This window comes from Mesorhizobium sp. M0189 (assembly GCF_040322135.1).
GTDB lineage: Bacteria > Pseudomonadota > Alphaproteobacteria > Rhizobiales > Rhizobiaceae > Mesorhizobium.
In genome coordinates, this window is the sequence record NZ_JAMYSW010000025.1 from 1 (window position 1) to 52,936 (window position 52,936).

The window sequence follows — 52,936 nt, forward strand, 5'->3', positions numbered from 1 at the left end:
CCGTCCGCCAAGCTCAATTGACCAAGCACACGATCAACCATCCGCGAATCTCCCGTAGCGACCATGCCACAGAATCACCAATCCGATTCTGTGCAAAGGCCCCACAAGGGGAGAAGGGAGGCGCCCGTCTGCCGCACCGTTGCGAACTTCCGGAGCCATCTCCTAGAATAGGCAATGGTCGTCACTCGCAGACTTGAGGAATACGAATTCAAGGCTTGTTTTGCAGAGCCTATGACCGACGTCACCGCCACGGCGGATACTGCCGTGGATATTTGGCCGTATATCCGCGCACTGAATCTGGATCGGATTGGCGTACCACATCTGAACGACGTTCGGTATGTTTACCGGGACGCTCGAAACCGATTTGACCAAGTGCTGATCGGCACTGGCAGACTCAATTCCCTTCTCGTCGTCGTTGTCGATCTCAGCAGAAGCGCGGTGTTCGGCCATTTCCTGCTTGACCGGAACAAGGAACTCGGAACAAGCGGTGGCCACTTGAGGTCCGTCTAGTGTCGCCCGCTTGCATGAGACGATGGTGTGATGCTGCTTCAAGACAAATCCGCTGAAGTTCCTTTTGAACTTTCGATCGACGCTCGCTTTCCATATGCGGATCCAAATTCCGCTTCAGCTGTCATCGCGCAAGGATGGTCTATCTCACTCAATGCGGCCTTTTATGTTCTCCATGAGCTATGCCGCCCGCCCGTCACTGAGGCAGTTTCGAAGGAAAGATTGCTTGAGCTTGTCGAGGAATGGTCGCTGGGACCTGACCATCCATTAAAACAGCCAATGCTTCGCTGTGCACGAGCTCTGATTCAAAACGAGCCGCTACCGTGGCGCGAAGCTTCTGCCGTGATGCAGGAAATTGGACATTACGACGGCCAGAGGGCGGCACTCGCGATCGCTTACTTTGCCGGCGATAGTTCCACTAGCGAAGGCGATACTGCCCTAAACAACACTGATCATCGCATTCGTGAGACTTGGGCGACCAAAGGCGTCTAGAAAACGCAAACCCGCCGTTGTTGGAATCAGCCTAGCGCGAGCAGCCGAACGCGCCACTTGCCATCGGCTCCGCCCCTGGTGTAACCCAATCCCTATACTCGAACGTCCTGAAAGGAGGGCTGCGTGCATATCGACCACCACCGTCAGCGCGGCCCTGTCCCTGCCCTGCGAGCTTGCTTGCAGGGCTGACCAGAGACGGTCCGGGTTCTCCCGCTTCGATTTTTTTGGTCCGCCCTTCGTGGTGCTGCAACGCCGAGCCTGATGGCCAGCCTGCGCACCGTCAAGTGCATTGAACCGGAATTCAGTCCGGACAGACCAGAGTAATCGACATGGCCCTGATCAGCCTCAAGTCCCTCGGCGTCACCATGAGTGCGCCGCTGTTTTCCAATCTCGACCTTACCATCGGCGCCGGCGACCGGCTCGCCATCGTCGCCGCCAACGGCCGCGGCAAATCTACCTTGCTGAAGTGCGTGGCCGGCGAGATGGAGCCGACATCAGGCGACATCACCCGCACGCGCGGCCTGCGCGTCGGCTATGTCGAGCAGGTCATTCCCGCAGCGCTGGCCGGGCGCAGCTTTCATGAGGTGGTGGCCGACGCCTTGCCAGCCGAGCACGCCGAAAGCGAGCTGTGGCGCGTCGATGTGGTCCTCGATTCGCTCGACGTACCCGAGCCGATGCGCGAGCGGCCGATGCGGGCATTGAGCGGCGGCTGGCAAAGGCTGGCGCTGATCGCCCGCGTCTGGGTCACCGATCCCGACGTCCTGCTTCTCGACGAGCCGACCAACCATCTCGACCTCGGCAAGATCAGCCAGCTCGAGACCTGGCTGAACGCGCTGCCGCGTGAGGTGCCCGTGGTGATCGCCAGCCACGACAGGGCGTTCCTCGACGCGACGACCAACCGCACCATGTTCCTGCGCCCCGAACAGTCACCGGTGTTCTCGCTGCCCTATTCACGGGCGAGGCTTGCGCTGGACGAGGTCGACGCTTCGACCGAGCGCAAATTCCAGCGCGACATGAAAGTGGCGCAGCAGCTGCGCCGGCAGGCGGCCAAGCTCAACAATATCGGCATCAATTCCGGCAGCGACCTTTTGACGGTCAAGACCAAGCAGCTCAACCAGCGGGCAGAGCGCCTGGAAGAAGCGGCAGCGCCGGCACACCGCGAAAGATCGGCGGGCGCGATCAAGCTCGCCAATCGCGGCAGCCATGCCAAGGTGCTGATCACGCTGGACGATTTGGTGGTCGGAACACCTGACGGGACGGTTCTGTTCAGCACCGGCAAGCGCCACATCTGCCAAGGCGACCGCATCGTCCTGCTCGGCCGTAACGGCGTCGGCAAATCACGGCTGATCGGCCTGATCCGGAACGCCATCGTCGAGCCGGAAACGGCGGCGCAAAGCCTGAAGGTGACGCCGTCGACCGTGCTCGGCTATAGCGACCAGGCATTGTCGGGCATCGGCGGCGACGACACGCCGCTGGCGATGCTCTCGCGCGGATTCGACGTTGGCGAGCAGCGCGCCCGCTCGCTGCTCGCGGGCGCCGGCGTCAGCATCGACATGCAGGAGCGCAGGATCAGCGTGCTGTCGGGCGGACAGAAGGCGAGGCTGATGATGCTGGCGCTCAGGCTCGCCAATCCCAACTTCTATTTACTCGACGAGCCGACCAACCACCTCGACATCGACGGCCAGGAGGCACTGGAAGCGGAATTGCTGGAACATCAAGCAAGCTGCCTGCTTGCCTCGCACGACCGCTCCTTCATCCGCGCGGTTGGCAACCGCTTCTGGCTGATCGAGAAACGGCGGCTGACCGAGGTCGACGACCCGGAAGCTTTCTTCCGGGAGGTTGCCGAGGCCGACGGTTGAAAAATTGTGGAAAAAAAATTCCGGCGCTCTGTCGGATGATGATCGCATGCCACGTCCTTGGGTTGCCGACACGGTGATGCCGGCGCCAATCGAGGAGAAAGCATCATGTCTATTCTGTCATCCATAGGTCACGCCGTGACACGTTACTCGGCGGCTCGCGCCCGTTATCGTAGCGAACGCGCCATCCTTTCATTGCCGATCGAGTTGCGCAAAGATATCGGCTGGCCGGAAATCGTCGTCGACGCGCAAAACAGCCCGCGGATTCGCATCGAAGGTTGAAAGGTGGCAGTTGGCCTTCGCGGCAGGCGCCATTTCGAATCCAAAAAACCATCGGCCGTGTAGGATCGTCGCCGTTCCGTTCGTCCTGTGGTTCGCAAAGGCAAATCAGACGCAAAGAGGAGCATGACATGAATGACCAGCCGCAGACCCAGCCCGCCGCCAAGGTGCTTGGCGGATTGACGCCCTACCTTCAGCTGGACGGCGCTTTCAAAGCCTCCGAATTTTACCAAAAAGCCTTCGGTGCCGAGCAGGTCTTTGCCTATCCGCCGGACGAACAGGGCCGCACCATGCACATTCATCTCCATGTCAACGGTTCGACGCTGATGCTTTCCGACTTCTATCCCGAGCATGGAATGGCCGCTGTGAAGCCGCAGGGCTACACCATGCAGCTTCATCTCGACAGCGACGACATCGATGCCTGGTGGAAGCGGGCCATCGAGGCGGGCTGCGAGGAAGTCGTGCCGTTACAGGTGATGTTCTGGGGCGACCGCTGGGGCAATATGCGTGATCCGTTCGGCGTCGAATGGGCAATGAACGCGCCGGTGAAGAAAGCTTAGGATCCCCACACAGGTTTGTACCTGAAATCACCGCTCAAGAGGGCGGAAAACAATCGCATGGAGGAAATCAGATGTCTTATGTCGATGGTTTCGTACTTGCCGTGCCGAAGGCAAAGCTCGATGCCTACAAGAAGCTGGCGGAAACCGCCGGCGCCGTCTGGAAGGAGCATGGGGCGCTTGCCTATGTCGAATGCGTCGGCGACGACGTGCCCTATGGCGAGATCACCTCGTTCCCGCGCGCCGTGCAGGCCAAGGACGACGAGATCGTCATCTTCTCATGGATCGTCTATGAATCGCGCCAGAGCCGCGACGCGGTGATGGCCAAGGTGATGGCCGACCCACGCCTCAAGTCGGACTGGTCGACAATGCCGTTCGACGGCAAGCGCATGATCTTCGGCGGCTTTCAGCCGTTTATGGAGCTTTGATGCATGTCGCGCAAAACTGCGCAGCGGTTTTGCGATAACGACATGCATAAAAACAAGGATCTAAAGCGCGTCGCATGAGGCCGATCGAGCGCGACGCGCTTTTAGGCCCAGCGGCGCTCTAAGCCAGCCTGTCGAGCAGCGGCTTCAGCCGGTCGCCATAGCGCTTCCACAGATCGACCGAGCCCTGATACATCGGCTGCCGCACTTGCGCGGCGGACGCCGTGCGCACCGGCCGGTCGGTCCGGTGAAACGACAGCACGGCGTCGTCCCATGGCAGGCCGAGATGGGCGATCAGTGCTCGCGACTGGCCTTCCTGGTCGGCGACGAAATCCTCGTAGCGAACGTCGTGCACGACATCAGGCAGCACGGCGTGCCAGTGCGCCATGATGTCGGTGTAGAGATTGTGGAAATCGGCGAGTTCGCCGAGATCGTAGCCGTAGCGGTGGCTGTCGCCGCGGAAGTGCACCTTGTAGATCGACAGGCAGGTCGCCGCCGCATCGCGCGCACAATGGATGATCGTGGCCTTCGGCAGCATCATATGGATGAAACCGACCAACAGGAAATTGCCGGGCATCTTATCGGTGACGTGCCGGAACCCGGGATAGCGGGCGTGCAGCATATCGAGATAGGCCTGGCCGGCCTCGGCATAGGCCTTATCGGACATGTCGGCGATGCCCCGGGGAAAGCCGCCCTTCATGCTGAGCGGAAACTGCTTGCCGACCGCCGTCTTCAATATGCTGAGCTCGCCAGCGCCATAGACTTGCGGGTGGCTGGCGATGATCTGCTCGACCAGCGTGGTACCGGAACGAGGCATGCCGACAATGAAGATCGGCGTGTCGTCGGTAATCCCGCTCGGCCTGTGCTTTTCAAAAAACGCCTTGTCGAACACCGCCTTCATCGCCTCGAACTCGCCGCGCGTCTTGTCGGCGTCGTAGTCGATGCCCTGGCGGCGGATCGCGTTGCCTTCGGCGAAATAGTCGAAGGCGCGACCATAATCCCTGAGGTCGTCATTGGCCTTGCCGAGGCCGAAGGAAAGCTGCATGCGCGGCAGGCTGCCTTGCGGCGCCTTGGCGTGCTCCGCCTCCATCCGGGCAAGCTCGGCGTCGCGCTCCTTCTGGCGCTTGACCTGGGTGAGCATTAGCCAGGCCCTTGCCATGCCGGGATCCACCGCCAGCGCCTGCCTGAAAAGATCCGCAGCCTCGTCGAGACTGCCCTTTTCCATCAGCCCGACACCCAGGCCATGCAAAAGATCGGCATCCTTCGGCCGGATCGTCAGCGCCTCGCGAAAAACAGCTAATGCCTCATCCAGCCGGCCCGCTTCCTGCAGCGTCTCGGCAAGCCCGACACGGGCGCGGACATGGAACGGGTTGCGACCGATCGTACCGCGATAAATATCCTCGGCGCCTTCGAATTGGCCGAGCTGCTTCAGCGACGAGCCGAGATTGTCGCGCGCCGCCAGTTGGTCCGGCCTGGTTGCCACCACCTTGCGGAAGAGATCGGCTGCGGCCGCGACCCGCCCGAGGTCGCGCAGCACGGTGCCGAGATTGTTGAGGAAATCCGGATTGTTCGGCTGCAGCCGAACCGATTGTTCGATCAGCGCCAGCCCCTCGGCGCTGCGCCCGGTCTGGTGCAGCAGAAGCCCGAGGAAATGCGCGGCGGCCGAGTGGTTAGCCTTTTGCGCCAGCACCTGACGGTAAAGCGCCTCGGCCTCCTGCCGGCGCCCCGCCTGGTGCAGCTGCAGCGCCTGCTGCACGTACTGGTCGAGCCCCAGCGGCGGCTGCCCGCCTGAGCCGTAACGTGCGCCTGCCGGTTGTCTCGGATTTCTGTTGATGGGAAACCTGCCGTGTTGTCCGCCTGCCGCGATCTAGGCCATCGCTGCGGCGCGTGCAAGAGCAGACGACGGGCACTATGGAGCAAACCCCAAACTAGCGGAAGTCGGCCGGCGTCAGCACATACATGTTCCTGCGGCCATGCGAGTAGGCTTCGCGCGCAATATCGTGGATCGACGAACGCTTGGCGTCGAAGGCACTGAGAAATTCGGCCTCGGCTCCGCTTGCGGCCGGGTTTGCCGCCGAAAGTGCCGCAACCTCGACGAAGAACGGGACTTCGAACATGCCGTCATGGCCGACGAAACGAATGCGCTTGGCCGCCGCGTCGTAGGAGCGGCTGGGATTGGGAAAATTGAGTGTCATGGCTGCGCGTCAAATCAGGCGGTTGCTTTCGGCAAGCTGGCGCGCCCGCCGCACCGTGCCGTCGGTATCGGCAAGCCTTCGCCTTGCCGCCTCGTCGCTTCTTATCGTGAGGCGTGGCGACATAACCTTTATCGGCTTTGCGACGGGATTGACTGCAACTGTCGGGACATCCGGTGTTCTTGCGGAATTCATGACTCTCTTCCTTTCATACCTAAATAAATACAAATGCCGGAGGAATTTTTCCGGAAGTTCTTCAAACAATTTTTGAGGTGCACCGGGATCGTATCATCGTTCTGCAAATAACTATAGAAAAGTAATTTTGCGTTGGTAGGGGTAAGAGGCCGGAATCTTCTTGAATAAGCCGCATTTTCGGACTAATGGTATGAAACCGTTTTTGGGTCATGCTTGGGCCCTCGCGGCGTCAGGGTTCTCGGCCCGCCAAACTGATCCAAATCGCCGACACCTGGTACCGCAATGCAGGCTCCGCTTCCGGAGCCAGGCCGGAAAGAAACTTCAAGGCACGAGAATGTCTGCCCGCACCACTCATTCCATCGCGCATTTCGCGGCACCTTTCGTGCTTGGCGGCCTGGATGGCATGCAGCCGGCCGGCGACTATGACATCGACCACGACGAGGAACTGATCGACGGCATGTCGTGGCTTGCCTGGCGCCGCGTCGCCACCTTCATCCATCTGCCGGCAAGGACGGTGAAAAGCCCGACCGGCCGGCTTGTCGCCGTCGACCACGCCGAACTCGAAGCAGCGCTTCGGCACGACCAGGAGAATGCCACATGATCCGCTTCCAGCAGAGTGCGCGGCGCACGGACACGCCCTCGCATATCTTCACCGTCGGCCAGACTGTTCGCATGAAGAGCCGCACCGGCCTTGCCCAAAAGACCGCGGAGCTGTTCCAGATAAAGAGCCGGCTGCCGGTCAAGGACGGCTCGCCGCAATATCGCATTCGCAGCGATCAGGAGACCTATGAGCGGGTCACCACGGAAGACAATCTCGAACCGGTCGACAACCCGGCCAACTGAGCCGAAAGCAATCCGCAACACGTATAAGGGATCAGAAAATGGCCAAGGGTCAACAGCGCAGCAATCGCGAGACACGCAAGCCCAAGAAGGACAAGGTGGCGGCAAAACCGGCCTCGCCCTTCGGCTCGGCGGTCAAGCAGGCGGAGACCGCTGTGAAACCCAAGTCCAAAGGCTAGGGTTCGATCGCACGACAATCTGCCTGGAGGCGTGCTTGAACTTCGTCATCGAGTTCTACCGCTCGCGCGATGCCGACGAAGCGACACTCGATCGAGTGTCGCTGGAGGCACCGAACCTGCGCGCCGCCCTGCAAGGCGCCGCCACGCTGCTTCACACGCTGATGATGCCGCAGATCCCCGATCGCCTGCGCATCTCTAACGAGGACGGCGCCGAGCTCTACGTCGGCCCCGCCGATGGTGCCTATCTGGACGAACAGTGAGGCCGGTGCGCTAGCACGGCCCATCATCGACGACCCGATAATCCGCCGCGCGGGCCTCGCATTCGTTGGGGAATGTGCGCAGCTCGCCATGGCGACGAGCGCAGACCGGGGCATACTCGCGCGTGCAGAATGTCTGCTCCTCACCGCCGCCACCGCCGTCGCGGCACTGGCCGTCCCGGATGATGCGGTATCCGGCCCGTTCGGCAAGGCAGGCATTGGCGAAGGTCTGGCGGTCGCCGCCGCGCCTGGCGCAGACCGGGTCATATTGCTTGGTGCAGAATTGCGGCCCCGGCCGTGGCGGGCGCGGCCCTGGCCCCTCGTCGACCACGACGGTGCAGGCCGCAAGAATTGCCGACAGGAACAAGATGGAAAAACCCTGCCGCGAGAAGATTGCCGCAAGAAGCCGCATGAATATTCCCTCCCTCGAAAACTCCCGCCCCCGCGTAATCGCGCCTGCATCGGGCCGATCTTCGTCAATCTCGCCATTCTGCTGCCAAATGCAACCCCGTTTGCAGCCTGGCGCATGCAAACCAAGGCGGTATGCCGGCGCAAAGCCAAACAGCACCGGCCCAGCTTGCTGGACCATGCCTGGGTTGCGTCTGGCCGATGACCGCGCGGAGAACCAGTTCTATCGGTGCGATGCGTCGGGATGCGCCTGTTGGGCCGCCCGCGGCTCTATCTTGCAAGCATCACGTTTCCGTGCGATAAATTTTGTGTTCGGGCATTTGCGACCCGGAGAGCGGAACGTTTTGGACGACCTTTCCCCGATACTGTGAATCTCTGACAGCCCCGTTTTCGGCGGGGGGTTTTACCATGCGCCAATGCATGACTGCCGAAGCAACCACCGGGACTTGCCCACGGCGCCAGGCGGCGGGCGGAACCACCAAGACTGACACGGGTGAAGGAGTTTCCCCAATGGCCCAGACCGGCACCGTTAAATTCTTCAACGCTACCAAAGGCTTCGGCTTCATTACGCCCGATGGCGGCGCCAAGGATGTATTCGTCCACATCTCGGCGATAGAGGCTTCCGGGCTGCGCACGCTCGTCGACGGTCAGAAGGTCACCTTCGATGTCGAGCCCGACCGTATGGGTAAGGGTCCGAAAGCGGTCAATCTCCGCGCCGCCTGAACGGCGGCGTGCCGCGCGTCCTTTCGGGTGTGTGAGGATGCTGCAAGGCTTTTGGTGTGAACTCGAATTTTATAAAGGCGCGGCGGTTTTCGTCGCGCCTTTTGTGTTCCGGGATGCTTGCCGGCACCCGCAAAACTTTCTCTTGCCGATGGCACTAAAATAAAGGACAAATTTCCGTCCGGGCATTTGCCGGCCCGAGACTGGACTTGTGGGATCAAAGGAGCTTCCCATGCCGCAGACCGGCACCGTCAAATTCTTCAATCACGCCAAGGGCTTCGGCTTCATCACGCCGGACGACGGGGCAAAGGATGTCTTCGTCCATATTTCGGCCGTGCAGGCGTCGGGTCTTCCCGGTCTTGAGGATGGGCAGAAAGTGACATTCGACACCGAGCCGGACAAGCGCGGCAAGGGTCCGAAAGCCGTCAACCTGTCGATCGGCTGAACCAGCCCCGGACAGAATGGACGTGGGCCGGTCTGGCCTGCGGTGTTTGCCGCATGTTTGAACCCCAGTTAAATGAACCGCTTGGTCAAATTTCGTTCAGCCCCCGTTCAGCCACGGTCGCATATTAATCTTCGTTAAAGCCGGACCGCATCCCCCCGAAAACGACCCGGGCCGGCACGAAGGAGACCGACATGAACGGAATTTTCAAGACTGCCATCCTGTCCGCCGCGGTCGTTGCGACCACGCTTGCGACCTTGCCTGCGGCCAGTGCCGATGAATGGCGCCATCACCGCCGCCACCACGGCCACGGCGACGCCGTTGCGGCCGGCGTCCTTGGTCTTGCGGCCGGTGCCTTGATCGGCGGTGCCCTCGCCAGCCCGCAGCCCCGCTATTACGACCCGGCCTATGATGATGAATACTACCGGCCTGCCCCGGTGCGCCGTTATTACGTGCAGCCGCGAGTGGCCTATGCCGAAAGCTATGCGGAGCCGTGGACCCGCGGCTGGTACGAATACTGCTCGGACCGCTACCAGAGCTTCAACGCGCGTACCGGCACGTTCACTGGCTATGACGGCGAACAGCATTTTTGCACCGCCAACTAAGACAGTTTTCCTGTCCTGAACAAAAGCGCTGCCCGGTGGGTGGCGCTTTTTGTTTTTCGCGGTTTCAGACCAGGCCGGCTTTAGACCAAATAAGGATTGCTCCGCCGCTCCTCACCAAAACGGCCGCCGGGACCATGGCCACAGATGAAGCCGATGTCGTCGCCCAACGGCAACAGCTTCTCCTTGATCGAGGCGATCAGCGCGGCGTGGTCGCCGCCCGGCAGGTCGGTGCGGCCGACCGAACCGCGGAACAGCACGTCGCCGACATGGGCGAACTTCGCCGCCCGGTTATAGTAGACGACGTGGCCGGGTGCGTGGCCCGGACAATGGAATACCTCAAACACCTGTGAGCCAAACGAAACGGTCTCGCCCTCGGCGAGGAACCGGTCGGGGACACAGTTGCGCACGGGATCGGTGATGCCGTAGCGCTTTGCCTGGTTCTCGAGATTGGCGAGCAGCGGACGGTCGGCGGCATGCGGGCCGATGATCTCGATATCGAGCGCCTCCTTCAGTTCCATGGCCCCGCCGGCATGGTCGATATGGCCATGCGTGATCCAGATCGCGCCGGCAGTGATCGCATTGTCCTTGAGCGCCGCCAGCACCTTGTCGATGTCGCCGCCCGGATCGACGACGACGCCCTGTCTGTCGTCCATGTCGAAGAGGATGGTGCAGTTCTGTTGGAACGGCGTGACCGGCACGATGCCGGCGTTGAGCTGACCCATATTTGTCCTTTCACACTGTCGGAGCTCCGCGCGTCCCCTCGAACGCGTCAGGAAAGCTCTAACCTTGTTGAATCAGGCCCTGATGTAGAGACACACGCGGACGGCGTCCACCGCTCCCGCAAACGGCAAACGAAATGGGCGGCCGAAGCCGCCCATTTGAAAAGCCTGAAACGTCGAAGCTTATTTCTTCATCGCGTTCATGACCGCACCGATGATGCCGGTCAGGATGGCGCCGCCGCCGGCACCGCCAACGATGTTGGGAATGTTCAACGCGCTGCCGGCCCCTGCCGCCGTGGCGGCTGCTGCCGGATCGACCGCCCCACCGCCCAGCAGGCTGCTGAGGATGGCCGCCCCGCCGACGCCGCCAACAGCGCCGCCCAGGATTTTGGGAAGCTGACCCATCGCCGCCGTCTTGATAGCCGCGCCCACCGCCTGACCACCGATGATACCCGTAATCACCTGAATAATGATCGGAAGAAGCGTGTTCATATCCATATTTCCAATCCCTCCATAGCTGCCAGCCTCCCGGGCCGACGCCATCATGAGACGCCGAATTGGACGAAAGTCAAATGCGCAAACGCTTAAATAAAAGGGGCGGCCCGAAAACCGCCCCTACTTGATAAAAAAGCTGTGACTTTCGTTATTCTGCAGCAATCGCGTGGTTGGGTTGAACGGCTGCAGAATAGTCATTCATCAGCGTCTTGGCGATCTCACCGACCTCGAATCGGTACGGGCCGATCTCCGAAACCGGCGTCACCTCGGCCGCTGTCCCGGTGAGGAAGCACTGCTGGAAGCCTTCAAGCTCTTCCGGCATGATGGCGCGCTCGATCACCTCCAAACCGCGGTCCTTGGCAAGGCCGATGACCGTGCGGCGGGTGATGCCGTCGAGGAAGCAATCGGGCTTGGGCGTATGGATCTTGCCGTCCTTGACGAAGAAGATGTTGGCGCCTGTCGCTTCCGCCACCTGGCCACGCCAGTCGAGCATCATGGCGTCGGCATAGCCCTTGGCCTCGGCGGCATGCTTGGACATGGTGCAGATCATGTAGAGGCCGGCCGCCTTCGATTTCGACGGTGCGGTGCGCGGGTCGGGGCGGCGCCATTCGGCCATGTCGAGGCGGATGCCCTTCAGCTTCTGCGCCGGGTCGAAATAACTCGGCCACTGCCAGATGGCGATGGCGCAGTTGATCCGGCTGTTCTGCGCCGAAACGCCCATTTGTTCGCTGCCGCGCCACGCGATCGGCCGGACATAGGCGTCCTGGAAACCTTGCTTCTTCAACAGCGTGCGGCAGGCGTCGTCGATCATGGCGACCGAGTAGGGTATCTTGAAGCCAAGCAGGCGCGCCGACTCATGCAGGCGTTCGGTGTGGTCGGTCAGCTTGAAAATTTCGCCGCCATAGGCGCGCTCGCCCTCGAATACCGCGCTGGCGTAGTGCAGCCCGTGGGTCAAGACGTGGATCTTGGCGGCGGCCCATTTGACGAATTCGCCGTTCATCCAGATAAAGCCGTCCAGTTGGTCGAAGGGAACGGATGCCATGGTAACCTCCCGCGGGCGGCAGCCCGCACATCATTGTGTCGTTGCGTGTTTCGCCTCGGCCGCCGCGGGCGGCCATTGTCTCAAAGCGTAGGCGGATATTTAAGGTCTGGCAAACTCAGGAAGTTCCGGAAAAAAGGGCTTCGTTTGCCTTTTCGTTCGCAATCCGCCGAAAAGCTTGCCAAAAATTACCATCGCGCGGAAAATACGTCAATAGTGCTGACATAATTTCCTGCTTCACACGGAGAAAAGATGACGAGCCACGCAGCCGCAGAGCCGATCAGGACGGCGATCACCGACGAGGATGGCATCGATTTCGCCATCATCGAGTTGTTCTTCTTCGCCTATCGCGACTTTACCTCCGATCCGGACCAGATCCTGGCCGACTACGGTTTTGGCCGTGCTCATCACCGGGTTCTGCATTTTGTCAATCGCCGGCCCGGCCTGACGGTCGCCGAGCTCCTCGACGTGCTCAAGATCACCAAGCAGAGCCTGGCGCGCGTGCTCAAGCAACTGATCGACACCGACCATATCGTGCAATTGCAGGGCCCTCGCGACCGCCGCCAGCGCGAGCTTTATCCGACGGCCAAGGGCCGTGCGCTGGCGCTGGCACTGGCGCGGCCACAGTCGCGCCGCATCCATGCTGCATTGGAGGATTCCGGAGCCACCGAACGCGCCGTTATCGAACGGTTCCTTGAGGCGATGGTCAATCCGGAACTAAGGGCGCAGATCGACATTGTGCCCGCAAAGATGTCAGGGAAAAGCCATGGAGACCATTGAGAGGGTTGATCATCCGACAGCACCGGAAGACGACGCGCCGCATCTGCTGGTGGTCGACGACGACACCCGAATCCGCAATCTTCTGAAACAGTATCTGACCGAAAACGGTTTTCGCGTCACCGTTGCCGGAAATTCCGGCGAGGCGCGGCGCAAGCTCACCGGCCTCGATTTCGATCTGATCGTGCTCGACGTCATGATGCCGGGTGAAAGCGGCGTCGATCTCACCAAGGCGCTGCGGGCGGAAAAGAACGTACCGATCCTGATGCTCACCGCACTGTCCGAAACCGACAGCCGGATCACCGGGCTCGAGGCCGGCGCCGACGACTATCTGCCAAAACCGTTCGACCCGCGCGAGCTGATCCTGCGAATCAACAATATCTTGCGCCGCGGCGGCCCCGCGACGACGCCCAAGGTCGAACAGCTGGTCTTCGGCCCCTATACCTTCCAGATCGCCAGGCGTGAGCTGAAGCGCGGCGGCGAGGCGCTCAAGCTGACGGACCGCGAGCAGGAAATCCTGGCGATCTTCGCTGCGCGTGCCGGCGAAACGATACCGCGGCATGAGCTTGTCGGCGACGAGTCCGAGGTCGGCGAGCGCACGATCGACGTCCAGATCAACCGGCTGCGCCGCAAGATCGAACGCGATCCGTCCAATCCGGTCTGGCTGCAGACCGTGCGCGGTATTGGGTATCGGCTCAGCGTGGAATAGAATGCCGCCGACAGCGGTCCTTTGCTGGGCCGCCGGTGAGCGAAAAGACGAATGGCGACCACGCAACTCGAACGGCCGGAAGATGGCGGCTTGAGCGCCCGCGCGACGCGGGCGCTCAAGGCCGTGCCGCGCGCTTGGAACCGTTTCTGGCGCCTGGTGTCGCTTTACATGCCGAAGCGGCTCTATGCCCGCTCGCTGATCATCGTCATCGCGCCAATGATCATGCTGCAGTCGGTCGTCGCCTTTGTCTTCATGGAGCGCCATTGGCAGACCGTGACGCAGCGCCTGTCGCAGGCCACGGTGCGCGACATCGCCGCCATCATCGACCTGATAGAGACCTATCCGCACGACGCCGACTACGCCAACGTCATCCGCATCGCCCAGGATCGCATGCAGTTGAAGGTCGACCTCCTGCCGCCAGACCCGCTGCCGCCACCCGGGCCAAAGCCGTTCTTCTCGATCCTCGACGAGATCCTTTCGTCCGAGATCACCCGCCAGATCAACCGTCCGTTCTGGATCGATACGGTCGGCAATTCAAATATCGTCGAGGTCCGCGTCCAGCTCGAGAACAAGGTGCTGCGGGTCTTCGTGCGCCGCAGCCAGGCCTATGCATCGAACACCCATATTTTCCTGATCTGGATGGTCGGCACCTCACTGGTGCTGCTGATGATCGCCATTCCCTTCCTGCGCAACCAGATCCGGCCGATTCTGACGCTGGCCGAGGCGGCCGAGAGCTTCGGCAAAGGCCGGCCGATGCCTCGCGATTTTCGCCCGCGCGGCGCCGAGGAAGTCCGCCGCGCCGGCTTTGCCTTCATCCAGATGCGCGAACGCATCGAACGCCAGCTCGAGCAGCGCACCGCCATGCTGAGCGGCGTCAGCCACGATCTGAGGACCATCCTCACCCGCTTCAAGCTGCAATTGGCGCTGGCCGGGACCAAGGCGGCCGACACCCAGGCACTCGACCAGGATATCGACGACATGCAGTCGATGCTGGAAGGCTACCTTGCCTTTGCACGCGGCGAAGCATCGGAAGACGCCGGCCGGTTCGACCTCGAAGCCTTCTTCGACAAGCTTCGCGAGGAAGCCGCGCTGCGCAAGCGCAAGCTGTCGACCGTGCTTGCCGGCGATCCGCATGTCCATGTGCGCCCCAATGCCTTTGCCCGGCTGCTGTCCAACGTCGTCGGCAATGCATTCCGCTATGCCAAGACGGTGGAGATCAATGCCAATCATGGACGCGGTTCGCTGCTCGTCACTATCGACGATGACGGTCCGGGCATTCCGCCCGAAAAGCGGGAGGATGTATTCAAGCCTTTCGTGCGGTTGGACGAGGCCCGCAACCTCGACGCCAGCGGCACCGGCCTTGGCCTTTCCATCGCACGCGACATTGCCCGCAGCCATGGCGGCGACATCGTCCTCGAACGCAGCCCGCTCGGCGGCCTGCGGGCGGTGATCAAGGTTCCGGCTTGACGGGAGCGAGGCCGGCCTTCATCCGCCCGTCATGAAACCATGGTGAAGAGCGCCAATGAAGCGCGCGATCCTGATTGATTCGGCCCTGCGGCCTCATTTCGACCCCGCGCCTGCCCGGGTGCGCTGGTGCGAGGCCAGAGCGGCGGCGTGGTCGCCGTTCAGGCATCGCGGCAAAGCAATCAAGCTCTCCGCCAAGCGACCGCCATGCGCATCCTGATGGTCACCGATGCCTGGCGCCCGCAAGTCAACGGCGTCGTCCACACGCTGGAGCGCCTCTCGGAGACTTTGAAATCCTTCGATGTCGAGACGGACTTCCTGACGCCGAACATCTTTCGCACCCTGCCTCTGCCGACCTATCCCGACATCAGGCTGGCGCTGACGACGCCGCACCGCGTGGCGCAGCTGATCGAGGCACGCAAGGCGGATCACATCCATATCGTCACCGAAGGACCGCTCGGCATTATGGCGCGGCGCTACTGCCGCAACGCCGGCCGTCCGTTCACGACCAGCTATCACACACGTTTTCCGGAATATCTGAGCGCGCGTCTGCCGGTGCCAGAAGCATGGGCCTATCGCTGGCTGCGCGATTTCCATAATTCAGGACAGGGCACGCTGGTCGCCACCCAGTCGCTTGCCGACGATCTTGCGGCACGCGGCTTCACCAAGCTTCGGCCATGGACGCGTGGCGTCGATACCGATCATTTTCGGCCGGATAAAAGAAAGGACCTGGGGCTTCCGGGACCGATCTTCCTCTGCGTCGGCCGCGTCGCGATCGAGAAGAACCTGCCGGCTTTCCTCGACCTGGACCTGCCCGGCAGCAAGGTGGTTGTCGGCGAAGGGCCGGAATTGGCGAAGCTGAAGGCCAGATATCCCGATACCCATTTTCTCGGCCATCGCCCGAACGACGAACTGGCCGAGATCTACGCCTCGGCCGACGTCTTCGTCTTCCCCAGCCGCACCGACACATTCGGCAACGTCATTATCGAGTCGTTGGCCAGCGGCACGCCTGTCGCAGCCTATCCCGTCACCGGGCCGATCGATATTGTGGGCGACGGCATAGGCGGCGCAGTCTCGCAAGAGCTGAGGCAAGCAGCGCTCGCCGCGCTTCTCGTCGACCGCACCGAGGCGCGGCAACGTGCTATGCGCTACAGCTGGAAGGCCTGTGCAGAAATGTTCATGGAAACGGTCGAAGGAGCACTGGGTACCACGCGAAAACTGGCCGCCTGAGCAAACCGCAGTTAGAATAACCTGCCGCCGTCCGGCACCTTACGCTCGATCGCGCCGAGGACGACGGCGCCCTCTTCATCGGGAAAACCGAGCGTCAGCACTTCCGACATGAATGGCCCGATTTGACGCGGCGGGAAATTGACCACCGCGAACACCTGCCGGCCGATCAGGCTTTCAGGTGTATAGTATTTCGTGATCTGGGCCGAGGATTTCTTCACCCCGATCACGGGACCGAAATCGATTTTCAACTTGATCGCCGGCTTGCGCGCCTCGGGAAAAGGCTCGGCCTCGACGATCGTGCCGGCGCGGATGTCGACGCGGTCGAAATCGGCGAAGCTGATCTCGGGTTTTCTCGCGTTGCTCGAACTCATCGATGATCAGGCGTTTCCGTAGGTTTCGAACAGCACGCCGGCGAGCGCGTCCTTGGCCGAAGTCCCCGACCAGACGACGAACTGGAAGGCCTGAAAATAGCATTCGCAGGCTTCCAGCGCCGACGACAGCAGCACCTCGACCTGCTGGCTCGACGGCTCAACCCCACCGGCCAGCAGCAGCGACTGGCGGAACATGATGGCGCCTTCCTGCTCCCAGAGGTCGAAATGGCCAAACAGCATCTGCTCGTTGATCAGCGAAAGCAGCCGCATCACCTCGAGCGCGCGCGCCTCAGGCACCTTGATGTCGAAAGCGCAGGCCAGGTGCAGCGCCTCGTAGTCCTCCATCCAGGAGAATGAAACGTGGTAGTCGGTCCAGCTTCCGGCAACCGAGATCGAGATCTCGTCGTCGCCGGCACGCTCGAAGGACCAGTCGTTGTTGTGGGCCACCTGCTCGATAACATCCACCGGATGGATTTCGCGGGAGAATTCGAGTTCGAGAAGTTCCATGAAATGCTTCCTGTCGTTCTGGGAGCGCCACCACACGCTCCGCGGGAGAGGCACACTCGAACAATTCTGTCTAGAACTCGGACGGCCAGGACTTCGTCAACGCAAAGACCCCGGACCGGACCCCACCGCCCGGCGCATGACCCTGCTCCGAATCATGCAACAAATTCAGTCTATTGATCGGGAGTCGCGTGACCAGCCCAATTTTTCGCACTGCGTCATTCGCATGTGGAAAGGCGCTGTCGGAAAGATCCACGCAGTACCGGTAAGCGATTCACGACAAAGCGCTTTTTGCGATCCGGCTTTGTGGAAAAGTTTAACGAATATTTTTATTATTTTTTTGCACGCGGCTTTGCCGAAGCCGCAGGCGCCGCCTGCCCGGTCATTTCGGCGAGCTTGGCCTCGAGCGCCTCGATGCGAGCAGCGAGGCGGGTGTTTTCTTCCCTGGCCTTCGCCGCCATGTCGCGAGCGGCCTCGAATTCCTCGCGCTGCACGACGTCCATAGAGTTGAGTATCCGCTCGGCCTGGCCCCTGAAGGCGGTCTCCACCTCGCGCCGCACGCCTTGCGCGGCACCGGCTGCGTCGGTCATCAGCTTGGCGAATTCATCGAGAATGCGGTTCGGTCCGGTCGCCATGGCAAATCCTCGCTTGGTCGAATTGACGTAGTGGCGCACGATGCGGAATGCAAGCATATGCTCGCCTTGACCCTGCCAAAACCCTGCCGCATGGTCCGCGCCCGAACCTGACCGGAACCGGGAGACCCTGTTGAGCGAATATTTGCTGCCGCTGGCTGCCCTGCCCTTCCCCAACATCGATCCAGTCATCGTCCGGATCGGACCGCTGGCGGTGCATTGGTACGGCGTCGGCTACATCGTCGGCATCCTGTTCGCCTGGTGGTATGCCAAGCGCCTCGTCACCAACCCGAAACTCTGGCCCGACGGCACCCTGCCGATGAAGCCCGTGGATCTCGACGACTTCATCGTCTGGGCGGCCATCGGCGTGGTGCTCGGCGGACGCACCGGCTACGTGTTGTTCTACGACCTGCCGCGTTACATCGCCAATCCGCTCGATATCGTCGCCGTCTGGCAGGGCGGCATGTCGTTTCATGGCGGCCTGCTCGGCGTCATTCTCGCCATGACGCTGTTTTCCCGGTCGCGTGGTATCCGCACATGGTCGCTGTTCGACGTTGTTGCCGCCGGCGTGCCGGTGGGGCTTGGCCTCGTTCGCCTGGCAAACTTCATCAATTCCGAACTATGGGGCCGACCGACCGACGTTCCATGGGCATTCGAATTCCCCAATGGCGGCCCATTTGCGCGCCATCCGAGCCAGATCTACGAGGCGCTGCTCGAAGGGCTGGTGTTGTTCCTTGTCCTGCGCTTTCTCACTCATTCGCGGCTCAAGCTGAAGACGCCGCGCTTCGTCGGCGGCGCCTTCATTGCCGGCTATGGCGCCTCGCGCGTCTTCGTCGAATTCTTCCGCGAGCCCGACCAGCAGCTCGGCTATCTCCTTGGCACGAGCTGGCTCACCATGGGCATGGTGCTGTCGCTGCCGATGGTGCTGGCCGGCATCTGGGCGATGGCTACAGCCAAGCCGGTGACAAAACCGCAGCCCGCATGACGCCGCTGAAGACCCGCATCGCCGAGCTGATCGGTGCGGTGGGACCGATCCCCATCAGCGAATACATGGCGCTCTGCCTGTTCGATCCGCAGGACGGCTATTATACGACACGCGAGCCGTTCGGCGCCGCCGGCGACTTCGTCACCGCGCCGGAGATCAGCCAGATGTTTGGCGAGCTGGTCGCCGTCTGGCTCTACCAGGCATGGCTGGCGATCGGCCGGCCGACGCCGGTCGCCATCGCCGAAATAGGCCCCGGCCGCGGCACGCTGATGAGAGATATGCTGCGCACGCTTTCGCGGCTCGATCCGACGCTTACCGCCAGCGCATCATTCGCCTTGATCGAGACCAGTCCGCGGTTGACCGAGGTCCAGAAACGGACGCTTGCCGGGACGTCGGCCACCATCGCCTGGAATGAAACCATCGACACACTACCGCAGGGGCAGCTTCTGATTGTTGGCAACGAGCTGTTTGACGCGGTGCCTATTCGCCAGTTCGTCCGCGCCGGAGCCGGCTGGCGCGAACGGATGATCGGTCTCGACGATGCGAACCAGCTTCGCTTTTTCGTCGGCGCCGGCTCGCTCGACCCGATGCTGCTGCCGGAGGATGCCGAGAATGCGCCGCAAGGTGCGATCGTCGAGGTGGCGCCAGCCCGCGCCGCCCTGATGGCGGCCATCGCCGGGCGACTTGCCGGATTTGGCGGCGCCGGCCTGTTTCTCGACTACGGTCACCTCCAGCCCGGCATCGGCGACACCTTGCAGGCCTTGCGCAAGCACGGTCATGAGGACGTGCTGGCGAATCCGGGGGAGGCCGACCTCACCGCCCATGTCGATTTCGCTGCCCTCGCTGCAACCGTTCGGGCACACAGCCTCGATGCCCACCTCTCCACGCAAGGTGAATTCCTGCTCAAGATGGGGCTTCTCGAACGAGCTGGCCGGCTCGGCGCCAATGCCGATGAGGCAGCTCGTGAAAAGATCGCGGCCGACGTCGAGCGCCTCGCCGGTCAGCAGGCGATGGGCGAGCTCTTCAAGGTGCTTGCCATCCTTCCTCCCGGCATTGCCGTTCCGCCGTTCGCAAGCGCGGATTGACTTTTCGCTGTCGCCTCTACCACTCTCCCCTCTCCGGCTGCGCCCGACATCAACTGCACTCGCCTTCAACTGCGCCCGCCTTCAACTCGCCTACCTTCAACTTGCCTACCTTCAACTCGCCGCCTTCAACGCGCTTGACGAAATCGCCCATACGGACAACAAAGCCGCCATGCTGAATCAGACCAAACCGGATCCCGTTCGGTCGCCCTTGCTGGAAACGGCGCAAGGCATCCGCCACGGCTACTTCACACGCGTCGGCGGCATTTCCAGCGGCATCTACCGGGGCCTCAACATCGGCACCGGATCGAGCGACGACCAGACGCTGGTGCGCGAGAATCGCCGCCGCGTCGCCGAATGGATGGGCGTGGCGGCAAGCCATCTGCTGACTGCTCATCAGGTTCATTCGCCGGACGTCGTCATCGCCAGGGAACCTTTTGCCGGCGAGCGTCCCAAGGCCGACGCCATCGTCACCGACCGGCCGGGCATTGCCATCGGGGCCTCGACCGCCGATTGCGGACCGGTCCTCTTCGCTGACGCCGAGGCGTGCATTATCGGAGCCGCCCATGCCGGCTGGAAAGGCGCTTTCACGGGAGTGCTGGAAAACACCATCGCGGCAATGGAAAGCCTCGGCGCCCGGCGTGACCGCATCGTCGCAGTGCTCGGTCCTTCCATCGGCCCACAGAATTACGAAGTCGGACCGGAATTCGTCGCCCGCTTCGTCGACGCCGATGCCGGTAATGCCCGCTATTTCGCGCCCTCCGCAAATGCCGGACACGCGATGTTCGATCTCAACCGCTACACGGTCGACCGGCTGACCAAGGCTGGCGTCAATGCCGAAGGGCTCGGCCGCTGCACCTATGCCGAGGAAGAGCTTTTCTACTCCTATCGGCGCAGCACGCATCGCAACGAGCCCGACTACGGACGGCAGGTTTCGGCAATCGTTTTGGAGACTGACTGATGGCGCTGCATTTCGAACGCTCGGAATTCGACGCGCGGCGCGATCGACTGATGATCGAGATCGCCGAAAAGAAGCTCGACGCCGTCCTGCTGTTTGCGCAGGAAAGCATGTATTGGCTAACCGGCTACGACACGTTCGGCTTCTGCTTTTTCCAGTGCCTGGTGGTCAAGGCCGACGGCTCGATGGTACTGCTGACGCGTTCGGCCGATTTGCGCCAGGCACGCCACACCTCGATCATCGACAACATCGTTTTGTGGACGGATCGCAACGGCGCCAATCCGGCGGTCGACCTGCGCAATTTGCTCAACGAGCTTGACCTGCTCGGCGCCCGCATCGGCGTCGAATACGACACCCACGGCCTGACGGCATATAATGGCCGGCGCCTCGACGAGCAGTTGCAGACCTTCGGGCAGATCGCAGATGCCTCTGGCATTGTCAGCCGGCTGCGGCTGTTCAAGAGCCCGGCCGAAATCGCCAAGGCGGAAAAAGCCGCAAATCTGGCCGACGACGCGCTGGACGCAGCACTGCCGCTGATCAAGCAGGGCGGCGATGAGGCGCTGATCCTCGCCGCCATGCAAGGCGCGATCTTTGCCGGCGGCGGCGATTATCCGGCCAACGAGTTCATCATCGGCTCGGGCGTCGACGCCCTGCTCTGCCGCTACAAGGCCGGTCACCGCAAGCTCACCAAGAACGACCAGCTGACACTCGAATGGGCCGGTGTCTTCCATCACTACCATGCGGCAATGATGCGCACGGTGTTGACCGGCAAGGTATCGAAACGCCACCAGGAATTGTTCGATGCCGCCCGCGCCGCGCTACTTGCAGTCGAGAAGGCGATGACACCTGGTAATACGTTCGGCGACGTGTTCGACGCCCATGCCCGCACGCTCGAAGCCCACAATTTGACCAAGCACCGGCTCAATGCCTGCGGTTATTCGCTCGGCGCCCGCTTCACCCCGTCCTGGATGGATATGCCGATGTTCTATCAGGGTAATCCCGAACCGATTGCGCCGAACATGACGCTGTTCGCCCATATGATCATCATGGACTCCGAAACCGAAACGGCGATGACCCTTGGCCGCACCTACCTGACGACCGAATCCCAGCCGAAGCCGCTGTCCCGCCATGATCTCGACTTGATCGTGCAGTGAATCCATAATGGAAAAAGTGTGAGGGGCGTTCGTCGGCAAGGAGTTTTCAGGCTAATGAGACGATCGCATGTGACGACCGTGTCATTGCTCGCGGCGCTGGCGCTGGCGGCTTGCACCAATGCGAAGGACGTTCTCGAACCCTCGGCCATCGCCCCGCAATCGACCCAATCCCTGCCCGGAGCCGGCGGCGCCGCAACGCCCCCCTCAACTGCGGCGCCGTCTTCCGGCACCGCGCCAACTGCAGATACAGCGCAGCCTCCGGCGGCAGCAGCCGTGCCGCCCGCCAAAAGCGCCGCTGCCATTGCGCGAACCCGGCTGCAGGTGGCGCCGATCGTCGGCGCCTCGGTAGAAGCCGCGACACCGCTGACCGCCGAGCTTCAGACACGCGCCAGGCAGCGTGGCATCACCTTGGCCGGCAGCACCGACCAGACCCCAACGCACGTGCTCAAGGGCTATTTCTCGACCATGACGGAAGGCAAGGACACCACCGTCATCTATGTCTGGGACATCTATGACCCGGCCGGCAACCGGCTGCATCGCATCAACGGCCAGCAGAAGGCGCCCTCCGTGGGTGGCGGCGAAGGCTGGGCGGCGGTCGCGCCGGCGACCATGCAGGCGATTGCCGACCAGACAATCGACCAGTTCGTCACCTGGCTTGGCGGCGGCGCCGGCTGACCTGGAGCATGATTCCGAAAAGTGGAATCCGGTTTTCGGAAAAGAGCATGCTCAGACTGAAAGATAGAAGCTATCCCGATTCTGTCGGCATCGAAGTAGACCTATCGCCGCATCGTCAAGCCGTAAGCGATTATTGAGATTAGCCGGCGGATTCCCATTCACGACGCTTGCAATACCGGCGCGGGCCGCTAAAAGCCCGACTAAGAGGCTGGAGTGCTATCGGAGTCTCTCAATCCTTCGCCAGGAACGGTGCATGAAGCTCTTCGCGGGCAATTCCAACAGGGTGCTGGCCGAATCAGTCGCCCGCTACCTCAACATTCCGCTGGGCAAGGCCAGCGTCAGGCGCTTCGCTGACCAGGAAATCTTCGTCGAGATCCAGGAGAACGTGCGAGGCGAGGACGTCTTCATCCTGCAGTCCACCTCGTTCCCGACCAACGATCATCTGATGGAACTGCTCATCATGATCGACGCCTTCATGCGCTCCTCGGCCAAGCGTATCACTGCGGTTATTCCTTATTTCGGCTATGCCAGGCAGGACCGCCGCGCCTCCGGCCGCACACCGATCTCGGCCAAGCTGGTAGCCAACATGATCACGCGGGCGGGCGTCAACCGGGTGCTGACGCTGGATCTGCATGCCGGGCAAATTCAGGGCTTCTTCGACATCCCGACCGACAATCTGTTTTCCGTGCCGGTGATGGCGCGTGACGTGAAGGCGAAATACAAGCAGCTCGCCAATGTCATGGTGGTGTCGCCGGATGTCGGCGGCGTGGTCCGCGCCCGTGCCCTCGCCAAGCGCATCGATGCCCAGTTGGCCATCGTCGACAAGCGTCGCGAGCGCCCCGGCGAATCGGAAGTCATGAACGTCATCGGTGACGTGCGCGGCAAGGATTGCCTGTTGATCGACGACATCATTGATTCGGGCGGCACGCTATGCAACGCGGCCGATGCGCTGCTTGCCGACGGCGCCACCAGTGTCACCGCCTATACTACCCATGGCGTTTTGTCCGGCGGCGCCATCGCCCGCATCGGCGCCTCGAAACTGCAGGAACTGGTCATCACCGATTCCATCCAGCCGACCCAGGCAGTGCTGGACGCCGCCAATATCCGCGTCATCTCCATCGCCGAACTGATGGGCGAGGCGATCTCCCGCACGGCAACCGAGGAATCGGTGTCGAGCCTGTTCGATTAATACATGTCGCGCAAAAGTGAGCAGCGGTTTTGCGACAACGACATGCATAAAACAAGACCCTAAAGCGCGTCGCATGAGACCGGTCGAACGCGACGCGCTTTAGGGCTGCGACTCAGGCCGAGCCGGACCGCTTATTCGCCGCACACCTTCACCAGCATCACGGGCGCCGCGCATGTAACCGCGTGGCGAGGCTCCCAGCATGCGCTTGAACATGGTGATGAACGCCGGCACGCTGTCATAGCCGAGATCGAGCGCCACCCTTGTGATCGGCTCGCCGTCGGCCAGCCGTGGCAGCGCCGCGAACAGACAGGCCTGCTGGCGCCAAGTCGACAGCGACAATCCGGTCTGGCGATGAAAGGCGCGGGTGAAAGAGCGGCGGCTCATGCCGACGATAGCGGCCCATTCATCGATCGTCGCGTGCGGTGACGGTGCCGAGACGAAGCGCCGGCACAGCGCTGCCAGCCTTGCGTCGGACGGGAACGGCAGTCCGAGTGGCCGTTGCGGCAGGTTCGGGATTTCGTGCAGCAGGAGCTTCATGATCAGCCCGCCCCGCCCCTCCAGCTCGGCGCCCTGCGGCAGCTTTTCCGATTCCACGATCAGGCTGTGCATCAGGTCGGTGATGCCGACGACGCGCAACCCGTCCGGCAGGCCGGGAATGGCCTCCGGCATCACATAGACGGAGCGCATGCTGACGTCGCCCAGCATCTCAACCGAGTGTTCGGTGCCGGCTGGGATCCACATCGCGTGGTCGGGGGGCACCATCCAGCGCCCATGCCGCGTCGTCACCAGCACGACACCGACCAGCGCGTGCAGCAACTGGCTGCGGCTGTGATGGTGCCGCGGCACGTGATAGCCGTCCGGATATTCGGTCGGCAGCGCCACCGCCGGCCCGACGGCCTGCTCCAGCCATTGCCAGCGACGCTCATGCAACAGCCCAAGATCGGTATCGCCCGCTCTGAACATTTCCCTGCCATGCGGCATCAGCTATGGCCCACTTGCGAAACTATTGGACCAAACCACGAAAGAAGTCGCGTGACAAGCAACGTATAAGGCAGCCGGCCCATAAGACCGCCTGCGGGAGCGCCCGCCAAAAAGACCACGGAGCCTGCCTTGACCGATACCACAGCAACCGCCGACGCCAAGCCGGCAGCGGCCAGCCACATTTCAGCTCAGGCGACGGCCTTCACCGTCATCCTGGCGGTGAGCTTCTGCCATTGCATCAACGACATCATGCAGTCGCTGCTGTCGGCGATCTATCCGCTGCTGAAGGACAATTACGGTCTCGATTTCTGGCAGATCGGCCTTTTGACTTTCACCTTCCAGGTGACGGCATCCTTGCTGCAGCCGGTGATCGGCATGATTACCGACAAGCGGCCGATGCCGTATTCGCTGCCCTACGGCATGGCCTCTTCGTTGATCGGCCTGGTCGTGCTGGCCTATGCTGGACATTACTCGCTGCTCCTCATCGGCGCCTCGCTGATTGGCATTGGCTCGGCGATCTTCCACCCGGAATCCTCGCGCATCGCGCGCTTCGCCTCTGGTGGCAGGTTCGGCCTGGCACAGTCGCTGTTCCAGGTCGGCGGCAATTTCGGCCAGGCCATGGGGCCGCTGCTGGCAGCCTTCATCGTCGTGCCCTTCGGCCAGACCAGCATCGCCTGGTTCGCCGGCGGCTCGCTGATCGGCATCATCGTGCTGTGGCAGGTCGGCGGCTGGTACAGCCGCCTGCGTGCCGCGCAGAGCACCCGCAAGGCGGCAGGCTTCGTCTCGCCCTTCCCGCGCCGCAAGGTGATGGGAGCGCTGCTGGTGCTGACACTGCTGGTACTGACCAAGAACGCCTATATTTCCAGCCTTGCCAGCTATTACACCTTCTATTCCATCCATAAATTCGGCGTTTCGGTGCAGATGTCGCAAGTCATGCTGTTTCTGTTCCTCGGCGCCTCGGCCCTGGGCATCCTGCTCGGCGGCCCGTTCGGCGACCGCTACGGGCAGAAGGCGATGATCTGGTTCTCGATCGTCGGCGTGCTGCCCTTCACCCTGGCCCTGCCCTATGCCAATTTCGAGTGGACGATGGTTCTCACCGTGCTGATTGGCCTGATCCTGTCCTCGGCCTTCTCGAACGTCGTCGTCTTCGCGCAGGAACTCGTGCCCGGCCGGGTCGGCATGATCGCCGGCATCTTTTTCGGCTTCGCCTTCGGCATGGGCGGCATCGCGGCCGCCGTGCTTGGCGTCGTCGCCGACATGAAAGGCATCGATTTCGTCTTCCAGGTCTGCTCGTATTTGCCGCTACTCGGGCTGCTGACGGTTTTTCTGCCTAACATGAAGGAAGCGAGGAAGGTGACCACGGTCGGGTGAAGCCCGGGTTCGGTTTCTAAGCGAATCCCCTCTTCCGACGCGCCCGTCCAGCCGCCTGCGGTTATTTGGGCCAGGCCCGGCGACGCCGATTTGGCGGCCGTCAGCCGCTTTCGTAGTTCGTTCCCTCTACACCCAGGCCTGCAGCTGCCCACTCGGGCAAGCCGCCTTCGAAACGGCGCGAGGCCCAGCCTCGTGCCCTCAGGATTGCCAAAGCGTCGGCCGACAGAACGCACTGGACCCCACGACAATAGGCGACAACGACCTTCTCTCGTGGAAGCTCCGCAAGCCGCTGCTCCAGCTCATCAGCGGGAATGTTGATCGCACCCGGCAAATGCCCCGTCGCGAATTCGTTCTGCGGCCTGACATCGAGCAGCACGACTTCGTCGTTTCGCATGCGGCGCACGAGTTCCTCGCGCGAGATGTTTTCCAGCCTGTCCGGCTGGCTAATGCTGTCGTTGATAAACTCACGGATCTGCTCGCGTCTATGGTTTGCAAGGCTTCGCAGCGCCGCGAACACGTTTTCGATTGGGACATCTGCAAGCCGGTACAGAACGCGTTTTCCGTCTCGCCGGGTCTGCACCAGGCCCGCTCGCTTGAGATGTTGAAGATGCTGCGACGTATTCGCCAATGCGATCCCCGAAAGCTGCGTCAGCTGCTCGACGGCCAGTTCGCCATCGGCAATGTGACGCAGCAGAACCAGCCGGTGGGCATGCCCCAAGGTGCGGGCGAGATCCGCTACTTCGTCGAAGATCGGGTGGTGAACGTCCGTGCTTTTCATTTGACTTGGCTAGCATTAATCAATCAATCAATCAATATGTTGCATGATTGATTCTAATTGGTTAATGTCTGACGGGTGAAACAGGAGAGCAAAAATGTTGGAGTTCGTTGTCCGTGCGGCCGTCATTGGTATCGGCGCGACAGCCCTGATGGACCTTTGGGGATGGTTTCTGAAGCGAATGCTCGCGATTCCATCGCTTGATTACGCCTGGGTCGGCCGCTGGATCGGACACTTTCCGCGTGGCCGTTTCGCGCACGCGAATATCGCGCAAGCTGCTCGCGTTCGCGGCGAAACCGCCATTGGATGGAGCGCACATTACGCGACCGGCATCGTATTTGCCGCGGCGCTGATTGGAGTGTGGAGCCTCGACTGGGCACGGCACCCGACAGTGCTTCCGGCCCTGTTGGTCGGCGTCTGCACCATCGTCGCCCCGTTCTTCGTGATGCAACCGGCTTTTGGGATCGGCATCGCGGCTTCGAAAGTTCCCAATCCGCGCACTGCGCGCCTGCGCAGCCTTATGACCCATCTGTCCTTTGGCGTCGGACTGTACATTGCAGCATTGCTTTCGGCACTGCCGTTTCCGGCCTGACATTGATGGGACACGGTCCGTCCCTGGGCACCTTCCGCCCCGCTTGCACCTCGCGCCGCCTTCCGCTATAGAGCCGCCACCCGCGTAGACACCCTTGGAGGCAACGCGGCGGAAGGCCGCCTTCCCGCATGATCCCGAAAAGTGGATTCCGGTTTTCGGACCAGGTCATGCGTTAGCTATGTCGGCTTTCGACGTTTACGGCCCCGGCACGTTGCCGGCCGCGAACGCTCCAGAACAACGCGAAAGGAAATGCCATGAGCCACGATACTTACGAGCTCAAGGCCGAAGCGCGCGAACAGGTCGGTAAGGGGTCCGCCCGTGCAGTTCGCCGCAACGGTAAAGTGCCTGCAGTGATTTACGGCGACAAGCAGCCTCCCCTGGCGATTGCGCTGACCTATAAGGACATCTACTACAAGATCCATGGCGGCGGGTTTCTGACCACGGTCGCCACGATCGATGTCGACGGGAACAAGATCCAGGTTCTGCCCAAGGACTTCCAGCTCGACCCGGTCAAGGATTTCCCGGTCCACGTCGATTTCCTGCGCATCGGCAAGGACACCGAAGTCAATGTCGACGTGCCCGTGCACTTCATCAATGAAGACAAGTCGCCCGGCATCAAGCGCGGCGGCGTGCTCAACATCGTGCGCCACGAGGTCGAATTCCACTGCCCGGCCAATGCGATCCCGGATTTCATCACCATCGATCTCACCGGCACCGATATTGGCGATTCGATCCACATTTCGGCCGTCACCTTGCCGGCCGGCGTCAAGCCGGTGATCTCCGACCGTGACTTCACCATCGCGACCATTGCCGGCTCCTCGGCGATGAAGCCGGAGGCCGTAGAAGAGACGACTGAAGCGGCTGCGCCCGAAGCGGCTCCTGCCGCCGAAGAGAAGTAACCCCTTCCCGCCCGGAGGCGACGATGCTTGTCTTTGCAGGCCTCGGCAATCCGGGCGCGAAATACGCCAACAACCGGCACAATGTCGGCTTCATGGCGGCGGACGCGATCGCCCGCCGCCATTCCTTTTCGCCCTGGTCGAAGAAATTCCAGGGGCTGATCGCCGAAGGCACGCTTGCCGGCGACAAGGTGATCCTGATCAAGCCGCAGACCTTCATGAACCTGTCCGGCCAATCGGTCGGCGAAGCCTTGCGCTTCTATAAGCTCGGCCCTTCGGCGCTGACTGTCTTTTATGACGAGATCGACCTTGCCGCCGGCAAGGTTCGGGTCAAGGTCGGTGGCGGTTCCGGCGGCCACAACGGTATCCGCTCGCTCGACCAGCACGTCGGCAAGGATTTTCGCCGTGTGCGCATCGGCGTCGGCCACCCCGGCGTCAAGGAAATGGTGCACGGCCATGTGCTCGGCGATTTCGCCAAGGGCGACCGCGAATGGCTGGACGTGCTGCTCGACGCAATCGCCGATGGTGCCGGATTGCTTGCCAAGGGCGACGACAATTCATTCATGAATCGCGTGACGCTGGCGCTGCGCGAGAAGCTCACGCCGACGGGCGACGACGACCGCCCGCCACCCAAGGCGCCAAAGGTGCAAAGCCATGTCCGCCAGGCGCGGCCGCAGCAGCCAGCGGCCAAGCTGCCCGAAACCGGCCCGATGGCGGCGATGCTGAAGAAGCTTTTTGGCGGCAAGGACTGAGCCATGAATATGGATGACGTCCAGCAATTGGTTCGCCGCGTAAGGCAGAAGTATGTTGATTATTTCGTCGCCGCTGCCGGCGAACTTGCTCGCAACGGCCAAGGATCGCATGCGACCGAGGTCAAGTTTTCGAACGTCGATTCCTTCTATCGAAATCTCATCGCGGTTGATTTCGTCGGCAATGACGGACAGCCAAATCCGCAGTTCATCAATAGCGATACCTAGGTGAAATTCTCTCCGGATATTCACGCCGGGATCGGTGGAATGGATGTCCTCATCTCACCGTTCAAGTGGGACGAGGTTCATTTCAAATTCCCCGTAAATGAGCTTGACGGCGATCTCTTCGACGAATGGTTTCGCGGCTGGTTCGATATCGATGGCGAGCGTGAAACATCGGAGACCGTAGGAAGCATCATTCACAGTGCGCAATTGCTCGAGGGGCAACTGACGATCGATTTCGGAACCGCGGATGTCGACGCGTTCTGGCATCTTCTGCAAATACTGAGCAGGTCCGGCGTTCACGCGTTGGCGATAGGCACCGATGACATCGCGCAGCGTCTGAATTGAATTGCGCCTTGACGATCGTCGGCGCTTTCGCCCATAGCCCTGATCAAATTTCGATTTCCCGATAGGACCAGACAAAAATGGGTTTCAAATGCGGCATCGTTGGCTTGCCCAATGTCGGCAAGTCGACGCTCTTCAATGCGTTGACCAGGACGGCGGCGGCACAGGCCGCCAATTATCCGTTCTGCACCATCGAGCCGAACACCGGCGAGGTGGCGGTGCCCGACCCGCGCCTGCAGAAGATCGCCGCGATCGGCAAGTCGAAGGAGATCATCCCGACGCGCATCTCGTTCGTCGACATTGCCGGCCTGGTGCGCGGCGCCTCGAAGGGTGAAGGGCTGGGCAACCAGTTCCTCGCCAACATCCGCGAGGTCGACGCCATCGTCCATGTGCTGCGCTGTTTCGAGGATGACGACATCACCCATGTCGAGGGCCGCATCGATCCTGTCGCCGATGCCGAGACCGTCGAAACCGAATTGATGCTTGCCGACCTCGACAGCCTCGAGCGCCGCATCGTGCAGATCCGCAAGCGTGCCGCCGGCAAGGACAAGGAGGCAGCGACCGTACTTCCCATGATGGAAGCGGCGCTTGAACTACTGCAGGCCGGCAAGCCCGCCCGCATCCTGCTCAACGGCATCTCGGCTGAGGATCTGCGCATCCTGCAGGGACTGAACCTTTTGACGTCGCACCCGGTGCTTTACGTGTGCAACGTCGCCGAAGCCGATGCCGCCATCAGCAACGCCCATACCAGGGCGGTCGAGCAGATGGCGGCCGCGCAAGGTGCCCGCACCGTTGTGATTTCGGCGGCGATCGAGGCCGAGGTCGCCCAGCTCTCGGACGAAGAGGAAATGGAATTCCTGGCAACGCTCGGCCTGGACGAACCCGGCTTGAACAAGGTCATCCGCGCCGGCTACGAGCTGCTGCAGCTCATCACCTACTTTACCGTCGGGCCGAAGGAGACACGCGCCTGGACCGTGAACAAGGGCGCCAGGGCGCCGCAGGCGGCAGGCGTTATCCACACCGATTTCGAGCGCGGCTTCATCCGCGCCCAGACCATCGCCTATGACGACTTCGTCAGGCTGGGCGGCGAAGTGGCGGCTAAGGAGGCCGGCAAGGCGCGCGACGAAGGCAAGGAGTATGTCGTCCAGGACGGCGACATCATGCTGTTCAAGTTCAACACCTGACCAGGCGAGGGAGCCCAGCGGCCACCATTGCCGCCGCTCGATGCCAAACTTCAAAGCAGGGGTCGCGGTGCCTCTTGCGCTGCTTGACGGGCCGTCGTGCGGGGTCTAAGGGGCCTTTGCACCGGCCTCGCGCCTCACCTGCCCGTGTCCGTGCGATCTGACTGACGCGCCCCTCCAACGAACGCTCTTTGGCAACAGCAAGGGAGACCCGGCGATGATCAAGGCCTTCGTCGTCGACAATGATCGCCTGCGCCTGGTCGACGATCTCCTGCAGAACAGCGACACTGTGGTCTGGGTCGACCTCTTCAACCCGACAAAGGAAGAAGAGACGACAATTGAGACCTGGCTCGGCATCGCCGTTCCGACCCGCGAAGAGATGGAAGAGATCGAGATCTCGAGCCGTCTCTACGTCGAGGACGGCGCCTACTTCATGACCGCCATTCTGCCTGCGCAGACCGAGGTGGACGATCCGTTGATGTCGCCGGTTACCTTCGTGCTCGCCGGCAGCAGGCTGATCACCGTGCGGTACCACGAACCGAAGGCGTTTAAGACCTTTCCGCAGCGCGCCGAGAAGGTGGCGACCGGTTGCACCAGCGGCGACACCATCCTGATCGGACTACTGGAGGCGATCGTCGACCGCCTCGCCGACATTCTGGAGCGCGCCGGCCGCGACGTCGAGGCGATCTCGCGCGACATCTTCGAGGCACGCTCGACCAAGGTTTCCAAGCGCAACCGCGACTTCCAGGAGCTGTTGAAAGGCATTGGCCGCAAGGAGGATCTCGCCTCCTCGGTCCGCGACAGCCTGATCTCGCTGCAGCGCCTTGCCGGCTTCCTCGCCCATGGCTCCACGCAGACCAGGATGAGCAAGGATACCCGCGCCCGCATCAAGACCTTGTCGCGCGATGTGCTGTCGCTCGCCGACCACGCCACGTTCCTGTCGCAGAAGATCAGCTTCCTGCTCGACGCGACGCTCGGCATGATCTCGATCGAGCAGAACGCCATCATCAAGATCTTCTCCGTCGCCGCTGTCATCTTCCTGCCGCCGACGCTTGTCGCTTCAATCTACGGCATGAATTTCGACATCATCCCCGAGCTCAAATGGCACTTTGGTTATCCCTTCGCCATCGGCATGATGGTGCTTTCGGCAATCCTGCCCTTCTGGTATTTCCGCCGCCGCGGCTGGCTGTAGGGTCATCAATACCTCCGCTGCGGCTTGGGCGCCGCAGGCTGGCGCACTAGAAATTGCTTGACCAAATGCCGCGCTGCCTGCATCCGGGACCCCGACCCGCAGCGATCGTACAATCCTGAACAGGATTTCCAGACCATGACCGCAAAGACCTGGGCTTATGAGGATTTTGTCGAGGGCGCTTCGCTCGACCTCGGCACCAAGCTGGTAAGCGCCGCCGAAATCATAGAATTCGCCGGCGAGTTCGATGCCCAGGCGATGCATCTCGACGAGGCTGCGGGTAAGGCCAGCATCCTCGGCGGGCTGGCGGCTTCGGGTTGGCACACCTGCGCCATGTTCATGCGCATGCTGTGCGATGCCTTCCTGCTCGACTCGACCTCCCAGGGCGCGCCAGGCGTCGACCAGGTCAAATGGAAACGGCCGGTCCTGGCCGGCGACCTGTTGAGCGGCAGCACCACCGTCCTTGCCAAGCGCCTGTCTAGATCGAAGCCCCGGCTTGGCCTGGTGACCATGCGCAGCGAGTTATTCAACCAGCGCGGCGAAGGTGTTTTCGAGCTCGAAAACGCCGTCATGTTCCTCACCCGCGAGGGCAGTGCGTGAGCCTCGACGAATTCTTCTGCATCGGTATCACCGTCACGCTCGGTTCGCATCGATTCGAACCGGAGGCGATCAAGGCGTTCGCCCGCAAATACGATCCGCAAGTTTTCCACATCGATGAAGAGGCGGCGAGGAACAGCATATTCGGCGGGCTCTGCGCCTCGGGCTGGCACACCGCCGCCACCTGGATGAAATTGAACCTCCAGGCTGGCATAGAGGCAGAGGTCGCCCGCTGGCCCGGCCCCGGGCCGGTGCCGGAATTCGGCCCCTCGCCCGGCTTCAAGAACCTCAAATGGCCCAAACCTGTCTATGCCGGGGAAACCGTGACTTTCACCCGCACGGCGCTGGCCCACCGCCCCATTGCCTCGCGACCGGGCTGGCGGCTGCTGACGCTCCGCTCAGAGGCCTTCGATTCGACGGGCGACAAGGTGATCGAATTCGAAAGTGCCGTGCTGGTGAAGGTGGGGTGAGCGGAATTCTTCCCTTCTGCCACGGGGGAGAAGGAAGAAACGCTCAATGCCCCTCAAACCCGATCAGCGTCCTCACCGGCACGCCGAGCCCCTCTAACCTCTCGCGGCCGCCAAGGTCCGGCAGGTCGATGACGAAGCAGGCGGCGAGAATGTCGGCGCCGATCTGCCGCAATAGCTTGACGGCCGCCTCCGCCGTGCCGCCGGTGGCGATCAAATCGTCGACGAGGATTACCTTCTCGCCCGGAGAAACACCGTCCTTGTGCATCTCCATCTCGTCCAGCCCGTATTCCAGGCTGTAGGCGACGCGCACCGTCTCGTAAGGCAACTTGCCCTTCTTGCGGATCGGCACGAAGCCGGCTGAGAGCTGGTGGGCGATGGCGCCGCCGAGGATGAAGCCGCGCGCCTCGATGCCGGCGATCTTGTCGATCTTCAGGCCGGCATAGGGATGCACCAGTTCGTCGATCGCGCGGCGGAAGGCCCGCGCATTGCCGAGCAGCGTGGTGATGTCGCGAAACAGGATGCCCGGCTTGGGATAATCCGGAATGGTGCGGATCGCGGCAAGCAGCGTCTCTTCGAGCGAGGACTTCATCAAGCGGCTCTCCGGGCCATTCAGATTCGGCTAAAGACGTGAAAGGAATTGGCCAATCGTAACCCGGTGCAGCCAAGTCCGGCTACCGCCATGTGACGCCTGACGGAAAATTGTCCGGCAAAGGGCCTTGTTCAGCGCCGGCTGCGATGAATCGACATGCCTGCAATGAAAAGGGCGCCTTTCGACGCCCTCGCATTCTCTTATATCGCAGGGCTCAGTGCGCCACGCCGGCCCACACCTTGCGCTTGGTCAGGTAGACCAGTGCGCCGAACAGCAGCAGGAAGACCAGTACGCGAAAGCCGGTCTTCTTGCGGTCCTCGAGGTGCGGTTCTGCCGCCCACATCAGGAAGGCCGACACGTCGCGAGAATACTGGTCGACCGTCTGCGGCGCCCCGTCATCATAGGTAACCTGGCCGTCGGAGAGCGGCTTCGGCATCTTCAGCGACACGCCGGACAGGAAGTACGGATTGTAGTGCGTGCCTTCTGGTATGACCATGCCCGCCGGCGGCTGTTGGTCGTAGCCGGTCAGCAGCGAGTGGATGTAGTCGGGGCCGCCCTGGGCATATTGCGTAAAGATGTCGAACACGAAGCGCGGGAAGCCGCGCTCGACGCCGCGCGCCTTGGCCAGCAGCGACATGTCGGGCGGTGCTGCACCGCCATTGGCCGCCGCCGCCGCTTCCTCGTTGGGGAACGGCGGCGGAAAATGGTCGGACGGCTTGCCGGGACGATCGAACATGTCGCCGGCATCGTTCGGGCCGTCATGGATCGTATATTCGGCCGCCAGCGTCTTGATCTGCGCATCCGAATAGCCAAGGCCTTCCAGCGTACGGAACGCCACCAAATTCATCGAATGGCAGGCCGAGCAGACTTCCTTGTAGACCTTGAGCCCGCGCTGCAGCTGGGCCTTGTCGTAGGTGCCGAATGGCCCGGCGAAGCTCCAGTCCATTTCCTTCGGTTCGTCAATCGGGAAATGCGTCGGCGCCGCCTCATTGTGCGCCTCTTCCTGGGCGCTCGCTCCAGTGCCTGTGGCCCCAATGCCCGCGGCCACAAGGCCAAGCAGCGCCAACGAGGCGAGAATCTTCTTCATGCCATATCCCCTTGAGATTCTCTGACGCGCGGTCATCGTCCCGAGCATGATCTTGTCCGAAAACCGGTTTCCACTTTTCGGGATCATGCTCAGCCTTTGGTTTCCGGCGCGGCCGTGGCGCCGGCAGGATGTCCACCGCCACCCTTGTTCTTCTCGAGCACCGCCTCGGTGATCGAATTCGGCAGCCGCCGCGGCGTCTCGATCAGCCCAAGCACCGGCAGCGCTACCAGGAAGAAGGCGAAGTAGAACAGCGTCGCCATCTGCGCCATGAACACATAGCTGCCCTCGGCCGGCTGCGAGCCCAGCCAGCCGAGCAGGATGGCGTCGGCCATGAACAGCCAGAAGAACAGCTTGTACCAGGGCCGGTAGACAGCCGAGCGCACCTTCGAGGTGTCGAGCCACGGCACCAGGAACAGCATTACAATCGCGCCGAACATGCAGAGCACGCCGCCGAGTTTGGAGTTGATGGGCCCGATATTGAAGGTGATGGCGCGCAGGATCGCGTAGAACGGCAGGAAGTACCATTCCGGCACGATGTGGGCCGGCGTCTTCAGCGGGTTGGCCACGGTGTAATTGTCCGGATGGCCGAGATAGTTCGGCAGGTAGAACACGAAATAGGCGAAGACGAACAGGAACACGATCATGCCGAACCCGTCCTTGATGGTCGCGTAAGGCGTGAAGGCGAGCGTGTCGGTCTTCGATTTGACCTCGATGCCGGTCGGATTGTTCTGGCCGACGACGTGAAGCGCCCAGATGTGCAGCACGACGACGCCGGCGATCATGAACGGCAGCAGGTAATGCAGCGCAAAGAAGCGGTTCAACGTCGGATTGTCGACCGCGAAGCCGCCGAGGAGAAGCTGCTGGATCCAGTCGCCAACCAGCGGTATGGCGGTGAAGAAGCCGGTGATGACGGTGGCGCCCCAGAAGCTCATCTGGCCCCAAGGCAGCACATAGCCCATGAACCCGGTCGCCATCATCAGCAGGTAGATGATGCAGCCGAGGATCCACAGCAGCTCGCGCGGCGCCTTGTAGGAGCCGTAGTAGAGGCCACGGAAGATATGGATGTAGACGGCGACGAAGAAGAACGACGCGCCGTTCGAATGCAGGTAGCGCAGCAGCCAGCCCGAATTCACGTCGCGCATGATCTTCTCGACCGAATCGAAGGCGAGAGTGCTGTCGGCCGCGTAGTGCATGGCCAGCACGATACCCGTCAGGATCTGCGCCGCCAGCATGAGCGCGAGGATGCCGCCGAAGGTCCAGGCATAATTCAAATTGCGCGGCACCGGATAGGCGATGAAGCTGTCATAGACCAGCCGCGGCAGGGGCATGCGCGAATCGAACCAGCGTCCGATGCCGGTCTTGGGCGTATAGGTCGAGTGTCCCTCGCTCATCGAAATATCCCTTGCCTCAGCCGATACGGATCTTGGTGTCGGAAATAAACTGGAACACCGGTACCGCCATGTTCTCGGGTGCCGGCCCCTTCCGGATGCGGCCGGCGGTGTCGTATACGGAACCGTGGCACGGGCAGAACCAGCCGCCGAAATCGCCTTCCTGGCCGAGCGGGATGCAGCCGAGATGGGTGCAGACCTGGACCATCACCATCCACGCTTCCTTGCCCGGCGTGGTGCGGTTGGCGTCGGTCGCCGGCGCGTCGGCCGGCAAATTGGCATTGCGGGCAATTGGATCCTTGAGCTCGGCGAGATTGACCGCCTCGCCGTCCTTCATCTCTTGCTCAGTGCGGTTGCGCACGACCACCGGCTTGCCCCGCCACTTCACAACGAGCGACATTCCTGGCGTCAGCGAAGAGACGTCGACCTCAACCGAGGCAAGGGCCAGCGTCGAGGCATCCGGACGCATCTGATCGATGAACGGCCAAGCGACGGCGCCCGCGCCGACCACCGCGGCCATGCCGGTGGCGACGTAGAGAAAATCACGACGGTTGGGATCCTGGGTGTCGGTTGCGCTCACGGGTGCCTGATCCTTTCGCCTCTTCCATGCCGGCGGCCGAGCCTTGTTCCCGCTCAATCGCGCCGGCCCGACAGCGCATGGCGAACAGGCTAGCGAATTCCTCCGGCATTTGGGACTTGGGTTTATGCGTGAAGCCTGTTTTTGTCCAGACGGGTGAAGGCACAAGGGCAGATTGTCGCGGGGACGGAATTTGCCCGATGGAATGATTGGAAAATCGCAGGAAAACCAAACGACTGCGTTCGCCTCGACAGCGGGCGCTGGCGCGGTTTATCCTCGCCCTATGGCGCATGTTATAGACCGCGACAAATGGGCCGAAGCGCCCGACCACTGGCAGGGCGAGTTGCAGTGCGGCGCCTACGGCTCCAACAGCTGCCTGATCTTCAACTACCTGCCTGAGATCGGCGGCGGCCCCAGGCTGCACAGCCATCCCTATTGCGAGATTTTTATCATCCGGACTGGGACCGGCCTGTTCACCGTCGGCGACCGGCAGATCGAGGCCACATCCGGCCAGATCCTGATCGTACCGCCGGACACGCCACACAAATTCACCAATCTCGGGCCAGGCCCGCTGGAAACCACCGACATACACGAGAACGGCAGCTTCATCACCGAGTGGCTGGAATAACGCCTCCCAAACCGATTCCGGTTCGGATCATACGCTGGCGCCGAGCCTGGCCAGCACGGCCTTGGGAATATTGTATTCCCGGATCACCGCGTCGTGCTTGCGCAGGCCGCAGAGTTCGCGCTGGATGAAATAGCCGTGCACCGCTTCGGCTGCGTCCTTGAGCAGCTGGGCTCGATCGTCGCTGTCGCCATTCTCGCGCAGCCTCGTCAGTGTTTCCTCGACGCGCCGGCCGGCGCGGCCGAGCGCTGCCGCCTTTTCGCCGAGGATTTCGTGGCCAAGCAGATCCAACGCGCTCTCCTGCGCGCCGGACCGTCCGAAATTCGATGGCATTCTCACCGCCATGGCTCACTCCGGTTTATGGAAAACTACTCCGCCGGCCGGGTCTCGGCCAACGCGCTCTCTTCGTTGAACAGGAAGCCGCCGGACTGCCGTTTCCACAGCCGTGCATAGAGCCCGTCGAGCGCAACCAGTTCGTCATGCGTGCCTTGTTCGACGATGCGGCCCTCGTCGAGCACCACCAGCCGGTCGAGTGCCGCGATGGTCGACAGCCGGTGCGCGATGGCGATGACTGTCTTGCCTTCCATCAGCCTTGCCAGATTCTCCTGGATTGCCGCCTCGATGTCGGAATCGAGCGCCGAGGTCGCCTCATCGAGCACCAGGATCGGTGCGTCCTTGAGGAAGACGCGGGCGATCGCCACGCGCTGGCGCTGGCCGCCCGAGAGCTTGACGCCGCGCTCGCCGACAAAGGCTTCATAGCCAGTACGATCGCGACTGTCGCGCAGGCCGAGGATGAACTCCTGCGCCTCGGCCTTCTCCGCTGCCGCGATCACCTCGGCGTCGGTTGCTTCCGACATGCCGAGCTTGATGTTGTCGCGCAAGGAACGGTGGAAAAGTGCCGTATCCTGGCTGACGACGCCGATATTAGCGCGCAGCGAATTCTGCGTGACCCTGGAGACGTCCTGCCCGTCAATGGTGATCTTGCCGCTCTCGAGGTCGTAGAGGCGCAGGATCAGGTTGACCAGCGTCGTCTTGCCTGCGCCGGACGGCCCGACCAGTCCGACCTTTTCACCCGGCCGCACCACGAGGTCGATGCCGTTGAGCACGCCGGACCCCTTGCCGTAATGGAACTCGACGTTTCTGACGTCGATGCGCCCACCGCCAACGAGAAGCTCTTTCGCGTCGGGCGCATCGGTCAGGCCGAGCGGCTTCGAGATCAGCGCCTTCGAGTTTTCCAGCACGCCGAGGTTCCGCAAAATACTGTTGAGCTGCATCATCAGCCGGCCGAGCAGCATGTTCAGCCGCAGCACCAAGGACAGCGTGAAGGCGACGGCGCCGACGGTGATCGAGCCTTCGACCCAGAGATAGACGGCAAAGCAGGCGATCGCCGTGATCATGATCCCCGACAGCATGGTCAGCGCCATGCGCACGCCGGTCAGCCGGCGGGTGAACGGGCGCAGCGCGTCGAGATAGATGTCGAAGCCGTTCCTGATATAGCGGTCGTCGCCATCGGGCGAGAACAGCTTCAGCGTCTGCACGTTCGAATAGGAATCGACGATGCGGCCGGTGATCATCGAGCCGGCTTCGGCGGTGGCCTCGGCATGCTTGCGGATCGCCGGCAAATAGCGTCTGGCCAGCAGGCCGAAGGCTGAGATCCAGATCACCACCAGCACCGCCAGCCTGAGATCGAGCCCGGCGACCAGCGCCAGCGTCGTCACCGTATAGACGACCATGAACCAGACGACCTCGATGAAGCTTTCCATCAGATCGCCGGTCGCCTGCCCCGCCTGCCAGACCTTGGTCGCGATACGTCCGGCAAAATCGTTCTGGAAGAAGGCGTAGGACTGGCGCGACACATGGCGATGCGCCTGCCAGCGCACCAGATTATAGAAACCCGGCGTGATCGTCTGCTCGTCGACCAGCGCCGACAGGCCGACGACGATGGTGCGGATGACCAGCACCACGGCGATCATGAAGACAAGTTCGGGGCCGGCGGCAGTCCACAAGGCATGCCAGCTACGTTCGCCAGGAAGCTGGTCGAGGATGTCGACCAGCCGCCCGACGAAGTAGAACAGTCCGGCCTCGACCAACGGCGCGATGCCGCCGATCACCAGCATGGCGAAGAAAGCGATCTTCGCCTGCCCGACATAGTGCCAGAGGAAACCCCTGACGCCGGCAGGTGGCCGAAGGTCCGCGGGCTCCCGGAACGGATAGACCCAGTTCTCGAACCAGCGGTAGATGGCAGTCATCATTCGGCGGCTTCACCCTTGGCGAGTGCATCGTTGGCGGCTGCATCGTTGGCAGAGGGGCCGTCGTCGAGCAGGAAGCCGCCCGACTGGCGCTGCCAGAGCTGGGCGTAGAGCCCGCCGCTGGCAACGAGTTCCTCATGCGAACCTTCTTCGATGACGCGGCCCTTGTCCATGACGACGAGCCGGTCCATGGCGGCGATCGTCGACAGCCGGTGCGCGATGGCGATGACGGTCTTGCCTTGCATCAGTTTGTAGAGGTTCTCCTGGATGGCCGCCTCGGCCTCGGAATCGAGCGCGGACGTCGCCTCGTCGAGAATGAGGATCGGCGCGTCCTTCAGCATAACGCGGGCAATGGCAATGCGTTGCCGCTGGCCGCCGGACAATTTGACGCCGCGATCGCCGACATGCGCGTCGAAATTCTTGCGGCCACCGGCGTCCGAAAGCCCTGATATGAAATCAAGCGCTTCGGCGCGGCGTGCCGCCTCGACCAGCATCTCGTCACTGGCGTCCGGCCGGCCATAGAGGATGTTCTCGCGCACCGAACGATGCAGCAGCGAGGTGTCCTGCGTGACCATGCCGATCTGGGCGCGCAGCGAGTCCTGCGTCACCGCCGCGATGTCCTGGCCGTCGATCAGGATCTTGCCGCTTTCAAGGTCGTAGAAGCGCAACAGAAGATTGACCAGCGTCGACTTGCCGGCACCCGAACGGCCGACGATGCCGACCTTCTCGCCCGGCTTCACCGTCAGCGACAGGCTTTCGATCACGCCCTTCTGCTTGCCGTAGTGGAAGCGGATGTCCTCAAAACGGATCTCGCCCTTGGTCACGGCAATATCCTTGGCCCCAGGCCTGTCTTCGACGAGGCGGGGCAGCGAGATCGAGCTGATGCCGTCTTGCACCGTGCCGATATTCTCGAACAGCGTGGACATCTCCCACATGATCCATTGCGACATGCCCCACAGCCGAAGCACGAGGCCGATGACTAGGGCGACGGCGCCGATCGTCACGGCCTGGCCGAGCCACAGCCACAGCGAGATCGCCGTGACCGAAAACAACAGCAGCGAATTCAGGATGTAGAGCAGGCCGTAGAGCTGCGTCACCAGCCGCATCGACCGATAGACGGTATCGAGAAAGCCGGCCATGCCTTCCCGGGCGAAGGACGCTTCGCGCCGCGCATGCGAGAACAGCTTGACCGTCTGGATGTTGGAGTAGCTGTCGACGACACGGCCGGTCATGGTCGAGCGCGCATTGGCCTGCTCCTCACCGACCTTGCCCAGCCGCGGGATAAAATAGCGCAAGAGCAGGACATAGCCGGCAAGCCAGACGGCAAGCGGCGCCGCCAGCCGCCAGTCTGCCGAGCCGACGATGAACAGCATGCCGAGAAAATAGACGACGATATAATTGAGCACGTCGATGAGCTTGATGACGCATTCGCGCACCGCGAGCGCAGTCTGCATCAGCTTGGTCGCGATGCGTCCGGCGAACTCGTCCTGATAGAAGCTCATCGACTGCTTGAGCAGATAGCGATGCACCTGCCAGCGGATACGCATCGGATAGTTGCCCATCAGCGTCTGCTGGTTGAGGAGCGAATGGAACCAGACCGTCGCCGGCAGCGCGAAAACCACGATGAAGGCCATGCCGGCCAGCTTCAAGCCTTCGGTCTGCAGGAACGTCTCGCGATTCTGCGCCGACAGCCAGTCGACGATCCGGCCCATGAAGCCGAACATCCACACCTCAGCCAGCGCGATGGCCGTCACCAGCACCGCATCGAGAGCGATGTAGGGCCACGCGCCGCGCGTATAATGCACGCAGAAGGCGATCAGCGTCCTCGGCGGCTCGACCGGTTCCGCAGCCGGAAACGGATCGAGCCTTTTTTCAAACCAGCTAAACATAGTGATGCTCACAATATTGTTTCCGCTCACGCGGCACGGGAACGGACGACGTGCCCAGACCGCATGGCGTCAAGGACCGGCGATACGGAATCGTCCGCCTCGCCGGTCCTGCTTCGCGCTATATAGGTTGTCGCGGGCCTTTCGCCGACAGTTTCGTTTGACGATGCTGACGACGTTTTGACGATCCGGATTTTCGCGCCGGTTTTTGCACCAGGCCGGATGAGCCTGATGATCCGGCGCACCAGCGACGGCCGGCTATAGTCCGGAACGGCATGCGAGAAATCGACGTCCGGCAGCATGCCGCGATGCGGACGCTGGCGGGTCTCGGCGTGAACCGCCGACGAGTAGGTCTCGCCGATTAAAAGCGCCCAAGTCGCGGTTTTGCGGTCGTGCAGGCTTCTTGAGCCGGGTATTCTACAGGGATCGAACATCGGTCCGTCCTCCAGTTGAAGATGCAGATAGAAGGGTGAACCAACCCGGACCGTGGGCACGCGCCGCGCGGCAAGGGTGATATCGGTCGAAGCACGTTCAGGTGGGGCGTTCAGCCCCTTCGACAGCTTGAAAAACATCGCCGGATTCCTTCGAAGGCCGAAAAAGGTTTCGGCGGGAATCGGTGCGATTGAAGTCTAGAAGTTCAGGAGAATCGTCGTACCGAAACCGCCGTCGGGCTGGTAAGCCCACGAGAGGGGTGGTGGATGTGCATGGCCATCATGAATTACCCCTTCATCGGTTCGGGTTGACAATGCTGGCCGTATAACCGACTTCGCAGAAAATGACCACCCGCCAGTCCAGGAATTTCCAAAACCGCGAGAGCTCTGTGGCTGATCTGCCACTTATTAGAAAGACGCGGAAATGAACGACCGTCTCCGCATTGCGCTCTACCAGCCGGATATCGCCGGCAATACCGGGACTATCCTGCGCTTCGCCGCTTGCCTCGGCCTTGGGGTCGACATCATCGAACCGACCGGCTTCCCGCTCTCCGACCGGGCGCTGAAACGGGCCGGCATGGACTATCTCGAAATGGCGGCGCTGACCCGGCATGTCGACTGGCACGCCTTCGAGGACTGGCGCAAAGGCGAAGCGCGGCGGCTGGTGCTGCTGTCGACCAAAGCCGCGAGCGCCTATACGGATTTCGTCTTCACCGGCGCCGACGTTCTTCTGTTCGGCCGCGAATCCGCAGGCGTTCCGGATCATGTCCACGAGGCGGCGGATGCGCGACTTACCATCCCGATGCAGGGCACCGCGCGCAGCATCAACGTCGCGCTTTCCGTCGCCATGGTGGCCGGCGAGGCGATGCGGCAGCTTGGATAGGATTTGCAGACCGTCGGCGCGCGCGGCGAGTACGGCCGCTTTCTGGTCGACGACTGCGCCCTCGCTTGTCATTCTAACCCAGGCGCACATCGCCTTCTCCTGCGGTTTGCCTATCCAGAATTTCTTCGTTACAAGCTCAACTTAACTTGAGGTCAAGCGGAAAATCGGAGATGGCTGCGGCAACGGAATTAACAGTCGGCCAGGTGGCGATGCGCAGCGGCGTCGCGGTGTCGGCGCTGCATTTCTACGAAGCGCGCGGGCTGATCCGCAGCCACCGTACCGCCGGTAATCAGCGGCGCTACGGCCGCGACGTGCTGAGGCGTGTGGCGATCATAAAGGTGGCGCAGGAGGTCGGCATTTCGTTGGCCGAGATCGGCACAGCACTTCGATCACTGCCTGAAGGCCGAACGCCGACGCGCGAGGACTGGAATCTGCTGTCGACGGCATGGCGCGACGAACTCGACCAGAAGATTGCCCAGCTCAAGAAGCTGCGCGACGGGCTGACGGACTGCATCGGCTGCGGCTGCATGTCGATTGACAAATGCCCGCTGCGGAACAAGGGCGATCGGCTGAGCACCCGGGGGCCGGGAGCGAGACGGCTGTTGATCGAGCGTTAATCCGCCGCCGGCAGCCGCCTGATGGTGAATTCGATGACGTCGCCCGGCCGCTCGAACCAGCTTTCGATCTCTGTCCAATAGGCCTGCTTGGGAAAACGCTCGAACCACTCTTTCGCCTTGAGGCGCGCGTCGGAGCGCGGCAGCACGAAGGTCTCGCGCAGGAAGCCGTCGCGCGGCATGCGCGCGTTCTCGGCGCGCGAACGGTCGAGCCTTTTCTTCAGGCCATCCAGCGGCGGTCTTGCCGGGGTGCGCACGAAAGAACTCCATTCACACTTTACCCTTGCATCCAAGAGATTAGGGATCGCGGCCGGAAAAGACGAGTCATTTGTCGGGCGCGCCCGCAACCGGAGACAGCATTTGCAACGACCCGAGATACCGGCGGGGCTGCCAGCCGACATCGAACAGAAGAAGACGAAGGCACGGCTGTGGTTCGAGACGTTGCGCGAGCGCATCTGCGCCAGCTTCGAGCAGATCGAGCAGGACCTGCAGGGGCCGCAGGCCAGCTGGTCGCCCGGCCGCTTCGAAAAGACGCCGTGGCAACGCGATGCCGGCAACGGTGGCGGCGGTATCATGTCGATGATGCATGGCCGCGTCTTCGAAAAGGTCGGCGTCCACACCTCGACCGTTCATGGCGAATTCTCGCCCGAGTTCAGGAAGCAGATGCCGGGCGCCGACGACGACCCGTCCTTCTGGGCGAGCGGCATTTCGCTGATCGCCCATCCGTGGAACCCCAACGTGCCGGCCGTGCATATGAACACGCGCATGGTCGTCACATCGCGCCTGTGGTTCGGCGGCGGCGCCGACCTGACACCGGTGCTCGATCGCCGCCGCAGCCAGGACGACCCCGACACGATCGCCTTCCACAGGGCGATGCAATTTGCCTGCGAGAAGAACGCGGCGATCGCCGACTTCGCGAAATTCAAGGCCTGGTGCGACGAGTACTTTTACCTGCCGCACCGCGACGAGCCACGCGGCACCGGCGGTATCTTCTTCGACTGGCTGCATTCGGGCGAGGACAAAGGCGGCTGGGACGCCGATTTCAACTTCGTCCAGGATGTCGGGCGATCCTTTCTCGTCGTCTACGGGCATCTGGTGCGCGCCAACTTCAACGACAACTGGACCGATGGCGACCGTGACGAGCAGCTCATCCGCCGCGGCCGCTATGTCGAATTCAACTTGCTTCACGATCGCGGCACCATCTTCGGGCTGAAGACCGGCGGCAATGTCGCCTCGATCCTGTCCAGCCTGCCGCCAGAGGTGAAATGGCCGTAAAATCTCGGTGAGCGCGACGTGAGCCGCAATCGGGTCCAAATCCCGAGAATTTGACGGCGAATGTGGCGCAAGGCGCGCCAGAAAATATCTTTTTCGTCTAATATACTATTGAAAAGATTGGGCTATTTGTCGCGTCGGGCCGGGAAACGCCGGCGGTTCTTACCCCCCGAGAGCTGCGACCCGACGTGACCGGACGGCCCATGATTAAGTGGGGTACCTCTCCCAAGCAGGTGCCCGCATTTTCCAGGAGAGCATGCCATGCGCAAGCTTATTATGACCGCAGCCGCTGCTGCCGTTCTCGCCTCTGGTACCGCCGCATTCGCCGCGGTCAAGCACACCACCGGCACGATCAAAAGCTTTGATGGAACGGCGATGAGCCTAGTTCTGGATAACGGAGCCACCTTTACGTTGCCCCAGACCTTCAAGGATCCTGGCCTGAAGGTCGGCGAAAAGGTCCGCGTCACGTGGGATATGAGCGGCAAGGACAAAATTGCCGAGGCAGTCAAGATCGTGAAGTGATGGCCTGCCCGCTGGAGCAAGACAACGTCTTGCCTCGGAGGTAGCGTAGAGGGCGGAGCAGCGATGCTCCGCCTTTTCGCAAACCCGTACACTAGAACGCCGCTTGTCGGGTTGGACGCGCGGCGCTCTAAGGCAACCAAAACCGTTCGATCGTGTTATGCTTAGCTGGCCAGCGTATAACCCGAATGCCGGAACCCGGTTTCGAGATCATGCGCGAGATCAAAGGTCTGGAGCTTCCGTGTCAGTGCGCTGCGCGGCGCTCCAAGGAGGAAATGAGGAGAAGCCGATGAAGGAATTCCATTGCGGGTCGCTCGTACCCGGCTGCGAGTGGCACACACGCGCCGAGGAGGAGGCAGAGGTCATGCGTCGTGCCGTCGAGCATCTGCGCGAGACGCATGGCGAGACGGTGATCCGCGAGACGATGATCGAGGCGATCCGCTCGCGCATCGAAAAGGTCCGCGACGCAGCGTGATGGTTAGGATTGGAGTGCCTCTGCGGCGCGCTTGAGCAGCGCGCCGCGATCAAGCGCAAAACCGGACTCGACCCATTCCTTTTCAAGATTCTTCAACGTTGCACCAAGCTTCGGCCCCGGTGAGGCGCCAAGTGTCGTCAGATCGGCGCCCTTGACCGGAAAAACAGGGCTTTGCCATTTTGCGGCGAAGGCAAGCAGGCGCGAGAAGCCGCCGGCTTCGAGCAGTGCGTCATTGTCTTCGACCGCGCGGGCTCGAGCGGAAGCGAGCGACAGCCGCAACCGATCGACAAAGCCTTGGCGGTCGCCAGAATAGAGCTTTTTCGCCAACTCTCCTTCGGTTGTTTTCGGATCGATGGCAGCTGTCATCGCCCAGTACCGCAGGCGGCTTGCCTCGCTCACGGAAAGCCTCAATCTCTCGGCAAGCGTTTTCATGCGCGCGGCATCCGGCGGCACGATGGCTTCCAGCCTGAGCAGCGGGTCCGGCGCCCAGGCCAGATCCTTCTCGGTCTTGGTCAGCCCGTGGATGGCATCAATGCCCCATTTCTCGCTTTCCGGCAAAACGCCGGTCAGAACGCCGGCCTGGCGCATCCACAGCAGCGCCCGCGACGGATCTGGCGCTGACAGCAATTTCTTCAACTCCCACCAGACGCGCTCGACCGAGAGCTGGTCGAGCCCCTGCTTCAGCCGGGCGCAAGCCTTCAACCCTTCGGCATCCGGCCTGCCGTCCCCATACCAGGCGAAAAAGCGGAAGAAACGCAGGATGCGCAGATAATCCTCGCGGATGCGCGCTTCCGGATCGCCGATGAAGCGCAGCCGCCGCGCTTCGATATCGGCGATACCGCCGACCAGATCGACGACAGTTCCGTCAGCTTCGGCGTAGAGTGCATTGATGGTGAAATCGCGCCGCTCCGCGTCGGCTTTCCAGTCGCGGCCGAACGACACTTTGGCGCGGCGGCCGTCGGTTTCGATATCGGCACGAAGCGTGGTGATTTCATAGGCCTTGCCGTGGGCGACCGCGGTGACGGTGCCATGCTCGATGCCGGTCGGCACCGTCTTGAAGCCTGCCGCCTCGGCGCGCCGGATGGTTTCCTCGGGCACTGTGGTGGTGGCGATGTCGATGTCGGCAACCGGCTGTCCGATAAGCGCATTGCGCACGGCACCGCCGGCGACACGCGCCTCCTCGCCACCGTCAGTCAGCGCGGCGAGCAAGCGCTGCAAGTGGCTTTCGCCGAGCCAGCCGGCCTTGCCCGCGATCGACACCGGATCGCTCACGAATAGAGCCTTTCATAAAGCGTTCGGATGATGCCCGCAGTAACGCCCCAGATGCGCTGGCCGCCATAGGGCATCTCGTAAAAGAACCATTCGAGGTCGTTCCACATGCGGCTGTCCCTGGTGTGGTTGGCGGGGTCCATCAGAAAGCCCAGCGGCACCTCGAAGACGGCATCGACTTCGTCGGAATTCAGCGTCAGGCTGAAACCCGGCCGCACAATCCCGAGCACCGGGGCGATGCGATAGCCGCTGCCGGAGACGTAGTCCGGCATGCGGCCGAGGATCTCGATATAATCCCCATCGAGACCGATCTCCTCGAACGTCTCGCGCAATGCCGCCGCTTCCGGGCTCACATCGGTTGGATCGATGGTTCCGCCGGGGAAAGCCACCTGCCCTGAATGGTTGCGCAGCTTTTCCGCCCGCCGGGTCAAAAGGACCGTGGCCTCGTGGCCATGGTCGACCACCGGGATCAGCACGGCGGCATCGCGCAGCGCCTTGGCCAGCTTCAGCCTGGGATGACCCGGATTGAAGCGGTGGTCGCCAAAATCGTCACCGGCATGCGCCTGCGGCTGCGCCACGACGCGCTGGCGAAACTCGGCGGCGGAAAATGGCACCGGCGTCACCTGATCCATCATAGGCGGTCCATCATGCGCTCAGCCGTTTCAGTTTCTCAGCCGGCATGATCGGATAGACCTCGCCTTTGGAACGGACGGCAAACATCGTCTTGCCGCCGATGTCGATCTCTTCGCCGTGCTCGACCAGCTCGTACATCACTGGCCGCGCCACCAGCGCTTCCAGCCGCCCGCGCACCAGCACATAGGGCTTCAGGCCACCTGTCTCGTCCTCGTCGACGAATCGCAGCGGATGCTCCGCCCCAGCCTCGACCACATCGCCGACATTGGTACGAAAGGTGATGATTTGCCCGTCGCCGGCGCCCGACACATCCATCTCGACGGCGATGAAGGGCGCGTCGGCGACGCGGATGCCGACCTTTTCCACCGGCGTCACCAGATAGGTCTTGCCGTCGTCGTCCTTGCGCAGCACCGAGGAGAAAAGCTGCACCAGCGGCATCCGGCCGATCGGCGTTCCCAGATAGAACCAGGTGCCGTCCTGCTTGATCTCCATGTCGAGATCGCCGCAAAATGCCGGATTCCAGCGTTCCACCGGCGCCGGCCCCTTGCCGGCGCGCGTCGCGCGCGAGACCAGCGCCTCTAGCCCACGCGCCTCGGTCGCGGCCGTCAGGCTCTCTTCACGATGCTCGGCGGCTTCTGTCATGGTCACGAAATAGTCACTGTTGTTCCGCTTGTCAGCCTAAGTCTGTGATTTAAGTTCTTTGCAGGCGCCATGCGAGGCCGAATCGCGGCATTCTGCGGCCCCCAAGGTGCCAAGCGGTATTTCCAACCAGAAGGATCGATGCTGTATGAGCGTTATGATCAAGGAAAGCCCGATCAGCGAAAAGGACATGGTGGCGCAGGCCGAGAAGGCGCTGGCTGACATTTCGAGGGTCCGCGACGGCGTCGGCCGGGTCATCTTCGGCCAGGAAAGCGTCGTCGAGCGCACGCTCGTCGCATTGCTGGCAGGCGGCCATGCACTGCTGGTCGGGGTGCCCGGCCTTGCCAAGACCAAGCTGGTCGAAACGCTGGGCATCGTGCTCGGCCTCGATTCGCGCCGCATCCAGTTCACGCCCGACCTGATGCCATCCGACATTCTCGGCTCAGAGGTGATGGAGCAGGATGAATTCGGCAAGCGTTCGTTCCGCTTCATTTCCGGACCGATCTTCGCGCAACTGCTGATGGCCGACGAGATCAACCGCGCCTCGCCGCGCACCCAGTCGGCGCTGCTGCAGTCGATGCAGGAATACCACGTCACCATTGCCGGCGTGCGCCATGACCTGCCGGCGCCGTTCCATGTTCTGGCGACGCAGAACCCGCTGGAGCAGGAGGGCACCTATCCGCTGCCCGAGGCTCAGCTCGACCGCTTCCTGATGCAGGTCGACATCCTTTACCCCGAGATCGAGGCGGAGCGCCGCATCCTGCTGGAAACCACCGGCATCGAGGATGCCAAGGCCGAAAACGTGCTGCAGCCGACGCGGCTGAAGGACATCCAGACGCTCATCCGCCGCATGCCGGTGCCTGAAAGCGTCGTCGAGGCGATCCTCAAGCTGGTGCGCTCGGCGCGTCCCGGCCAGGGCAACGCCGATACCGACAAGCACGTCGCCTGGGGCCCGGGCCCGCGCGCCAGTCAGGCGCTGACGCTGTGCGCCCGCGCCCGCGCCCTCTATGACGGCCGGCTGGCGCCGTCGGTCGACGATGTCCGCGCACTGGCCGAGCCGGTGCTGCAGCACCGCATGGCGCTGACCTTCGCCGCCCGCGCCGAGGGCACCACGGTACGCGACGTCGTGGCGAAGCTCGCGAAAGGGATTTGATGGCGCGCATCGGTGAAGCGCAGGCACCGACAGCGACGCGCGATGCGCTCGCCAGAGGCCGGTTGCGGGCTTCCCTGGTGCCGGACCTGCTGGTCGAGGCGCGCCGCATCGTCAACACGGTGATTGCCGGCTGGCATGGCCGTCGCAAGCGCGGCATCGGCGAGAATTTCTGGCAGTTCCGGCCCTATGTCGAAGGCGATTCCTCGCGCATCGACTGGCGCCGCTCGGCGCGCGACGACCACACCTATGTCCGCGACCGCGAATGGGAGGCCGCCCATACGGTGTGGCTGTGGGCCGACCCCTCGCCTTCCATGCTCTACAAATCGACCGGAGCCAGCGTTTCCAAGGAGTCGCGCGCTCTGGTGCTGGCGCTGGCCATGGCCGAGCTTTTGTCGCGCAGCGGCGAGCGCATTGCCTGGCCGGGCCTGACCGACCCGTTCACCGCCCGCAATGGCGCCGAGCGCATCGCGGCGCAACTGATGCACGCCGCCGACCTGCCGGCAAAGCCCGACCTGTCCGGCATCCGCCGCTTCTGCGACATCGTCATCGTCAGCGATTTCCTCGACCCGGTTGAGGACACCATAGCCTGGCTGGACGTGCCCGCCCGCCACGGCGTGCGCGCCCATCTGATCGAGGTCGCCGATCCGGCCGAGGAAAGCTTCCCCTATGCGGGGCGCACCGAATTCACCGATCCTGAGACCGGCGACAAGCTGACCGCCGGCCGCGCCGAAATGCTGGGCGAAGAATATCGCCTGCTTTATGCCGCCCGCCGCCAGGAACTGGCCGCGTGGTGCAAACGGCTTGGCTGGAGCTTTACCGTCAATCATACCGACCGCCTTGCCTCCGAGGCGCTGGTGCGCATCCACATGGCGATGACCGCCGAGGGCGCCTTTGCTGGGAGGGCTCGCGCATGAGTTGGCTGCCGCTCTCCTTCGGGGCGCCGATGGTGCTGTGGGGCCTGCTGGCGCTGCCGGTGATCTGGTGGCTTCTGCGGCTGACCCCGCCCAGGCCGCAAACCGAGGTGTTTCCGCCGCTCAGGATTCTCGCCCGCGTGCTGAGGCGCGAAGAAACGCCGCAGCAGAGCCCGTGGTGGCTGACGTTGCTCAGGCTGCTGATGGCCGCGCTTATCGTGGCAGCACTTGCCGAGCCCGTCTTCAACCCGCGCGAAAAGCTGCCGGCCGAGGGCGCTGCCCTGGCGCTGGTGATCGACAATGACTGGGCAAGTGCCGCCGACTGGGGTAAGCGCGTCGCCACCGCCGAGCGGCTGATCACCGATGCCAATTCGAACGGTGTGCCGGTGCTCATCGCTTTCACCGCCGAGAAGCCGAATGCCGAGATCGGTCCCTTCGATGCCGCTGCCGCGCTCAACCGGCTGCGCGCGGCAAAGCCGCGCCCGATCCCGACCGACCGCCCCGCCGTCTATGCCCGCGTCGCATCAGCCCTGGAGTCGCTGCCGGGCACCAGCGTTGCCGTGCTCGCCGATGGCCTGGCGGCGCAAGGCGACGAAGCCGCCTTCAACACGCTGTTGTCGAAGAACGCAGCACGCGTCGTCTGGGCTGTCTCCGACCGACTGTCGCTGACCGGCCTGACCGGCGCCGATAACCAGGTCGACGGCTTCGCCCTGACCGCCATCCGCGCACCGGGCGATCCAGCACCTGCACAGGTGACGGCCGGCGCCTTCGACGACAAGGGCCGCCGCATCGCCGACGCGACGCTGACCTTTGCCCCGGGCGTAACCACCGCCACCGCCACGATGGCGGTGCCGTTCGAACTCCGCAACGACTTCGCCTACATCGCGCTCGATGGCGAACGCCAGGCCGGTGCCGTCCGCGTGCTCGATGAGAGCTCGAAACGCCGCCGCGTCGGGCTGCTGTCGCAGGCCGAGGCCGACCAGGCGCAACCGCTGCTGTCGCCGCTCTACTACATCCGCCGCGCCCTGCAGCCCTTCGCCGATCTCGTCGAGCCGTCCAGCGTCGATCTCGCCGATGCCATCCCGCAACTGCTCGATCAGAAACCGGCGATGATCGTCATGGCCGATGTCGGCACCATTCCGGAACAGGCCCGGGAAAGGCTGGTCGACTGGGTCGACAAGGGCGGCACGCTGGTGCGTTTTGCCGGTTCGCGGCTGGCCGCTGCCGGCAATGACGACGACCTGCTGCCGGTCCGGCTCCGCACAGGCGAGCGCTCGCTGGGCGGCGCGCTGTCATGGAGGGCGCCGCAGCCGGTCACCGAATTCCCGAAAACCGGCCCCTTCGCCGACCTCGCGCCGCCCACCGAGGTCACCGTCACCAGGCAGGTGCTGGCCGAACCGACGCCCGATATTGTCGAGCGCACCTGGGCCACCCTTGCCGACGGTACGCCGCTGGTGACCGGGATGAAGAAGGACAAGGGTACGCTCGTGCTGTTCCACGTCACCCCCGAGGCGACATGGTCCAACCTGCCGATCTCCGGCAGCTTCGTCGAGATGCTGCGGCGCATCGTGCAACTGTCGCGCAACCAGGGAGCGGCGGTCGCCAATGCCGAAGCCGCCGCCACGTCGCTGGCACCCTATCGCATGATCGCCGCCGACGGCACGCTGGTCCCGCCGACGCCGGATGCCAGGCCGCTGGTGCCCGGCGCCGGCCCGCTGCCGGTGACGCTGGAAAACCCGCCCGGCCTCTACGGCTCCGAGACGGGGGTATTCGCTCACAATCTGCTCGGTGGCGACAGCGCATTCACGCCCCTGGCCCGGCCTGAGATCACCCTGCCGGTCACCACCGTCCAGTATGCCTTCGACGAGCAGCGCAACCTCAAAGGTCCGCTGGTCACGGCGGCCTTGGTGCTGATGGTGCTCGACACGCTTGCCGTATTCTGGATGGGCGGCCTGTTGTCGCGCCGGCCGCGCCGTCCCGGTGCTGCGGCGACGGCAGCCATCCTGCTGATTGCGCTCGGCGCCTTGATTGGCCACGCGGACGTCGCGCGTGCCGACGACGCCAAACCGGGAGATACGGAGGCGATCGGGGACATTTCAAAGACCCGGATCGCCTATGTGCTGACCGGCGAGCCGGGTGTCGACTCGATCAGCCGCGCCGGGCTCGAAGGCCTGACCCGCTTTCTCATCGAAAAAACCGCGCTCGAACCCGGAGCACCGGCCGGCGTCGACATCTCGAAGGACGAACTGTCCTTCTACCCGCTGATCTACTGGCCGATCGATCCCGCCGCCCCGATGCCGAGCGAGGCCGCCGTCGCCCGTATCGACGCCTACATGCAGCAGGGCGGAACGGTCTTGTTCGACACCCGCGACCAGTTCGCCAATGGCATTGGTGCGGATTCGACCAGCCCCGCAACGGAGCGGCTGCGCGA

The 52,936-nt window shown here is 62.6% G+C and carries 66 protein-coding genes (1 of these 66 cut by a window edge); 42 read left to right on the plus strand and 24 right to left on the minus strand.

Annotation, left to right across the window (positions count from 1 at the left end; genetic code table 11):
• Positions 1 to 231 precede the first annotated feature (231 nt).
• The 6 genes from NKJ09_RS29035 to NKJ09_RS29060 all read left to right on the plus strand — a co-directional run bounded on the left by NKJ09_RS29035 (position 232) and on the right by NKJ09_RS29060 (position 4,119).
• On the plus strand, positions 232 to 510 hold the full coding sequence (locus NKJ09_RS29035) for a hypothetical protein (RefSeq protein ID WP_352496099.1): 279 nt from the start codon (positions 232 to 234) through the stop codon (positions 508 to 510).
• Between the two features lie 30 nt (positions 511 to 540).
• Complete coding sequence (locus tag NKJ09_RS29040; protein WP_352496098.1) at positions 541 to 999, plus strand: hypothetical protein; 459 nt, start codon at positions 541 to 543, stop codon at positions 997 to 999.
• Positions 1,000 to 1,328: 329 nt separating this feature from the next.
• A complete protein-coding gene (locus NKJ09_RS29045; RefSeq protein WP_352496097.1) occupies positions 1,329 to 2,858 on the plus strand; it encodes an ABC-F family ATP-binding cassette domain-containing protein in 1,530 nt (509 codons plus the stop codon).
• A gap of 105 nt (positions 2,859 to 2,963) precedes the next feature.
• On the plus strand, positions 2,964 to 3,137 hold the full coding sequence (locus NKJ09_RS29050; protein ID WP_023719167.1) for a hypothetical protein: 174 nt from the start codon (positions 2,964 to 2,966) through the stop codon (positions 3,135 to 3,137).
• A 128-nt stretch (positions 3,138 to 3,265) separates the two neighbouring features.
• Positions 3,266 to 3,694: a VOC family protein gene (locus tag NKJ09_RS29055; protein WP_352496096.1), complete on the plus strand. Its 429-nt coding sequence runs from the start codon at positions 3,266 to 3,268 to the stop codon at positions 3,692 to 3,694.
• 71 nt (positions 3,695 to 3,765) lie between these two features.
• Positions 3,766 to 4,119, plus strand: a complete 354-nt coding sequence (locus NKJ09_RS29060) for a DUF1428 domain-containing protein (protein WP_352496095.1) — start codon at positions 3,766 to 3,768, stop codon at positions 4,117 to 4,119.
• 118 nt (positions 4,120 to 4,237) lie between these two features.
• On the opposite strand, the gene NKJ09_RS29065 is transcribed toward NKJ09_RS29060, so the two are convergent.
• From NKJ09_RS29065 to NKJ09_RS29075, 3 genes are all read right to left on the minus strand, one after another.
• Complete coding sequence (locus NKJ09_RS29065; RefSeq protein WP_352496094.1) at positions 4,238 to 5,872, minus strand: tetratricopeptide repeat-containing sulfotransferase family protein; 1,635 nt, start codon at positions 5,870 to 5,872, stop codon at positions 4,238 to 4,240.
• Positions 5,873 to 6,044: 172 nt separating this feature from the next.
• On the minus strand, positions 6,045 to 6,311 hold the full coding sequence (locus NKJ09_RS29070) for a DUF1488 family protein (protein WP_023719171.1): 267 nt from the start codon (positions 6,309 to 6,311) through the stop codon (positions 6,045 to 6,047).
• Between the two features lie 9 nt (positions 6,312 to 6,320).
• Positions 6,321 to 6,503, minus strand: coding sequence for a hypothetical protein (locus tag NKJ09_RS29075; protein ID WP_023719172.1), 183 nt, complete (start codon positions 6,501 to 6,503; stop codon positions 6,321 to 6,323).
• Positions 6,504 to 6,837: 334 nt separating this feature from the next.
• Here NKJ09_RS29075 and NKJ09_RS29080 point away from each other — a divergent pair, with 334 nt between their 5' ends.
• The 4 genes from NKJ09_RS29080 to NKJ09_RS29095 are packed head-to-tail and all read left to right on the plus strand — an operon-like array spanning position 6,838 to position 7,782.
• Positions 6,838 to 7,104: a hypothetical protein gene (locus NKJ09_RS29080; RefSeq protein ID WP_023719173.1), complete on the plus strand. Its 267-nt coding sequence runs from the start codon at positions 6,838 to 6,840 to the stop codon at positions 7,102 to 7,104.
• Entirely contained in the window at positions 7,101 to 7,346 is a 246-nt protein-coding gene (locus NKJ09_RS29085; protein WP_023719174.1) for a hypothetical protein, read from the plus strand. Before NKJ09_RS29080 ends, NKJ09_RS29085 begins: the two co-directional genes overlap by 4 nt.
• Before the next feature lie 38 nt (positions 7,347 to 7,384).
• Positions 7,385 to 7,522: a hypothetical protein gene (locus NKJ09_RS29090; protein WP_023719175.1), complete on the plus strand. Its 138-nt coding sequence runs from the start codon at positions 7,385 to 7,387 to the stop codon at positions 7,520 to 7,522.
• 35 nt (positions 7,523 to 7,557) lie between these two features.
• Positions 7,558 to 7,782: a hypothetical protein gene (locus NKJ09_RS29095; protein WP_023719176.1), complete on the plus strand. Its 225-nt coding sequence runs from the start codon at positions 7,558 to 7,560 to the stop codon at positions 7,780 to 7,782.
• A 10-nt stretch (positions 7,783 to 7,792) separates the two neighbouring features.
• On the opposite strand, the gene NKJ09_RS29100 is transcribed toward NKJ09_RS29095, so the two are convergent.
• On the minus strand, positions 7,793 to 8,191 hold the full coding sequence (locus tag NKJ09_RS29100; protein ID WP_023719177.1) for a Kazal-type serine protease inhibitor domain-containing protein: 399 nt from the start codon (positions 8,189 to 8,191) through the stop codon (positions 7,793 to 7,795).
• 506 nt (positions 8,192 to 8,697) lie between these two features.
• Between NKJ09_RS29100 and NKJ09_RS29105 the strand changes: the two genes are divergently transcribed.
• The 3 genes from NKJ09_RS29105 to NKJ09_RS29115 all read left to right on the plus strand — a co-directional run bounded on the left by NKJ09_RS29105 (position 8,698) and on the right by NKJ09_RS29115 (position 9,954).
• Positions 8,698 to 8,910 carry a cold-shock protein gene (locus NKJ09_RS29105; RefSeq protein WP_006202520.1) on the plus strand — a complete coding sequence of 71 codons (213 nt, stop codon included), beginning with the start codon at positions 8,698 to 8,700 and terminating at the stop codon, positions 8,908 to 8,910.
• A gap of 229 nt (positions 8,911 to 9,139) precedes the next feature.
• A complete protein-coding gene (locus tag NKJ09_RS29110) occupies positions 9,140 to 9,352 on the plus strand; it encodes a cold-shock protein (protein ID WP_006202521.1) in 213 nt (70 codons plus the stop codon).
• 191 nt (positions 9,353 to 9,543) lie between these two features.
• Positions 9,544 to 9,954, plus strand: a complete 411-nt coding sequence (locus NKJ09_RS29115) for a BA14K family protein (protein ID WP_023719178.1) — start codon at positions 9,544 to 9,546, stop codon at positions 9,952 to 9,954.
• An 80-nt stretch (positions 9,955 to 10,034) separates the two neighbouring features.
• Here NKJ09_RS29115 and NKJ09_RS29120 read toward each other — a convergent pair whose 3' ends face one another.
• The 3 genes from NKJ09_RS29120 to NKJ09_RS29130 form a co-directional block, all read right to left on the minus strand.
• Positions 10,035 to 10,676, minus strand: a complete 642-nt coding sequence (locus tag NKJ09_RS29120; protein ID WP_352496093.1) for an MBL fold metallo-hydrolase — start codon at positions 10,674 to 10,676, stop codon at positions 10,035 to 10,037.
• A gap of 180 nt (positions 10,677 to 10,856) precedes the next feature.
• A complete protein-coding gene (locus NKJ09_RS29125; RefSeq protein ID WP_023719180.1) occupies positions 10,857 to 11,171 on the minus strand; it encodes a hypothetical protein in 315 nt (104 codons plus the stop codon).
• A gap of 145 nt (positions 11,172 to 11,316) precedes the next feature.
• Positions 11,317 to 12,210, minus strand: coding sequence for a branched-chain amino acid aminotransferase (locus NKJ09_RS29130; RefSeq protein WP_352483089.1), 894 nt, complete (start codon positions 12,208 to 12,210; stop codon positions 11,317 to 11,319).
• Positions 12,211 to 12,459: 249 nt separating this feature from the next.
• On the opposite strand from NKJ09_RS29130, the gene NKJ09_RS29135 reads away from it, so the two are divergent.
• From NKJ09_RS29135 to NKJ09_RS29150, 4 genes are all read left to right on the plus strand, one after another.
• Positions 12,460 to 12,987: a MarR family winged helix-turn-helix transcriptional regulator gene (locus tag NKJ09_RS29135; protein WP_023719182.1), complete on the plus strand. Its 528-nt coding sequence runs from the start codon at positions 12,460 to 12,462 to the stop codon at positions 12,985 to 12,987.
• Complete coding sequence (locus NKJ09_RS29140; RefSeq protein ID WP_023719183.1) at positions 12,974 to 13,693, plus strand: response regulator; 720 nt, start codon at positions 12,974 to 12,976, stop codon at positions 13,691 to 13,693. Before NKJ09_RS29135 ends, NKJ09_RS29140 begins: the two co-directional genes overlap by 14 nt.
• 51 nt (positions 13,694 to 13,744) lie before the next feature.
• Positions 13,745 to 15,160 (plus strand): ATP-binding protein, encoded by a 1,416-nt coding sequence (locus NKJ09_RS29145; RefSeq protein WP_023719184.1) that lies wholly within the window; start codon positions 13,745 to 13,747, stop codon positions 15,158 to 15,160.
• A gap of 204 nt (positions 15,161 to 15,364) precedes the next feature.
• Positions 15,365 to 16,387: a glycosyltransferase family 4 protein gene (locus tag NKJ09_RS29150; RefSeq protein ID WP_023719185.1), complete on the plus strand. Its 1,023-nt coding sequence runs from the start codon at positions 15,365 to 15,367 to the stop codon at positions 16,385 to 16,387.
• 11 nt (positions 16,388 to 16,398) lie between these two features.
• Here the strand turns inward: NKJ09_RS29150 and NKJ09_RS29155 are convergent, their stop codons facing one another.
• The 3 genes from NKJ09_RS29155 to NKJ09_RS29165 form a co-directional block, all read right to left on the minus strand.
• Positions 16,399 to 16,758 (minus strand): tRNA-binding protein, encoded by a 360-nt coding sequence (locus tag NKJ09_RS29155; RefSeq protein ID WP_023719186.1) that lies wholly within the window; start codon positions 16,756 to 16,758, stop codon positions 16,399 to 16,401.
• A 6-nt stretch (positions 16,759 to 16,764) separates the two neighbouring features.
• Positions 16,765 to 17,265, minus strand: coding sequence for a type III secretion system chaperone family protein (locus NKJ09_RS29160; RefSeq protein WP_023678420.1), 501 nt, complete (start codon positions 17,263 to 17,265; stop codon positions 16,765 to 16,767).
• A gap of 329 nt (positions 17,266 to 17,594) precedes the next feature.
• A complete protein-coding gene (locus NKJ09_RS29165) occupies positions 17,595 to 17,897 on the minus strand; it encodes an accessory factor UbiK family protein (protein ID WP_023719187.1) in 303 nt (100 codons plus the stop codon).
• A gap of 130 nt (positions 17,898 to 18,027) precedes the next feature.
• Between NKJ09_RS29165 and lgt the strand changes: the two genes are divergently transcribed.
• The 6 genes from lgt (at position 18,028) to NKJ09_RS29195 (ending at position 23,937) form a co-directional block, all read left to right on the plus strand.
• Positions 18,028 to 18,879: a prolipoprotein diacylglyceryl transferase gene (gene lgt / locus NKJ09_RS29170; protein WP_352496092.1), complete on the plus strand. Its 852-nt coding sequence runs from the start codon at positions 18,028 to 18,030 to the stop codon at positions 18,877 to 18,879.
• A complete protein-coding gene (locus NKJ09_RS29175) occupies positions 18,876 to 19,964 on the plus strand; it encodes a class I SAM-dependent methyltransferase (RefSeq protein WP_023719189.1) in 1,089 nt (362 codons plus the stop codon). Before lgt ends, NKJ09_RS29175 begins: the two co-directional genes overlap by 4 nt.
• A gap of 169 nt (positions 19,965 to 20,133) precedes the next feature.
• Positions 20,134 to 20,922: a peptidoglycan editing factor PgeF gene (gene pgeF / locus NKJ09_RS29180; RefSeq protein ID WP_023719190.1), complete on the plus strand. Its 789-nt coding sequence runs from the start codon at positions 20,134 to 20,136 to the stop codon at positions 20,920 to 20,922.
• Positions 20,922 to 22,073: a M24 family metallopeptidase gene (locus NKJ09_RS29185; RefSeq protein WP_352496091.1), complete on the plus strand. Its 1,152-nt coding sequence runs from the start codon at positions 20,922 to 20,924 to the stop codon at positions 22,071 to 22,073. The genes pgeF and NKJ09_RS29185 overlap by 1 nt, the downstream gene beginning before the upstream one ends.
• Before the next feature lie 54 nt (positions 22,074 to 22,127).
• A complete protein-coding gene (locus tag NKJ09_RS29190; protein ID WP_023719191.1) occupies positions 22,128 to 22,748 on the plus strand; it encodes a hypothetical protein in 621 nt (206 codons plus the stop codon).
• 253 nt (positions 22,749 to 23,001) lie between these two features.
• The gene (locus tag NKJ09_RS29195) at positions 23,002 to 23,937 is read left to right on the plus strand and encodes a ribose-phosphate pyrophosphokinase (protein WP_023678427.1); all 936 of its coding nucleotides are present in this window, start codon (positions 23,002 to 23,004) and stop codon (positions 23,935 to 23,937) included.
• Between the two features lie 99 nt (positions 23,938 to 24,036).
• Here the strand turns inward: NKJ09_RS29195 and NKJ09_RS29200 are convergent, their stop codons facing one another.
• Positions 24,037 to 24,918 (minus strand): AraC family transcriptional regulator, encoded by an 882-nt coding sequence (locus NKJ09_RS29200; protein WP_023719192.1) that lies wholly within the window; start codon positions 24,916 to 24,918, stop codon positions 24,037 to 24,039.
• Between the two features lie 129 nt (positions 24,919 to 25,047).
• Here NKJ09_RS29200 and NKJ09_RS29205 point away from each other — a divergent pair, with 129 nt between their 5' ends.
• Positions 25,048 to 26,289, plus strand: a complete 1,242-nt coding sequence (locus NKJ09_RS29205; RefSeq protein WP_352496090.1) for an MFS transporter — start codon at positions 25,048 to 25,050, stop codon at positions 26,287 to 26,289.
• Between the two features lie 100 nt (positions 26,290 to 26,389).
• Here NKJ09_RS29205 and NKJ09_RS29210 read toward each other — a convergent pair whose 3' ends face one another.
• Positions 26,390 to 27,067, minus strand: a complete 678-nt coding sequence (locus NKJ09_RS29210) for an ArsR/SmtB family transcription factor (protein ID WP_352496089.1) — start codon at positions 27,065 to 27,067, stop codon at positions 26,390 to 26,392.
• Positions 27,068 to 27,161: 94 nt separating this feature from the next.
• Between NKJ09_RS29210 and NKJ09_RS29215 the strand changes: the two genes are divergently transcribed.
• From NKJ09_RS29215 to NKJ09_RS29255, 9 genes are all read left to right on the plus strand, one after another.
• The gene (locus NKJ09_RS29215; RefSeq protein ID WP_023719195.1) at positions 27,162 to 27,656 is read left to right on the plus strand and encodes a DUF2938 domain-containing protein; all 495 of its coding nucleotides are present in this window, start codon (positions 27,162 to 27,164) and stop codon (positions 27,654 to 27,656) included.
• A gap of 254 nt (positions 27,657 to 27,910) precedes the next feature.
• Positions 27,911 to 28,555, plus strand: a complete 645-nt coding sequence (locus NKJ09_RS29220) for a 50S ribosomal protein L25/general stress protein Ctc (protein ID WP_023719196.1) — start codon at positions 27,911 to 27,913, stop codon at positions 28,553 to 28,555.
• Positions 28,556 to 28,578: 23 nt separating this feature from the next.
• A complete protein-coding gene (gene pth / locus NKJ09_RS29225) occupies positions 28,579 to 29,304 on the plus strand; it encodes an aminoacyl-tRNA hydrolase (protein WP_352496088.1) in 726 nt (241 codons plus the stop codon).
• Positions 29,305 to 29,313: 9 nt separating this feature from the next.
• Positions 29,314 to 29,529 carry a hypothetical protein gene (locus NKJ09_RS29230; protein WP_352496087.1) on the plus strand — a complete coding sequence of 72 codons (216 nt, stop codon included), beginning with the start codon at positions 29,314 to 29,316 and terminating at the stop codon, positions 29,527 to 29,529.
• 39 nt (positions 29,530 to 29,568) lie between these two features.
• The gene (locus NKJ09_RS29235) at positions 29,569 to 29,871 is read left to right on the plus strand and encodes a hypothetical protein (protein ID WP_352496086.1); all 303 of its coding nucleotides are present in this window, start codon (positions 29,569 to 29,571) and stop codon (positions 29,869 to 29,871) included.
• 77 nt (positions 29,872 to 29,948) lie between these two features.
• Complete coding sequence (gene ychF / locus NKJ09_RS29240; protein WP_352496085.1) at positions 29,949 to 31,052, plus strand: redox-regulated ATPase YchF; 1,104 nt, start codon at positions 29,949 to 29,951, stop codon at positions 31,050 to 31,052.
• 214 nt (positions 31,053 to 31,266) lie between these two features.
• Entirely contained in the window at positions 31,267 to 32,241 is a 975-nt protein-coding gene (corA, locus tag NKJ09_RS29245) for a magnesium/cobalt transporter CorA (protein ID WP_352764292.1), read from the plus strand.
• A 135-nt stretch (positions 32,242 to 32,376) separates the two neighbouring features.
• Positions 32,377 to 32,838 (plus strand): MaoC family dehydratase, encoded by a 462-nt coding sequence (locus NKJ09_RS29250; protein WP_023719201.1) that lies wholly within the window; start codon positions 32,377 to 32,379, stop codon positions 32,836 to 32,838.
• Complete coding sequence (locus NKJ09_RS29255; protein WP_023719202.1) at positions 32,835 to 33,305, plus strand: MaoC family dehydratase; 471 nt, start codon at positions 32,835 to 32,837, stop codon at positions 33,303 to 33,305. Before NKJ09_RS29250 ends, NKJ09_RS29255 begins: the two co-directional genes overlap by 4 nt.
• 43 nt (positions 33,306 to 33,348) lie before the next feature.
• Here the strand turns inward: NKJ09_RS29255 and NKJ09_RS29260 are convergent, their stop codons facing one another.
• The 4 genes from NKJ09_RS29260 to petA form a co-directional block, all read right to left on the minus strand.
• Positions 33,349 to 33,894: an adenine phosphoribosyltransferase gene (locus NKJ09_RS29260; RefSeq protein ID WP_023719203.1), complete on the minus strand. Its 546-nt coding sequence runs from the start codon at positions 33,892 to 33,894 to the stop codon at positions 33,349 to 33,351.
• Between the two features lie 214 nt (positions 33,895 to 34,108).
• Positions 34,109 to 34,981, minus strand: a complete 873-nt coding sequence (locus NKJ09_RS29265) for a cytochrome c1 (RefSeq protein WP_023719204.1) — start codon at positions 34,979 to 34,981, stop codon at positions 34,109 to 34,111.
• A gap of 89 nt (positions 34,982 to 35,070) precedes the next feature.
• Positions 35,071 to 36,372, minus strand: coding sequence for a cytochrome b (locus tag NKJ09_RS29270; protein ID WP_352516104.1), 1,302 nt, complete (start codon positions 36,370 to 36,372; stop codon positions 35,071 to 35,073).
• 16 nt (positions 36,373 to 36,388) lie between these two features.
• The gene (petA, locus tag NKJ09_RS29275; RefSeq protein ID WP_023719206.1) at positions 36,389 to 36,949 is read right to left on the minus strand and encodes a ubiquinol-cytochrome c reductase iron-sulfur subunit; all 561 of its coding nucleotides are present in this window, start codon (positions 36,947 to 36,949) and stop codon (positions 36,389 to 36,391) included.
• A gap of 280 nt (positions 36,950 to 37,229) precedes the next feature.
• On the opposite strand from petA, the gene NKJ09_RS29280 reads away from it, so the two are divergent.
• Entirely contained in the window at positions 37,230 to 37,574 is a 345-nt protein-coding gene (locus NKJ09_RS29280) for a cupin domain-containing protein (protein ID WP_023719207.1), read from the plus strand.
• Positions 37,575 to 37,601: 27 nt separating this feature from the next.
• Here NKJ09_RS29280 and NKJ09_RS29285 read toward each other — a convergent pair whose 3' ends face one another.
• From NKJ09_RS29285 to NKJ09_RS29300, 4 genes are read right to left on the minus strand one after another with little or no spacing between them, the layout of a single operon-like run.
• A complete protein-coding gene (locus tag NKJ09_RS29285; protein WP_023719208.1) occupies positions 37,602 to 37,916 on the minus strand; it encodes a DUF6665 family protein in 315 nt (104 codons plus the stop codon).
• A 23-nt stretch (positions 37,917 to 37,939) separates the two neighbouring features.
• Positions 37,940 to 39,823: an ABC transporter ATP-binding protein gene (locus NKJ09_RS29290; RefSeq protein WP_352482083.1), complete on the minus strand. Its 1,884-nt coding sequence runs from the start codon at positions 39,821 to 39,823 to the stop codon at positions 37,940 to 37,942.
• Positions 39,820 to 41,709 (minus strand): ABC transporter ATP-binding protein, encoded by a 1,890-nt coding sequence (locus NKJ09_RS29295; protein ID WP_352482081.1) that lies wholly within the window; start codon positions 41,707 to 41,709, stop codon positions 39,820 to 39,822. Before NKJ09_RS29295 ends, NKJ09_RS29290 begins: the two co-directional genes overlap by 4 nt.
• A gap of 26 nt (positions 41,710 to 41,735) precedes the next feature.
• Positions 41,736 to 42,278, minus strand: a complete 543-nt coding sequence (locus NKJ09_RS29300) for a hypothetical protein (protein WP_031194085.1) — start codon at positions 42,276 to 42,278, stop codon at positions 41,736 to 41,738.
• A gap of 283 nt (positions 42,279 to 42,561) precedes the next feature.
• Here NKJ09_RS29300 and NKJ09_RS29305 point away from each other — a divergent pair, with 283 nt between their 5' ends.
• Together NKJ09_RS29305 and soxR are read left to right on the plus strand one after the other, a co-directional pair.
• Entirely contained in the window at positions 42,562 to 43,020 is a 459-nt protein-coding gene (locus NKJ09_RS29305) for a tRNA (cytidine(34)-2'-O)-methyltransferase (protein ID WP_023719212.1), read from the plus strand.
• A gap of 170 nt (positions 43,021 to 43,190) precedes the next feature.
• Positions 43,191 to 43,637, plus strand: a complete 447-nt coding sequence (soxR, locus tag NKJ09_RS29310) for a redox-sensitive transcriptional activator SoxR (RefSeq protein ID WP_023719213.1) — start codon at positions 43,191 to 43,193, stop codon at positions 43,635 to 43,637.
• Here soxR and NKJ09_RS29315 read toward each other — a convergent pair.
• Positions 43,634 to 43,891, minus strand: a complete 258-nt coding sequence (locus tag NKJ09_RS29315; protein WP_023679487.1) for a hypothetical protein — start codon at positions 43,889 to 43,891, stop codon at positions 43,634 to 43,636. The two genes, soxR and NKJ09_RS29315, sit on opposite strands and share 4 nt — an antisense overlap.
• Positions 43,892 to 43,994: 103 nt before the next feature.
• Between NKJ09_RS29315 and hemF the strand changes: the two genes are divergently transcribed.
• The 3 genes from hemF (at position 43,995) to NKJ09_RS29330 (ending at position 45,900) form a co-directional block, all read left to right on the plus strand.
• The gene (gene hemF / locus NKJ09_RS29320; RefSeq protein ID WP_023719215.1) at positions 43,995 to 44,909 is read left to right on the plus strand and encodes an oxygen-dependent coproporphyrinogen oxidase; all 915 of its coding nucleotides are present in this window, start codon (positions 43,995 to 43,997) and stop codon (positions 44,907 to 44,909) included.
• 258 nt (positions 44,910 to 45,167) lie between these two features.
• Positions 45,168 to 45,428, plus strand: coding sequence for a DUF1344 domain-containing protein (locus NKJ09_RS29325; protein ID WP_023679489.1), 261 nt, complete (start codon positions 45,168 to 45,170; stop codon positions 45,426 to 45,428).
• 286 nt (positions 45,429 to 45,714) lie between these two features.
• The gene (locus tag NKJ09_RS29330; RefSeq protein ID WP_023679490.1) at positions 45,715 to 45,900 is read left to right on the plus strand and encodes a DUF1059 domain-containing protein; all 186 of its coding nucleotides are present in this window, start codon (positions 45,715 to 45,717) and stop codon (positions 45,898 to 45,900) included.
• A gap of 3 nt (positions 45,901 to 45,903) precedes the next feature.
• Here the strand turns inward: NKJ09_RS29330 and NKJ09_RS29335 are convergent, their stop codons facing one another.
• From NKJ09_RS29335 to NKJ09_RS29345, 3 genes are read right to left on the minus strand one after another with little or no spacing between them, the layout of a single operon-like run.
• Positions 45,904 to 47,172 (minus strand): CCA tRNA nucleotidyltransferase, encoded by a 1,269-nt coding sequence (locus tag NKJ09_RS29335; protein WP_352496082.1) that lies wholly within the window; start codon positions 47,170 to 47,172, stop codon positions 45,904 to 45,906.
• Positions 47,169 to 47,801 (minus strand): CoA pyrophosphatase, encoded by a 633-nt coding sequence (locus NKJ09_RS29340; RefSeq protein WP_352496081.1) that lies wholly within the window; start codon positions 47,799 to 47,801, stop codon positions 47,169 to 47,171. Before NKJ09_RS29340 ends, NKJ09_RS29335 begins: the two co-directional genes overlap by 4 nt.
• A 13-nt stretch (positions 47,802 to 47,814) precedes the next feature.
• Positions 47,815 to 48,444 (minus strand): DUF1285 domain-containing protein, encoded by a 630-nt coding sequence (locus NKJ09_RS29345; RefSeq protein WP_023719218.1) that lies wholly within the window; start codon positions 48,442 to 48,444, stop codon positions 47,815 to 47,817.
• A gap of 145 nt (positions 48,445 to 48,589) precedes the next feature.
• Between NKJ09_RS29345 and NKJ09_RS29350 the strand changes: the two genes are divergently transcribed.
• The 3 genes in view from NKJ09_RS29350 to NKJ09_RS29360 are tightly spaced (each overlapping or abutting the next) and all read left to right on the plus strand, a layout consistent with a single transcriptional unit that may run on beyond the window.
• Positions 48,590 to 49,594: an AAA family ATPase gene (locus NKJ09_RS29350; RefSeq protein WP_023719219.1), complete on the plus strand. Its 1,005-nt coding sequence runs from the start codon at positions 48,590 to 48,592 to the stop codon at positions 49,592 to 49,594.
• Positions 49,594 to 50,508 carry a DUF58 domain-containing protein gene (locus NKJ09_RS29355; protein ID WP_352496080.1) on the plus strand — a complete coding sequence of 305 codons (915 nt, stop codon included), beginning with the start codon at positions 49,594 to 49,596 and terminating at the stop codon, positions 50,506 to 50,508. The genes NKJ09_RS29350 and NKJ09_RS29355 overlap by 1 nt, the downstream gene beginning before the upstream one ends.
• Positions 50,505 to 52,936, plus strand: the 5' portion of a protein-coding gene (locus NKJ09_RS29360) for a DUF4159 domain-containing protein (RefSeq protein ID WP_352496079.1). The gene runs 391 nt beyond the window's last position; only the first 2,432 of its 2,823 coding nucleotides appear in the window; it begins with the start codon at positions 50,505 to 50,507; its stop codon lies beyond the right edge, outside the window. Before NKJ09_RS29355 ends, NKJ09_RS29360 begins: the two co-directional genes overlap by 4 nt.

Bases quoted from the DNA above. Each gene is read 5' to 3' on its own strand.
- NKJ09_RS29035 (WP_352496099.1), top strand. From the start codon at position 232: ATGACCGACGTCACCGCCACGGCGGATACTGCCGTGGATATTTGGCCG.
- NKJ09_RS29040 (WP_352496098.1), top strand. From the start codon at position 541: ATGCTGCTTCAAGACAAATCCGCTGAAGTTCCTTTTGAACTTTCGATC.
- NKJ09_RS29045 (WP_352496097.1), top strand. From the start codon at position 1,329: ATGGCCCTGATCAGCCTCAAGTCCCTCGGCGTCACCATGAGTGCGCCG.
- NKJ09_RS29050 (WP_023719167.1), top strand. From the start codon at position 2,964: ATGTCTATTCTGTCATCCATAGGTCACGCCGTGACACGTTACTCGGCG.
- NKJ09_RS29055 (WP_352496096.1), top strand. From the start codon at position 3,266: ATGAATGACCAGCCGCAGACCCAGCCCGCCGCCAAGGTGCTTGGCGGA.
- NKJ09_RS29060 (WP_352496095.1), top strand. From the start codon at position 3,766: ATGTCTTATGTCGATGGTTTCGTACTTGCCGTGCCGAAGGCAAAGCTC.
- NKJ09_RS29070 (WP_023719171.1), bottom strand. From the start codon at position 6,311: ATGACACTCAATTTTCCCAATCCCAGCCGCTCCTACGACGCGGCGGCC.
- NKJ09_RS29075 (WP_023719172.1), bottom strand. From the start codon at position 6,503: ATGAATTCCGCAAGAACACCGGATGTCCCGACAGTTGCAGTCAATCCC.
- NKJ09_RS29080 (WP_023719173.1), top strand. From the start codon at position 6,838: ATGTCTGCCCGCACCACTCATTCCATCGCGCATTTCGCGGCACCTTTC.
- NKJ09_RS29085 (WP_023719174.1), top strand. From the start codon at position 7,101: ATGATCCGCTTCCAGCAGAGTGCGCGGCGCACGGACACGCCCTCGCAT.
- NKJ09_RS29090 (WP_023719175.1), top strand. From the start codon at position 7,385: ATGGCCAAGGGTCAACAGCGCAGCAATCGCGAGACACGCAAGCCCAAG.
- NKJ09_RS29100 (WP_023719177.1), bottom strand. From the start codon at position 8,191: ATGCGGCTTCTTGCGGCAATCTTCTCGCGGCAGGGTTTTTCCATCTTG.
- NKJ09_RS29105 (WP_006202520.1), top strand. From the start codon at position 8,698: ATGGCCCAGACCGGCACCGTTAAATTCTTCAACGCTACCAAAGGCTTC.
- NKJ09_RS29110 (WP_006202521.1), top strand. From the start codon at position 9,140: ATGCCGCAGACCGGCACCGTCAAATTCTTCAATCACGCCAAGGGCTTC.
- NKJ09_RS29115 (WP_023719178.1), top strand. From the start codon at position 9,544: ATGAACGGAATTTTCAAGACTGCCATCCTGTCCGCCGCGGTCGTTGCG.
- NKJ09_RS29120 (WP_352496093.1), bottom strand. From the start codon at position 10,676: ATGGGTCAGCTCAACGCCGGCATCGTGCCGGTCACGCCGTTCCAACAG.
- NKJ09_RS29125 (WP_023719180.1), bottom strand. From the start codon at position 11,171: ATGGATATGAACACGCTTCTTCCGATCATTATTCAGGTGATTACGGGT.
- NKJ09_RS29130 (WP_352483089.1), bottom strand. From the start codon at position 12,210: ATGGCATCCGTTCCCTTCGACCAACTGGACGGCTTTATCTGGATGAAC.
- NKJ09_RS29135 (WP_023719182.1), top strand. From the start codon at position 12,460: ATGACGAGCCACGCAGCCGCAGAGCCGATCAGGACGGCGATCACCGAC.
- NKJ09_RS29140 (WP_023719183.1), top strand. From the start codon at position 12,974: ATGGAGACCATTGAGAGGGTTGATCATCCGACAGCACCGGAAGACGAC.
- NKJ09_RS29145 (WP_023719184.1), top strand. From the start codon at position 13,745: ATGGCGACCACGCAACTCGAACGGCCGGAAGATGGCGGCTTGAGCGCC.
- NKJ09_RS29150 (WP_023719185.1), top strand. From the start codon at position 15,365: ATGCGCATCCTGATGGTCACCGATGCCTGGCGCCCGCAAGTCAACGGC.
- NKJ09_RS29155 (WP_023719186.1), bottom strand. From the start codon at position 16,758: ATGAGTTCGAGCAACGCGAGAAAACCCGAGATCAGCTTCGCCGATTTC.
- NKJ09_RS29160 (WP_023678420.1), bottom strand. From the start codon at position 17,265: ATGGAACTTCTCGAACTCGAATTCTCCCGCGAAATCCATCCGGTGGAT.
- NKJ09_RS29165 (WP_023719187.1), bottom strand. From the start codon at position 17,897: ATGGCGACCGGACCGAACCGCATTCTCGATGAATTCGCCAAGCTGATG.
- NKJ09_RS29175 (WP_023719189.1), top strand. From the start codon at position 18,876: ATGACGCCGCTGAAGACCCGCATCGCCGAGCTGATCGGTGCGGTGGGA.
- pgeF (WP_023719190.1), top strand. From the start codon at position 20,134: ATGCTGAATCAGACCAAACCGGATCCCGTTCGGTCGCCCTTGCTGGAA.
- NKJ09_RS29185 (WP_352496091.1), top strand. From the start codon at position 20,922: ATGGCGCTGCATTTCGAACGCTCGGAATTCGACGCGCGGCGCGATCGA.
- NKJ09_RS29190 (WP_023719191.1), top strand. From the start codon at position 22,128: ATGAGACGATCGCATGTGACGACCGTGTCATTGCTCGCGGCGCTGGCG.
- NKJ09_RS29195 (WP_023678427.1), top strand. From the start codon at position 23,002: ATGAAGCTCTTCGCGGGCAATTCCAACAGGGTGCTGGCCGAATCAGTC.
- NKJ09_RS29200 (WP_023719192.1), bottom strand. From the start codon at position 24,918: ATGCCGCATGGCAGGGAAATGTTCAGAGCGGGCGATACCGATCTTGGG.
- NKJ09_RS29210 (WP_352496089.1), bottom strand. From the start codon at position 27,067: ATGAAAAGCACGGACGTTCACCACCCGATCTTCGACGAAGTAGCGGAT.
- NKJ09_RS29215 (WP_023719195.1), top strand. From the start codon at position 27,162: ATGTTGGAGTTCGTTGTCCGTGCGGCCGTCATTGGTATCGGCGCGACA.
- NKJ09_RS29220 (WP_023719196.1), top strand. From the start codon at position 27,911: ATGAGCCACGATACTTACGAGCTCAAGGCCGAAGCGCGCGAACAGGTC.
- pth (WP_352496088.1), top strand. From the start codon at position 28,579: ATGCTTGTCTTTGCAGGCCTCGGCAATCCGGGCGCGAAATACGCCAAC.
- NKJ09_RS29230 (WP_352496087.1), top strand. From the start codon at position 29,314: ATGGATGACGTCCAGCAATTGGTTCGCCGCGTAAGGCAGAAGTATGTT.
- NKJ09_RS29235 (WP_352496086.1), top strand. From the start codon at position 29,569: ATGGATGTCCTCATCTCACCGTTCAAGTGGGACGAGGTTCATTTCAAA.
- ychF (WP_352496085.1), top strand. From the start codon at position 29,949: ATGGGTTTCAAATGCGGCATCGTTGGCTTGCCCAATGTCGGCAAGTCG.
- corA (WP_352764292.1), top strand. From the start codon at position 31,267: ATGATCAAGGCCTTCGTCGTCGACAATGATCGCCTGCGCCTGGTCGAC.
- NKJ09_RS29250 (WP_023719201.1), top strand. From the start codon at position 32,377: ATGACCGCAAAGACCTGGGCTTATGAGGATTTTGTCGAGGGCGCTTCG.
- NKJ09_RS29260 (WP_023719203.1), bottom strand. From the start codon at position 33,894: ATGAAGTCCTCGCTCGAAGAGACGCTGCTTGCCGCGATCCGCACCATT.
- NKJ09_RS29265 (WP_023719204.1), bottom strand. From the start codon at position 34,981: ATGAAGAAGATTCTCGCCTCGTTGGCGCTGCTTGGCCTTGTGGCCGCG.
- NKJ09_RS29270 (WP_352516104.1), bottom strand. From the start codon at position 36,372: ATGAGCGAGGGACACTCGACCTATACGCCCAAGACCGGCATCGGACGC.
- NKJ09_RS29280 (WP_023719207.1), top strand. From the start codon at position 37,230: ATGGCGCATGTTATAGACCGCGACAAATGGGCCGAAGCGCCCGACCAC.
- NKJ09_RS29285 (WP_023719208.1), bottom strand. From the start codon at position 37,916: ATGGCGGTGAGAATGCCATCGAATTTCGGACGGTCCGGCGCGCAGGAG.
- NKJ09_RS29290 (WP_352482083.1), bottom strand. From the start codon at position 39,823: ATGATGACTGCCATCTACCGCTGGTTCGAGAACTGGGTCTATCCGTTC.
- NKJ09_RS29295 (WP_352482081.1), bottom strand. From the start codon at position 41,709: ATGTTTAGCTGGTTTGAAAAAAGGCTCGATCCGTTTCCGGCTGCGGAA.
- NKJ09_RS29300 (WP_031194085.1), bottom strand. From the start codon at position 42,278: ATGTTTTTCAAGCTGTCGAAGGGGCTGAACGCCCCACCTGAACGTGCT.
- NKJ09_RS29305 (WP_023719212.1), top strand. From the start codon at position 42,562: ATGAACGACCGTCTCCGCATTGCGCTCTACCAGCCGGATATCGCCGGC.
- soxR (WP_023719213.1), top strand. From the start codon at position 43,191: ATGGCTGCGGCAACGGAATTAACAGTCGGCCAGGTGGCGATGCGCAGC.
- NKJ09_RS29325 (WP_023679489.1), top strand. From the start codon at position 45,168: ATGCGCAAGCTTATTATGACCGCAGCCGCTGCTGCCGTTCTCGCCTCT.
- NKJ09_RS29330 (WP_023679490.1), top strand. From the start codon at position 45,715: ATGAAGGAATTCCATTGCGGGTCGCTCGTACCCGGCTGCGAGTGGCAC.
- NKJ09_RS29340 (WP_352496081.1), bottom strand. From the start codon at position 47,801: ATGGATCAGGTGACGCCGGTGCCATTTTCCGCCGCCGAGTTTCGCCAG.
- NKJ09_RS29345 (WP_023719218.1), bottom strand. From the start codon at position 48,444: ATGACAGAAGCCGCCGAGCATCGTGAAGAGAGCCTGACGGCCGCGACC.
- NKJ09_RS29350 (WP_023719219.1), top strand. From the start codon at position 48,590: ATGAGCGTTATGATCAAGGAAAGCCCGATCAGCGAAAAGGACATGGTG.
- NKJ09_RS29355 (WP_352496080.1), top strand. From the start codon at position 49,594: ATGGCGCGCATCGGTGAAGCGCAGGCACCGACAGCGACGCGCGATGCG.